This is a genomic window from Streptomyces kunmingensis (assembly GCF_039533535.1).
Lineage (GTDB): Bacteria > Actinomycetota > Actinomycetes > Streptomycetales > Streptomycetaceae > Streptomyces > Streptomyces kunmingensis.
Map to the genome: position 1 here is coordinate 444,623 of NZ_BAAATS010000002.1, position 55,897 is coordinate 500,519.

At 71.7% G+C, this 55,897-nt stretch carries 53 protein-coding genes (1 of these 53 only partly in view); 31 read left to right on the forward strand and 22 right to left on the reverse strand.

What is annotated here, in order from left to right; translation table 11 throughout:
- Positions 1–116: 116 nt before the first annotated feature.
- Positions 117–911, reverse strand: coding sequence for an ABC transporter permease (locus tag ABD366_RS04105; protein ID WP_324765947.1), 795 nt, complete (start codon positions 909–911; stop codon positions 117–119).
- Positions 911–1,882: an ATP-binding cassette domain-containing protein gene (locus ABD366_RS04110; RefSeq protein WP_324765948.1), complete on the reverse strand. Its 972-nt coding sequence runs from the start codon at positions 1,880–1,882 to the stop codon at positions 911–913. The genes ABD366_RS04105 and ABD366_RS04110 overlap by 1 nt, the downstream gene beginning before the upstream one ends.
- A 104-nt stretch (positions 1,883–1,986) precedes the next feature.
- Here ABD366_RS04110 and ABD366_RS04115 point away from each other — a divergent pair, with 104 nt between their 5' ends.
- Positions 1,987–2,778, forward strand: coding sequence for a TetR/AcrR family transcriptional regulator (locus ABD366_RS04115; RefSeq protein ID WP_324765949.1), 792 nt, complete (start codon positions 1,987–1,989; stop codon positions 2,776–2,778).
- A gap of 21 nt (positions 2,779–2,799) precedes the next feature.
- Here ABD366_RS04115 and ABD366_RS04120 read toward each other — a convergent pair whose 3' ends face one another.
- Positions 2,800–3,804 (reverse strand): WD40 repeat domain-containing protein, encoded by a 1,005-nt coding sequence (locus tag ABD366_RS04120; RefSeq protein ID WP_324765950.1) that lies wholly within the window; start codon positions 3,802–3,804, stop codon positions 2,800–2,802.
- A gap of 68 nt (positions 3,805–3,872) precedes the next feature.
- Between ABD366_RS04120 and ABD366_RS04125 the strand changes: the two genes are divergently transcribed.
- The 3 genes from ABD366_RS04125 to ABD366_RS04135 all read left to right on the forward strand — a co-directional run bounded on the left by ABD366_RS04125 (position 3,873) and on the right by ABD366_RS04135 (position 6,258).
- A complete protein-coding gene (locus ABD366_RS04125) occupies positions 3,873–4,541 on the forward strand; it encodes a GDSL-type esterase/lipase family protein (RefSeq protein WP_324765951.1) in 669 nt (222 codons plus the stop codon).
- A gap of 83 nt (positions 4,542–4,624) precedes the next feature.
- A complete protein-coding gene (locus ABD366_RS04130) occupies positions 4,625–5,203 on the forward strand; it encodes a Uma2 family endonuclease (protein WP_324765952.1) in 579 nt (192 codons plus the stop codon).
- 62 nt (positions 5,204–5,265) lie between these two features.
- Complete coding sequence (locus ABD366_RS04135; protein ID WP_324765953.1) at positions 5,266–6,258, forward strand: aldo/keto reductase; 993 nt, start codon at positions 5,266–5,268, stop codon at positions 6,256–6,258.
- Positions 6,259–6,397: 139 nt separating this feature from the next.
- On the opposite strand, the gene thpR is transcribed toward ABD366_RS04135, so the two are convergent.
- The 3 genes from thpR to ABD366_RS04150 form a co-directional block, all read right to left on the reverse strand.
- Positions 6,398–6,955, reverse strand: coding sequence for an RNA 2',3'-cyclic phosphodiesterase (gene thpR, locus ABD366_RS04140; protein ID WP_324765954.1), 558 nt, complete (start codon positions 6,953–6,955; stop codon positions 6,398–6,400).
- A gap of 176 nt (positions 6,956–7,131) precedes the next feature.
- Positions 7,132–8,481, reverse strand: a complete 1,350-nt coding sequence (locus tag ABD366_RS04145) for an MFS transporter (RefSeq protein WP_324765955.1) — start codon at positions 8,479–8,481, stop codon at positions 7,132–7,134.
- 44 nt (positions 8,482–8,525) lie between these two features.
- Complete coding sequence (locus tag ABD366_RS04150) at positions 8,526–8,963, reverse strand: MarR family winged helix-turn-helix transcriptional regulator (protein ID WP_324765956.1); 438 nt, start codon at positions 8,961–8,963, stop codon at positions 8,526–8,528.
- 155 nt (positions 8,964–9,118) lie between these two features.
- Here ABD366_RS04150 and ABD366_RS04155 point away from each other — a divergent pair, with 155 nt between their 5' ends.
- On the forward strand, positions 9,119–9,301 hold the full coding sequence (locus ABD366_RS04155; protein WP_324765957.1) for a ribbon-helix-helix protein, CopG family: 183 nt from the start codon (positions 9,119–9,121) through the stop codon (positions 9,299–9,301).
- Between the two features lie 49 nt (positions 9,302–9,350).
- Here the strand turns inward: ABD366_RS04155 and ABD366_RS04160 are convergent, their stop codons facing one another.
- Positions 9,351–10,799 (reverse strand): NCS2 family permease, encoded by a 1,449-nt coding sequence (locus ABD366_RS04160; protein WP_324765958.1) that lies wholly within the window; start codon positions 10,797–10,799, stop codon positions 9,351–9,353.
- Between the two features lie 290 nt (positions 10,800–11,089).
- On the opposite strand from ABD366_RS04160, the gene ABD366_RS04165 reads away from it, so the two are divergent.
- Both ABD366_RS04165 and ABD366_RS04170 read left to right on the forward strand, forming a co-directional pair.
- A complete protein-coding gene (locus ABD366_RS04165) occupies positions 11,090–11,344 on the forward strand; it encodes a DUF2530 domain-containing protein (RefSeq protein ID WP_324765959.1) in 255 nt (84 codons plus the stop codon).
- A 133-nt stretch (positions 11,345–11,477) separates the two neighbouring features.
- Positions 11,478–13,877: an HAD-IC family P-type ATPase gene (locus ABD366_RS04170; protein ID WP_324765960.1), complete on the forward strand. Its 2,400-nt coding sequence runs from the start codon at positions 11,478–11,480 to the stop codon at positions 13,875–13,877.
- Positions 13,878–13,890: 13 nt separating this feature from the next.
- Here the strand turns inward: ABD366_RS04170 and ABD366_RS04175 are convergent, their stop codons facing one another.
- Both ABD366_RS04175 and ABD366_RS04180 read right to left on the reverse strand, forming a co-directional pair.
- On the reverse strand, positions 13,891–16,992 hold the full coding sequence (locus tag ABD366_RS04175; RefSeq protein WP_324766034.1) for a sacsin N-terminal ATP-binding-like domain-containing protein: 3,102 nt from the start codon (positions 16,990–16,992) through the stop codon (positions 13,891–13,893).
- A gap of 501 nt (positions 16,993–17,493) precedes the next feature.
- On the reverse strand, positions 17,494–18,420 hold the full coding sequence (locus ABD366_RS04180) for a DUF3027 domain-containing protein (protein WP_324765961.1): 927 nt from the start codon (positions 18,418–18,420) through the stop codon (positions 17,494–17,496).
- 347 nt (positions 18,421–18,767) lie between these two features.
- Between ABD366_RS04180 and ABD366_RS04185 the strand changes: the two genes are divergently transcribed.
- From ABD366_RS04185 to ABD366_RS04200, 4 genes are all read left to right on the forward strand, one after another.
- A complete protein-coding gene (locus tag ABD366_RS04185; RefSeq protein ID WP_324766035.1) occupies positions 18,768–20,108 on the forward strand; it encodes an MFS transporter in 1,341 nt (446 codons plus the stop codon).
- 246 nt (positions 20,109–20,354) lie between these two features.
- Entirely contained in the window at positions 20,355–20,831 is a 477-nt protein-coding gene (locus ABD366_RS04190; protein ID WP_324765962.1) for a DUF2771 domain-containing protein, read from the forward strand.
- Complete coding sequence (locus tag ABD366_RS04195) at positions 20,801–21,529, forward strand: futalosine hydrolase (protein WP_411293601.1); 729 nt, start codon at positions 20,801–20,803, stop codon at positions 21,527–21,529. The genes ABD366_RS04190 and ABD366_RS04195 overlap by 31 nt, the downstream gene beginning before the upstream one ends.
- Positions 21,526–22,407: a 1,4-dihydroxy-6-naphtoate synthase gene (locus ABD366_RS04200; protein WP_324765963.1), complete on the forward strand. Its 882-nt coding sequence runs from the start codon at positions 21,526–21,528 to the stop codon at positions 22,405–22,407. Before ABD366_RS04195 ends, ABD366_RS04200 begins: the two co-directional genes overlap by 4 nt.
- Positions 22,408–22,434: 27 nt before the next feature.
- Here ABD366_RS04200 and ABD366_RS04205 read toward each other — a convergent pair whose 3' ends face one another.
- Positions 22,435–22,818 (reverse strand): cold-shock protein, encoded by a 384-nt coding sequence (locus tag ABD366_RS04205; RefSeq protein WP_164305339.1) that lies wholly within the window; start codon positions 22,816–22,818, stop codon positions 22,435–22,437.
- A 165-nt stretch (positions 22,819–22,983) separates the two neighbouring features.
- On the opposite strand from ABD366_RS04205, the gene ABD366_RS04210 reads away from it, so the two are divergent.
- Entirely contained in the window at positions 22,984–23,241 is a 258-nt protein-coding gene (locus ABD366_RS04210) for a hypothetical protein (RefSeq protein WP_324765964.1), read from the forward strand.
- Here ABD366_RS04210 and ABD366_RS04215 read toward each other — a convergent pair.
- Positions 23,214–23,870, reverse strand: a complete 657-nt coding sequence (locus tag ABD366_RS04215; protein ID WP_411293602.1) for an HAD family hydrolase — start codon at positions 23,868–23,870, stop codon at positions 23,214–23,216. The genes ABD366_RS04210 and ABD366_RS04215 overlap by 28 nt on opposite strands.
- Positions 23,871–23,952: 82 nt before the next feature.
- On the opposite strand from ABD366_RS04215, the gene ABD366_RS04220 reads away from it, so the two are divergent.
- The 4 genes from ABD366_RS04220 to ABD366_RS04235 all read left to right on the forward strand — a co-directional run bounded on the left by ABD366_RS04220 (position 23,953) and on the right by ABD366_RS04235 (position 28,289).
- Complete coding sequence (locus ABD366_RS04220; RefSeq protein ID WP_324765966.1) at positions 23,953–24,957, forward strand: FecCD family ABC transporter permease; 1,005 nt, start codon at positions 23,953–23,955, stop codon at positions 24,955–24,957.
- Positions 24,954–26,021 carry a FecCD family ABC transporter permease gene (locus tag ABD366_RS04225; RefSeq protein WP_324765967.1) on the forward strand — a complete coding sequence of 356 codons (1,068 nt, stop codon included), beginning with the start codon at positions 24,954–24,956 and terminating at the stop codon, positions 26,019–26,021. The genes ABD366_RS04220 and ABD366_RS04225 overlap by 4 nt, the downstream gene beginning before the upstream one ends.
- The gene (locus ABD366_RS04230; RefSeq protein WP_324765968.1) at positions 26,018–26,812 is read left to right on the forward strand and encodes an ABC transporter ATP-binding protein; all 795 of its coding nucleotides are present in this window, start codon (positions 26,018–26,020) and stop codon (positions 26,810–26,812) included. Before ABD366_RS04225 ends, ABD366_RS04230 begins: the two co-directional genes overlap by 4 nt.
- A gap of 460 nt (positions 26,813–27,272) precedes the next feature.
- Positions 27,273–28,289, forward strand: a complete 1,017-nt coding sequence (locus tag ABD366_RS04235; protein WP_324765969.1) for an ABC transporter substrate-binding protein — start codon at positions 27,273–27,275, stop codon at positions 28,287–28,289.
- A 95-nt stretch (positions 28,290–28,384) separates the two neighbouring features.
- Here ABD366_RS04235 and ABD366_RS04240 read toward each other — a convergent pair whose 3' ends face one another.
- A complete protein-coding gene (locus ABD366_RS04240; protein WP_324765970.1) occupies positions 28,385–29,530 on the reverse strand; it encodes a hypothetical protein in 1,146 nt (381 codons plus the stop codon).
- 143 nt (positions 29,531–29,673) lie between these two features.
- On the opposite strand from ABD366_RS04240, the gene ABD366_RS04245 reads away from it, so the two are divergent.
- The gene (locus tag ABD366_RS04245; RefSeq protein ID WP_324765971.1) at positions 29,674–32,121 is read left to right on the forward strand and encodes a helicase-associated domain-containing protein; all 2,448 of its coding nucleotides are present in this window, start codon (positions 29,674–29,676) and stop codon (positions 32,119–32,121) included.
- Positions 32,122–32,293: 172 nt separating this feature from the next.
- Positions 32,294–33,937 carry a DNA repair helicase XPB gene (locus ABD366_RS04250; RefSeq protein WP_324765972.1) on the forward strand — a complete coding sequence of 548 codons (1,644 nt, stop codon included), beginning with the start codon at positions 32,294–32,296 and terminating at the stop codon, positions 33,935–33,937.
- On the opposite strand, the gene ABD366_RS04255 is transcribed toward ABD366_RS04250, so the two are convergent.
- Together ABD366_RS04255 and ABD366_RS04260 are read right to left on the reverse strand one after the other, a co-directional pair.
- Positions 33,889–35,046, reverse strand: coding sequence for a glycosyltransferase 87 family protein (locus tag ABD366_RS04255; protein WP_411293603.1), 1,158 nt, complete (start codon positions 35,044–35,046; stop codon positions 33,889–33,891). The genes ABD366_RS04250 and ABD366_RS04255 overlap by 49 nt on opposite strands.
- 457 nt (positions 35,047–35,503) lie before the next feature.
- Entirely contained in the window at positions 35,504–37,831 is a 2,328-nt protein-coding gene (locus ABD366_RS04260) for a heavy metal translocating P-type ATPase (protein ID WP_324765973.1), read from the reverse strand.
- A 218-nt stretch (positions 37,832–38,049) separates the two neighbouring features.
- On the opposite strand from ABD366_RS04260, the gene ABD366_RS04265 reads away from it, so the two are divergent.
- Positions 38,050–38,904: a hypothetical protein gene (locus ABD366_RS04265; protein WP_324765974.1), complete on the forward strand. Its 855-nt coding sequence runs from the start codon at positions 38,050–38,052 to the stop codon at positions 38,902–38,904.
- Between the two features lie 66 nt (positions 38,905–38,970).
- Positions 38,971–39,669 (forward strand): copper homeostasis protein CutC, encoded by a 699-nt coding sequence (locus ABD366_RS04270; RefSeq protein ID WP_324765975.1) that lies wholly within the window; start codon positions 38,971–38,973, stop codon positions 39,667–39,669.
- A 290-nt stretch (positions 39,670–39,959) separates the two neighbouring features.
- On the opposite strand, the gene ABD366_RS04275 is transcribed toward ABD366_RS04270, so the two are convergent.
- Positions 39,960–42,008, reverse strand: a complete 2,049-nt coding sequence (locus ABD366_RS04275; protein WP_324766039.1) for a HelD family protein — start codon at positions 42,006–42,008, stop codon at positions 39,960–39,962.
- Between the two features lie 385 nt (positions 42,009–42,393).
- Between ABD366_RS04275 and ABD366_RS04280 the strand changes: the two genes are divergently transcribed.
- On the forward strand, positions 42,394–42,519 hold the full coding sequence (locus ABD366_RS04280; protein WP_324765976.1) for a hypothetical protein: 126 nt from the start codon (positions 42,394–42,396) through the stop codon (positions 42,517–42,519).
- Between the two features lie 61 nt (positions 42,520–42,580).
- Here the strand turns inward: ABD366_RS04280 and ABD366_RS04285 are convergent, their stop codons facing one another.
- On the reverse strand, positions 42,581–43,255 hold the full coding sequence (locus ABD366_RS04285; protein ID WP_324765977.1) for a maleylpyruvate isomerase family mycothiol-dependent enzyme: 675 nt from the start codon (positions 43,253–43,255) through the stop codon (positions 42,581–42,583).
- 203 nt (positions 43,256–43,458) lie between these two features.
- Between ABD366_RS04285 and ABD366_RS04290 the strand changes: the two genes are divergently transcribed.
- Both ABD366_RS04290 and ABD366_RS04295 read left to right on the forward strand, forming a co-directional pair.
- On the forward strand, positions 43,459–44,121 hold the full coding sequence (locus tag ABD366_RS04290) for an HD domain-containing protein (RefSeq protein WP_324765978.1): 663 nt from the start codon (positions 43,459–43,461) through the stop codon (positions 44,119–44,121).
- 81 nt (positions 44,122–44,202) lie between these two features.
- On the forward strand, positions 44,203–45,438 hold the full coding sequence (locus tag ABD366_RS04295) for a Cmx/CmrA family chloramphenicol efflux MFS transporter (protein ID WP_324766040.1): 1,236 nt from the start codon (positions 44,203–44,205) through the stop codon (positions 45,436–45,438).
- On the opposite strand, the gene ABD366_RS04300 is transcribed toward ABD366_RS04295, so the two are convergent.
- Positions 45,395–45,661, reverse strand: coding sequence for a DUF4031 domain-containing protein (locus tag ABD366_RS04300; RefSeq protein ID WP_324765979.1), 267 nt, complete (start codon positions 45,659–45,661; stop codon positions 45,395–45,397). The two genes, ABD366_RS04295 and ABD366_RS04300, sit on opposite strands and share 44 nt — an antisense overlap.
- 7 nt (positions 45,662–45,668) lie before the next feature.
- Positions 45,669–46,049, reverse strand: coding sequence for a hypothetical protein (locus tag ABD366_RS04305; RefSeq protein WP_324765980.1), 381 nt, complete (start codon positions 46,047–46,049; stop codon positions 45,669–45,671).
- 53 nt (positions 46,050–46,102) lie between these two features.
- Here ABD366_RS04305 and ABD366_RS04310 point away from each other — a divergent pair, with 53 nt between their 5' ends.
- From ABD366_RS04310 to ABD366_RS04325, 4 genes are all read left to right on the forward strand, one after another.
- Positions 46,103–47,032 (forward strand): MurR/RpiR family transcriptional regulator, encoded by a 930-nt coding sequence (locus tag ABD366_RS04310; RefSeq protein ID WP_324765981.1) that lies wholly within the window; start codon positions 46,103–46,105, stop codon positions 47,030–47,032.
- 324 nt (positions 47,033–47,356) lie between these two features.
- Positions 47,357–48,313, forward strand: coding sequence for an N-acetylmuramic acid 6-phosphate etherase (gene murQ, locus ABD366_RS04315; protein WP_324765982.1), 957 nt, complete (start codon positions 47,357–47,359; stop codon positions 48,311–48,313).
- Between the two features lie 62 nt (positions 48,314–48,375).
- Positions 48,376–49,872 carry a PTS transporter subunit EIIC gene (locus ABD366_RS04320; protein ID WP_324765983.1) on the forward strand — a complete coding sequence of 499 codons (1,497 nt, stop codon included), beginning with the start codon at positions 48,376–48,378 and terminating at the stop codon, positions 49,870–49,872.
- 93 nt (positions 49,873–49,965) lie between these two features.
- The gene (locus ABD366_RS04325) at positions 49,966–50,532 is read left to right on the forward strand and encodes a helix-turn-helix domain-containing protein (RefSeq protein WP_324765984.1); all 567 of its coding nucleotides are present in this window, start codon (positions 49,966–49,968) and stop codon (positions 50,530–50,532) included.
- On the opposite strand, the gene ABD366_RS04330 is transcribed toward ABD366_RS04325, so the two are convergent.
- Positions 50,533–50,736, reverse strand: coding sequence for a hypothetical protein (locus tag ABD366_RS04330; protein WP_324765985.1), 204 nt, complete (start codon positions 50,734–50,736; stop codon positions 50,533–50,535). It lies immediately after the preceding gene.
- Positions 50,733–50,951 (reverse strand): hypothetical protein, encoded by a 219-nt coding sequence (locus ABD366_RS04335; RefSeq protein WP_324765986.1) that lies wholly within the window; start codon positions 50,949–50,951, stop codon positions 50,733–50,735. The genes ABD366_RS04330 and ABD366_RS04335 overlap by 4 nt, the downstream gene beginning before the upstream one ends.
- A 116-nt stretch (positions 50,952–51,067) precedes the next feature.
- On the opposite strand from ABD366_RS04335, the gene ABD366_RS04340 reads away from it, so the two are divergent.
- From ABD366_RS04340 to ABD366_RS04355, 4 genes are all read left to right on the forward strand, one after another.
- Positions 51,068–51,913, forward strand: coding sequence for a helix-turn-helix domain-containing protein (locus ABD366_RS04340; RefSeq protein WP_324765987.1), 846 nt, complete (start codon positions 51,068–51,070; stop codon positions 51,911–51,913).
- The gene (locus ABD366_RS04345) at positions 51,888–52,172 is read left to right on the forward strand and encodes a DUF397 domain-containing protein (protein WP_324765988.1); all 285 of its coding nucleotides are present in this window, start codon (positions 51,888–51,890) and stop codon (positions 52,170–52,172) included. Before ABD366_RS04340 ends, ABD366_RS04345 begins: the two co-directional genes overlap by 26 nt.
- A gap of 270 nt (positions 52,173–52,442) precedes the next feature.
- Positions 52,443–53,270 (forward strand): hypothetical protein, encoded by an 828-nt coding sequence (locus ABD366_RS04350; protein ID WP_324766041.1) that lies wholly within the window; start codon positions 52,443–52,445, stop codon positions 53,268–53,270.
- Between the two features lie 69 nt (positions 53,271–53,339).
- Positions 53,340–53,618, forward strand: coding sequence for a hypothetical protein (locus ABD366_RS04355; protein ID WP_324765989.1), 279 nt, complete (start codon positions 53,340–53,342; stop codon positions 53,616–53,618).
- A 69-nt stretch (positions 53,619–53,687) separates the two neighbouring features.
- Here the strand turns inward: ABD366_RS04355 and ABD366_RS04360 are convergent, their stop codons facing one another.
- Positions 53,688–54,743, reverse strand: a complete 1,056-nt coding sequence (locus ABD366_RS04360) for an NADP-dependent oxidoreductase (protein ID WP_324765990.1) — start codon at positions 54,741–54,743, stop codon at positions 53,688–53,690.
- Positions 54,740–55,897 carry the 3' portion of an MFS transporter gene (locus ABD366_RS04365; RefSeq protein ID WP_324765991.1) on the reverse strand. 327 nt of this gene lie beyond the right edge of the window, so the window shows 1,158 of its 1,485 coding nt (coding positions 328–1,485); the start codon falls outside the window, past its right edge — the gene reads right to left on this strand; it ends in the stop codon at positions 54,740–54,742. The genes ABD366_RS04360 and ABD366_RS04365 overlap by 4 nt, the downstream gene beginning before the upstream one ends.

Here is a 55,897-nt window from a genome sequence, read left to right on the forward strand (position 1 = left end):
GGGGCATGGGGCAGAGCCCCAATTCCAGCCTCTCCGGCAATTGAGGAGCGGGGCCCGGGGCAGAGCCCCGCAACCTCAGCCCCCACCCCGCCGCACCTACACCGGCACCGAAACTGTCAGCGACTCAACCGCTGAAACCGCCGCACAGCCAACGGCACAAACACCAGGGTCAGCACCAGAGGCCAGACCACCGCCATAAGCACCGCGTGCTGCTCCACCCACGAACCCCCCGCCCCCACAGGCGTCCCGAACAGCTCCCGCGCCGCCCCCACCGTCGAGGACAACGGGTTCCACGCCGCGACCACCCCCAGCCACTCCGGCATCAACTGCGGCGCGACGAAAATGCTGGAGATCATCGTCAGCGGGAAGGCGACCGCGAACAGGCCGCCCGCCGCCTCCGCATTCGGAACGAGCAGGCCCAGCCAGACGCCCAGCCAGATCAGCGCGAACCGCAGCCACAGCAGCAGCGCGAACGCGGCGAGCCCGCCGCCGAGACCGCCGGACGGCCGCCAGCCGATCGCGACCGCCGTCAGCATCAGGATGACCAGCTCGGCGCAGGCGACGACCAGATCGGTCACCCCGCGCCCGGACACCACCGCCGAAGGCGCCATCGGCATCGAGCGGAACCGGTCGATGACCCCCTTCGTGGCGTCCAGAACGACGAGCGTGGCCGTGTTGATGAAGCCGAACGCCATGGTCATCGCGAACATCCCGGGCATCAGGAAGTCCCGGTAGTCACCGCCGCCCGGCACCTTCATCGCGCTGCCGAAGACGTACCCGTAGAGCAGCACGGACAGGATCGGGAAGCCGAGCTGCCAGGCGACGTTGACCGGCTGGCGCTGGTAGTGGATGAGGCCTCTGCGCACCACGGTCCAGCAGTCCGCCACGGCCCAGTACATCGACGCCCCCATCAGGCGGCCCTCCCCGTCAGCCGAAGGAACACATCGTCCAGGCTCGGCCTGCGCAGGCCGATGTCCTCGACCGCGACGCCCTCGTCCTGGAGGGTCCGCGCGGCGTCGGTGAGCGCGGCGACCCGGTCGGCGACCGGCGCGTGCACCCGGCGCTCCGCCTCGTCGACGACGGGCTCCGCCCCGCCCCGGGCGACGATCTTCGCGGCCCGCCCCAGATCGCCGGCCTCGGCGACGACGACCTCGATCCGGTCCCCGCCGACGGCCCGCTTGAGGCCCTCGGGGGTGTCGTCGGCGATGGCGCGGCCCTGGTCGATGACGGTGATGTGCGAGGCCAGCCGGTCGGCCTCCTCCAGGTACTGGGTGGTGAGCAGGACCGTCGTGCCCGCCGCCACCAACTCCCGTACGCTCTCCCACACTTCGCCGCGTCCTCGCGGGTCGAGCCCGGTCGTCGGCTCGTCCAGGAACAGGACGTCGGGGGTGAGGATCATGGACGCCGCGAGGTCGAGACGGCGGCGCATGCCTCCGCTGTACTTGCCCACTCCCAGGTCGCCCGCGTCGGTGAGCCCGAACTGGTCGAGCAGTTCGCCCGCCCGCGCCTTCGCCCGGTCTCTGCCGAGGTGGAAGAGGCGGCCGAACATCTCCAGGTTCTGCCGGCCGGTGAGCACCTCGTCCACCGCCGCGTACTGACCGGTGAGCCCGATGCGGCGGCGCACCTGCCGCGCCGCGCGCGTGACGTCCACGCCGCCGACCTCGGCCCGGCCCTCATCGAGCCCGAGCAGTGTGCTCAGCACGCGCACGGCGGTGGTCTTCCCCGCCCCGTTCGGCCCGAGCAGTCCGTGCACCGTGCCGCGCCGCACCGTCAGATCGAACCCGTCCAGCGCGCGCTTGTCCCCGTACCGCTTCACGAGCCCCTCGGCCCGCACCGCGTACCCCCCGCCGTCTTCCCCGTCGTCGATTTCCGTGCCGCTCACAGCCGTCACCCTCCACGCCCTTCCGCACCGAACGAACTGAGTACACCGTACCCAAATGAGAGTACACCGTACCCAGTTTCAGTCCAGCGGTTTACGCTGACTCCATGAGCAGTGGCACGGGTGGCGCGAAGAGCAGTACCGAGACCAGCGGCAGCGGCGACATACAGCGCACCATGGAGCTGCTCTGGGGCACCGCGGCGCGCCCCAGCCGCGGCCCGAGACCCGCGCTCACCCTCGACCGGATCGTCACGGCCGCGATAGAGGTCGCCGACGCCGAGGGGATCGCCGCCGTCTCGATGCGCCGCCTCGCGCAGGATCTCGGCACCGGCACCATGTCCCTGTACCGCTACGTGCCGGGCAAGGCCGAGCTGCTCGACCTGATGCTGGACAAGGTGCAGATGCCCTACGAGCCGGGCGAGCACCCCGACGCCCTCGACGCGGACGGCGACTGGCGTGACGCGGTCGCGACGATGGCCCGCGAGACCCTCGCCCTCTACCAGCGCCACCCCTGGCTGCTCCAGGTCAACCAGGCACGGCCGGTCCTCGGCCCCGGCGCCCTGGCCGGCATGGAGAAGATGATGGCCCGCATCCGGCCGATGGGGCTGACCGACCCCGAGCTGCTCTCCGTGCTGGTCATGATCGACGGGTATGTGTCCGGCGTCGCCCGTACGCGGATCTTCGAGCAGGAGGCGGAGAAGACGACGGGCCTGACGGACGCCGCGTTCTGGGCGGCGCAGGCCCCGGGTCTGGAGGCGGCCATGGCGAGCGGTGTCTACCCGGTCATGGCGTCGCTGTCCGAGGACACCTTCGCCGCCGGCTTCGACCACTTCGAGTTCGGCCTTCAGCGGATCCTGGACGGCCTCGACGTACTCGTCACGGCACGCGGCAAGGAGTGAGAGCCCGTCCGGCCGGAGCCGTCACTTCGCCTTCGGTCGCCGCACCGTCCGTCCGATCCCGATGACCGCGATCAGTACGACGGCCGCCCCGACGGCCCCCGCCTTGCCGGTGAACCCGCCGCCGCCACCACTGTCGTCCGAACTCCCGCTTCCGCCCCCGGAGTTCCCGCTGCCGCCCGCGCCCTCGACCTCCACGGCCTTGACCGAACTCCCCTTGCCCTCACTGCCGTAGAGGAGGGTCTTCCCGTCGAGGGTGTACGTCACCGACTCGCCCTGCGTCTGCAACGGGACGCTCAACTGGCCCTGCCGTTTCGGCTTCCCGTCGTTCCAGGAGTAGGCGATGCCGCCGAAGTAGCCGCGCAGGGCGAGCTGTTTCCCGTCGGGGGAGAAGGCGCCGTCGGTCACCCACAGGTCGATGTCGGCGACGCGCTTGAAGACGTTCGTACCGGAGGAGCTCATCGGGTCGGGGCCCTCGTAGAGGCCGCCGCCGTCCTCGCCCTTCTCCACGATGTAGACCCGGCCGGTCTTGGGGTGGACCATCATCGCCTCGGCGTTGCGCGGCCCGTCCGCGTACTTCACGACATACTGCGTCGCCCGCACGGTCTGGTCACGCAGCTCCTTCGGCTCGGGCAGCTTGTAGATCCACACGTGGTCCCATTTGCCGCCGAGGTTGTCCCCGATGTCGGCGACGTAGATATTGCCGTCGGGGCCTACGGAGATCGCCTCGACGTCGCGCGGGGAGCCGATCCCGGTGAGGGTCAGCGTGGCGACGGTCTTCCCGGTCCGCCCGTCGACGGCGAACAAGTACGCGCCGTCGTCGCTGTCGTTGTGGGTCCAGTAGACGCCGGGGTGGGCGCGGGAGGCCGCCAGGCCGCTGGACTCGGTGATCCGCGGGTCCTCGATGGTGAAGCCGTCGGAGCCGGCCGGCCGGTCGTCGGCGAGCGCGGGACCGACCGCGAAGACCGACAGCAGCACGGCGGCGGCCGCGACCCCACCCACACGCGACGACGCCTTGTACGAACGCATGCCCCCAGCTTGCCAGGCGTGTTCGGACTCACACGCACGCGGCCCTGGCGATCGACGATGATGAGCGGATGCTCAGGTTCATGTTCGTCGGCGACTCGATGACGATAGGCAGCGCGGGCGAGCACACCTGGCGCCACCGCCTGTGGCAGCACCTGCGCGCCACCGGCACCGACTGTGCGGTGACCGGCCCCCGCACCGCCCTGTACGGCGGCAGCCACGACTACGCCGACCCGGACTTCCCGCAGCACCACTTCGCCGGCTGGGGCGAAGGCTGGCTGCACATGGCCCCGGCGATCGCCGACGCGGTCACCGAGGCCCGCGCCGACGTCCTCCTCGTCTCCCTCGGCCTGATCGACCTCGGCTTCTACACGAACGCCGAGCAGACCGCCGCGAACGTCCGCCGCTTCATCACCGGGGCCCGCACCGCCAACCCGGCGCTGCGCATGATCGCCCTCCCCGTGATCCCGAACGTCCGGGCCGAGACCGACGCCCCCTTCGCGGCGCAGGTCGCGCACTTCAACACCCTGCTGGCGAAGGCGGTCGCGGACCTCGACGAGCCGCGCTCACCGCTCCTGCTGGCCTCGGTCCCGGAGTCGTACTCCATCCACACCGACACCTACGACGGCACGCACCCGAACGCCTCCGGCGAGCACAAACTGGCCGCAGCGTTCGCGGACGCACTGCACCAGGCGTGGGGCATCGGCGCCCCCTACGCCGCCCCGCTCACCATCGTGTGATCCCCGCGTGCTCTGGTGACCGTGCGTATCGTTGTACTGCGCGGCTGCCCGTTTCCGTCGGGGGGCCGGGGAGGAGCGCCAGGATGACCGCCGAGGCAATCGACAGGATCGACATGGCGACGGTGAACGAGCAGATCTTGGACGAGCTGTTCGAGCAGATGACCATCCCCGAGGGCTACAAGGCCGAGATCGTCGAGGGGAACGTCTACATGGCGCCGCAGCGGAGCACGCACTGGGAGATCATCCTGGGCATCGTCGAGCAGCTGCGGGTCAAGTACCCACGCAAGCGCATCATGTCCGATGTCCGCATCGACTACCCGGGCCACCTGAACGGCTTCGCCACGGACGTGACCCTCATGTCGGAGACCGCGGCGAGGAACGCCAAGGGCCTGTGGCTCTGGCACGACGTCGTGTTCGTCGCCGAGGTCATCTCCCGAGGCACCGGCACCAACGACTACGGCCCCAAAAAGACCGCCTACGCCACCGCCGAAGTCCCCGCCTACCTGATCGCGGACCCCTATCAGGGCAAGTGCCACCTCTACACCCAGCCCAAGGACGGCGACTACCTCACGGAAACCTCGGTGACCTTCGGGACAGAGGTCGACCTCACCAACACCCCGGTCGGCCTAACCCTCGACACCGCCGACTTCCCCCGCGACTGACACGAGATCCACGTCCTGATCCACTTGCCTAGAGCGCACTCCACGTCCTTGGCTGGTGAACCATGAAGTACACGCAGCTCGGACGCACGGGACTCAAGGTCAGCAGGCTCGTCCTCGGCACGATGAACTTCGGTCCGCAGACCGACGAGGCAGCCAGCCACTCCATCATGGACGCGGCGCTGGCCAGTGGCATCAACTACTTCGACACGGCGAACGTGTACGGCCAGGGCGAGAACAAGGGCCGTACCGAGGAGATCATCGGCAGCTGGTTCGCCCAGGGCGGCGACCGGCGCGACAAGACGGTCCTCGCCACCAAGGTCTACGGCAACATGACGGCCGACAACAGCAACGTCTGGCCCAACCACGACCGGCTCTCCGCCGTGAACATCCGGCGCGCCGTCGAGGCCAGCCTCAAGCGGCTCCGGACGGACTACATCGACATCTACCAGTTCCACCACATCGACCGGGCCACCCCGTTCGAGGAGATCTGGCAGGCGGTCGACGTCCTGATCCAGCAGGGCAAGATCCTCTACGCGGGTTCCTCGAACTTCCCCGGCTACAAGATCGCCCAGGCCAACGAAGCGGCCGCCCGCCGGGGCCGCGTCGGCCTCGTCAGCGAGCAGTGCCTCTACAACCTCGCCGAGCGCCGCGCCGAAATGGAGGTCATCCCGGCCGCGCAGGAGTACGGCGCCGGCATCATCCCGTGGTCCCCGCTCCAGGGCGGCCTGCTCGGCGGCGTCCTGAAGAAGGAGAGCGAGGGCAAGCGGCGCAAGGGCGGGCGCAGCGCGAGCTCCCTGGAGAACAGCAAGGTGCGCGAGCAGGTCCAGCGGTACGAGGACCTGCTCGACAAGCACGGCATCGAGCCCGGCGAGGCGGCCCTGGCGTGGCTGCTCACCCGGCCCGGCGTCACCGGCCCGATCGTCGGCCCGCGCACCCAGGAGCAGCTGGACTCGGCGCTGCGCGCGGTCGAGCTGGAGCTGAGCGAGGAGGTCCTGACGGAGCTGGACGAGATCTTCCCGGGCCCGGGGCCGTCACCCGAGGCGTTCGCCTGGTAGCACACGCGGCGCACGCGTACGTGGCGGCGGCCCGGGTCGGTCAAGCGCCGACGGCCGCCGCCACGGCCACCACGACGAACATCAGCACAAGCACCCCGGCCATGATCCGGTTCCGCGTCTTCGGGTCCACACCCCGAGCCTAACGCGCACCCGGAAACTCCGGAGCGGCGACCTGCTCGTAGCGCGGGCGCTCCCCCGCCACCCCGGACACCGGCAGATTGCTGCGGACGAGCGCCAGCCGGGCCACCGTCCACGGCGTGCCCGCGAAGGTGTCGAGGGCGGTGACGTACGGCGTGAGGTCCGTGGTGGTGCGGGCGCGGGCCAGCGTGAGGTGCGGGCGGTAGCGGCGGTGCTCACCGGGCAGCCCGCACTTGCGGCCCGCCGCCTCGGCCCGGTCCGCGAGATGTTTCAGGGCGGCCGTCTCCCCGCTCACCCCGGCCCACAGCGCCCGCCCGCCGAACTGTCCGCCGCCGCGCAGCGCCAGCTCGAACGGCTCCGTGCGCCGCGCGGCCCGCGCGAGGCGCTCCGTCAGCTCCGGCACGGTCTCCTGCGGTACGTCCCCGTAGAACGCCAGCGTGAGGTGCCAGCCGGGCCGCCCGGTCCAGCGCAGCCCGTCCCGGTCCGCCAACCCGTCGACCGCGCGGCCGAGTTCGGTGAGGGCGGGGGCGGGCGGCAGCACGGCGGCGAAGAGTCTCATGGGGTGAGTTTCGCTCGCGGGTGCGGGCCGGGGGCTGGTCGCGCAGTTCCCCGCGCTCCTGAAGCGGGCGCTGCGCGCAGCTTCCCCAGGGGCGCGGGGAACTGCGCGAAAACCCCCACCGGCCGGCAGACCGCGAACAACCCGCGCCCGCAACGGCGCGACGACGGCGACAGCCCCTAGGCCACCGCGGCCAGCTCCCGCGGATCGCGCGGTACGAACTGCAGGTGCCGTTCGCCGCGCCGCAGGTCGACCTTGAGGCGCAGGTTCGCCGCGCGGGCCAGCATCAGGCCGACGCCGACCGCCGCCGCGGCGCAGATCACACCGCCCAGCGTGAAGCTGACCCGGACGCCGTACTGGTCGGCGAGCCAGCCGAAGAGCGGGCCGCCCAGTGGCGTACCGCCGGTGAAGACCATCATGAACAGGGACATGACGCGGCCGCGCATCTCGGGGTCCGTGCCCATCTGGACCGTGGAGTTGGCCGTCACGTTGACCGTCAGGCCGAGGATGCCGAGCAGCACGATCAGCGGGGCGAACGCCCAGACGCCCGGCGCCCACGCGGCCAGGAGCTCCAGGACACCGAAGCCGATCGCGGCGCCGACCAGGACCCGCAGACGGGTCGAGCGGCGGCGGGCCGCGAGCAGCGCGCCGGCCAGTGAGCCGACCGCCATCAGCGTGTTGAACAGGCCGTACTGGCCGACCCCGCCGTGGAACACGTCGTCCGCGTAGGCGCTGAGCCAGATCGGGAAGTTGAAGCCGAAGGTGCCGACGAAGCCGACGAGCACGATCGGCCAGATCAGCTCGGGGTGCGCGGACACGTACCGCAGTCCCTCCCGCAGCTGTCCCTTGCCGCGCGGGGTCCGCTTGATCTCGCTCAGTTCGCCGGTGCGCATCAGCGCCAGGCCGGTGAGCGGGGCGAGGAAGGACAGCCCGTTGGCGAGGAACGCCCAGCCGGGGCCGACGGCCGCGGTCAGCGCGGAGGCGACGGCGGGGCCGATGAGCCGCGCGGACTGGAAGTTCGCGGAGTTCAGGGAGACCGCGTTGCGGACCTGGTCCGGGCCGACCATCTCGGAGACGAAGGACTGCCGCGTCGGGTTGTCGACGACGGTGACCAGGCCGGTGAAGAACGCGGCGACGTAGACGTGCCACACCTGCACGTTGCCGGAGAGCGTGAGCGCGGCCAGGAACAGGCCGGACAGGCTCATCGCGCCCTGGGTGCAGAAGAGCAGGCTGCGCTTGGCGAAGCGGTCGGCGATCACGCCGCCGTACAGCCCGAAGAGCAGCATCGGCAGGAACTGCATCGCCGTGGTGATACCGACGGCGGCGGAGGAACCCGTGATGGACAGGACCAGCCAGTCCTGGGTGATGCGGGCCATCCAGGTGCCGGTGTTGGAGATGACTGCCCCGGTCGCGAAGAGGCGGTAGTTACGCACCTTCAGGCTCGCGAACATCGAGGTCTTGCGGGGGCGGGCGGTCGAGTCGTGGGCGGTTGGTGCGGGGGCGGAGTCTGCTCCGGATCCCGTACTCAAAGTGGGTTCGCCTCCTCGGCGGTCGTCGGACAGGGCGGTACTTGTCAGAGGTGGGCGAGCTTCTCCAGGACGGGTGCGGCCGCGCGCAGCTTGGCCCACTCGTCCTCGTCGAGGCCGACGGCGAGGTCGGCCAGCCACGCGTTCCGCTTGCGGCGGGACTCGGCGAGCATGGTCTCGGCCCGCTCGGTCGAGGTGACGACCTTCTGTCTGCGGTCCTCGGGGTGGGGCTCGAGCCCGACCAGTCCCTTGGCTTCCAGGAGCGCGACGATGCGGGTCATCGACGGCGGCTGCACATGCTCCTTGCGGGCCAGTTCGCCCGGGGTCGCCGAGCCGCATCCGGCCAGGGTGCCGAGCACCGACATCTCGGTGGGGCTCAGCGATTCGTCGACCCGCTGGTGCTTGAGTCGACGGGACAGGCGCATCACGGCGGAGCGCAGAGAGTTCACGGCGGCTACGTCATCGCCATGGGAGAGGTCCGGCATGTTCGTTAGCGTAACTCATTACTGTGTCTAACGACTACCGGGTGAGGCGCAAGGTGCCCGTGATTCGCGCCACCGAACCCGATCATCACCCGTACGAGTGAGTCAGTTCCAGAAAGTGACACGCCGGGCGGCGCGGGGCGAGGACCCTGGTCCGTATGGGATCGACAGTGCTCAGCCTGCGGATAGACGGTGAGCTGCTCGACCGGCTCAAGGGGCATGCCGCGAAAAGAGGTATGAGCGTCCAGGACTATGTGGCCCGGACGCTCGTTCGAGACGACTTCGACGAACGCTTCAAATCGGCGGTCGAGGAGACGGAGAGGTTCTACGGGGCGGCCTGAGCCGCCCCGTAGCGGGGGATCAGGCCGCCCCGAAGCGGGGATCAGCGGATCACGTGAGGCCGAGCGCCGGCATCAGGTAGTAGAAGGCGAAGACCGCCGAGACCGCGTACATGGCGACCGGCACCTCCTTGGCCCGGCCGGCCACGACGCGCAGCACGGTGAAGGTGATGAAGCCCATGCCGATGCCGTTGGTGATCGAGTACGTGAACGGCATCATCAGCATGGTCACGAACGCCGGGATGGCGATCGTGTAGTCGCTCCAGTCGATCGCGCGGATGCCGCCGGACAGGATCAGGAACCCGACCGCGAGCAGCGCGGGGGTGGCCGCCTGGGAGGGGACCATCGTGGCGATCGGTGTGAGGAACAGCGCGACCGCGAAGAGACCGCCGGTGATCACGTTGGCGAAGCCGGTCCTGGCGCCCTCGCCGACACCGGCCGTGGACTCCACGAAGCAGGTGGTGGCGGAGGCCGAGGAGGCACCGCCGGCGGCGACCGCGATGCCGTCGATGAACAGGACCTTGTTCATGCCGGGCATCTGGCCCTGCTCGTCGGTCAGGTGCGCCTCGTCGCTGATGCCCATGATCGTGCCCATCGCGTCGAAGAAGCACGACAGCAGCACGGTGAAGACGAAGAGGATGCCGGTCAGCACGCCGACCTTGTGGAACCCGCCGAAGAGGCTGACGTCGCCGACGAGCCCGAAGTCCGGGGTGGAGATCGGGTTCCCGGGCCACTTCGGGGAGGTCAGACCCCACGAGGGCACCTTGGCGACGGCCTCCACGATCACCGCGACGACGGTCATCACGACGATGGAGATCAGGATCGCGCCCGGCACCTTGCGCACCAGGAGCGCCAGCGTGAGCAGCACACCGAGGACGAAGATCAGTACCGGCCAGCCGTTGAGGTGACCGTCGGCGCCCAGCTGGAGCGGCACGGTGGTCTGCGCGACGTCCGGCATACGGGAGATGAAGCCGGAGTCGACGAGGCCGATCAGCATGATGAAAAGGCCGATACCGATCGCGATGCCCTTGCGCAGGCCGAGCGGCACGGCGTTCATGACGCGCTCGCGCAGGCCGGTGGCGACGAGGAGCATCACCACGAAGCCCGCGAGGACGACCATGCCCATCGCGTCCGGCCACGACATGCGCGGCGCGAGCTGGAGGGCGACGACGGTGTTGACGCCGAGACCGGCGGCGAGCGCGATCGGCACATTGCCGATGACACCCATGAGCAGCGTGGTGAACGCGGCGGTCAGCGCGGTCGCGGTGACCAGCTGGCCGTTGTCGAGCTGGTGCCCGTACATGTCCTTCGCGCTGCCGAGGATGATCGGGTTCAGCACGATGATGTAGGCCATCGCGAAGAAGGTGGCGAAGCCGCCGCGGACTTCACGGCCGACCGTCGAGCCGCGCTCGGAGATCTTGAAGTACCGGTCGAAGCCGTTCTTCGGGGCCGACGGCGGCTGATCGTTGACATCGACCGGGGTGGTGGCCGAAGTGGACATGGGTGACCTCAGCGGTATTCAGAGCGGTGCCATCAGAGCGCAGCTTCCAGCGGTGCTTCTGCGGGCGGGAACGGGACGGGGACGGGAACGAGTCTGATCCTCGCGTGATCGCCACCCGGTTTCCCCGATGTTCCGTTGGCGTTTCGTACGAACAGAAGTGGCCAGACTCAGGCCGTTTCAGTATGAACATATGAGGCCGAATTCGCTATCTCCGCGCGTAGACCCTTGCGACGCCTGGCCGACACGGGGTTGAGGTGAGGCCCGTAAGTGAATCCTCGTAAACTAGGTGCATGGCGAAGTGGACCCCGACGCACGAGGCACCGGAACCCCTTGAGGGTCCCGTGGTCGCCACCATCACCGGCGGCACGATCCTGTGGTTCGTCCTCTTCCTCGTACAGCTGCCGTTCTACGGCTGGTTCGACGACCGCGGGCAGACGTGGTGGGTCTGGACGTGCCTGGCCGGGGCCGGACTCGGACTCATCGGCATCTGGTACGTCCGCAAGCGCGACGCGGCGATCAAAAGGGCCGCGGCGCAGGCTTCCTAGCGAGGGCCTCCCAGGGGTCGCACACGGGGGCGTACGCCCGCCGGACGAGGCGGGCCCCGGTGGGTCCTCCCCAGGTCGGATCTTTCGACCGGTCGAGGGGTGAACGCCCTGATTCGCCCGTACTGTCGAATCCATGACGCACATCGACGCGGGCGCCGAGCTGGATCCGGTGCACCCGGTACCCGTTCCGGGGCGGGCGAGGGGACTGACCGGCGCCGAGGTCGCGGAGCGCGTCGCGCGCGGCGAGGTCAACGATGTGCCCGTGCGCAGCTCGCGCTCGCTGTCGGAGATCGTCCGCGCGAACGTCTTCACCCGCTTCAACGCGATCATCGGCATCCTCTGGCTGATCATGCTGTTCGTCGCGCCGATCCAGGACAGCCTCTTCGGCTTCGTGATCCTCGCCAACACCGGCATCGGCATCGTCCAGGAGTGGCGGGCCAAGAAGACCCTGGACTCCCTCGCCGTGATCGGCGAGGCACGCCCCACGGTGCGGCGCGACGGGGTGGCCACGCAGGTCGCCACCTCCGAGATCGTGCTCGGCGACCTGATCGAGACAGGACCCGGCGACAAGATCGTCGTGGACGGCACCTGCGCCGAGGCCGACGGCCTGGAGATCGACGAATCGCTGCTGACCGGTGAGGCCGACCCGGTCGTGAAGCAGCCCGGCGACGCGGTCATGTCGGGGTCGTTCGTCGTCGCGGGCGGCGGCGCGTTCACCGCGACGAAGGTGGGCCGCGAGGCCTACGCGGCGCAGCTCGCCGAGGAGGCCAGCCGGTTCACGCTCGTCCACTCCGAGCTGCGCTCCGGTATCTCCACCATCCTCAAGTACGTGCAGTGGATGATGATCCCGACCGCGATCGGCCTGGTCATCAGCCAGCTCGTCGTCAAGGAGCACGGGTTCAAGGACTCCGTCGCCCGGACCGTCGGCGGCATCGTGCCGATGGTCCCCGAGGGTCTCGTCCTGCTCACCTCGGTCGCCTTCGCCATCGGTGTCATCCGCCTCGGCCGCCAGCAGTGCCTGGTGCAGGAGCTGCCCGCGATCGAGGGCCTGGCCCGCGTCGACACGGTCTGCCTGGACAAGACGGGCACGCTCACCGAGGGCGGCATGGACGTCGCCGAGCTGCGTCCCCTCGACGGCGCCGACGAGAGCCACGTACGCGATGTCCTCGGCGCGCTGGGCGGCTCCGACCCGCGGCCCAACGCCTCGCTCCAGGCCATCATCGACGCCTACCCCGAGGACCAGGGCTGGCGCTGCACGCAGGCGCTGCCGTTCTCCTCGGCCCGCAAGTACAGCGGCGCCGCCTTCAGCGAGAGCGACGGGACGAGCAGCGCCTGGCTGCTGGGGGCGCCCGACGTCCTGCTGCCCTCCGACGACCCGGCCCTCACCGGCGTCGAGGAGCTCAACCAGCAGGGTCTACGGGTCCTGCTGCTGGTCCGCGTCCACACGGACCTGGAGGACCCGAAGGTGAAGGAGGGCGCCGAGCCGGCCGCGCTCGTCGTCCTGGAGCAGCGTCTGCGTCCCGACGCCGCCGACACGCTGCGCTACTTCGCCGAGCAGGACGTCAGGGCCAAGGTCGTCTCCGGCGACAACGCGGTCTCCGTCGGGGCGGTCGCCGGAAAGCTCGGCCTGGACGGCGCCGAGCACACCGTCGACGCCCGCTCGCTGCCCGAGGACCGGGCGGAGATGGCCGACGCGCTCGACGCGGGCACCGTCTTCGGCCGCGTCACCCCGCAGCAGAAGCGGGACATGGTCGGCGCGCTCCAGTCCCACGGGCACACGGTCGCGATGACGGGCGACGGCGTGAACGACGTACTGGCCCTGAAGGACGCCGACATCGGGGTCTCGATGGGTTCGGGCTCGGAGGCCACGCGCGCGGTCGCCCAGATCGTGCTCCTGAACAACTCGTTCGCGACGCTGCCCTCGGTCGTCGCCGAGGGCCGGCGCGTCATCGGCAACATCACGCGCGTGGCGACCCTGTTCCTGGTCAAGACCGTGTACTCGGTGATCCTGGCGCTCCTCGTAGTCTGCTGCCAGGTCGAGTACCCGTTCCTGCCACGGCATCTGACGCTGCTGTCGACCCTGACGATCGGTGTCCCGGCGTTCTTCCTCGCCCTCGCCCCGAACAAGGAGCGCGCGAAACCGCACTTCGTGCAGCGCGTGATGCGGTACGCGATCCCGGGCGGCGTCGTCGCCGGACTCGCCACGTTCCTGATGTACATGATCGCCCGGCACTTCTACACGGGTTCGGGCGCGCTGGACGCCGAGACCAGCTCGGCGACGCTTACGCTGTTCCTGATCTCGATGTGGGTGCTCGCCATCGTCGCCCGCCCGTACACGTGGTGGCGGGTCTGCCTGGTGGCGGCGATGGGACTCGGCTTCCTGCTGGTCCTGGTCGTGCCGTGGCTCCAGGACTTCTTCGCGCTGAAACTGGTCGGCACGAGCATGCCGTGGACGGCGGTGGGCATCGCGGCGGTGGCGGCGGTCGTCCTGGAACTCCTGTGGAAGTGGGTCGACCGCCGCTACCCGGACTAGACCGGGCCTGTCGTCAGTCGAACCAGCGGTCCCGCGCCAGCTCCTGCGTACGGGACGGGTCCTCCAGGAGCGCCGCCACCTCGAAGCGGCGCGGCCACTGCCCCGCCGCCCACGCCAGACCGGCGGCGACGCCCTCCAGGGTCGCCGCGTGCACGGTCCCGTCGGGGGTGCGTCGCCAGTCGGCCTCGGTCCCGGCGACGTACAGCTCCTCGTACTCGACGTACGAGTGCGGGGCCGCGGGTCCGAGGAGGGTGCGCACGGAGTCGGGCACCGGGTGTTCGGTGCCGTCCCCCGTCACCTCGGCGTCCACGGCCGCGCTCAGGCGGCGCACCTGGAACAGCTCGGCGAGGTGCGCGGCCCCGGCCGGGGCGACGGGCAGCAGCGCGCGCCCGGCGGCGAGCGGCAGCAGATCGGGGGCGTCGGCGACGAGGGCGTCGGCGGCGTCCACGACGACCACCTCTCCGTCGCGTACCGCACGCAACTCGTCGGGCAGCGTCACCTGTTCGGGTTCCAGCTCGGTCAACTTGCCGTAGATGGCGTGCAGTTGCGACGCGCTCACCGGGCGGTCCGGGTCGGCGAGGCGGTCCAGGAGTTCGGCGGCGCCGCCGGGCTCGTCGAGCAGCGCGGCGACGGAGGTGCGTACGCCCAGGGTGCGCAGCACCTGCTCGTCGTCGAAACCGCCGGCGTCGGCGGCCTCGTACAGGCCGACGAGGAGCGGATCGGAGCCCTCGGCGCGCAGCCCGGCGGGGCGGCGGCCGTCCAGGACCGGGTTGCCGCGCAGCCACCACGCCGTGTACGGGCGGACCAGCTCGTGGGTGCCGTCGGGCAGCAGCACCCGGACGGGCTGGGTGAGGGCGTCGCGCAGCGGCGGCTGCGACAGCAGGGCGAGCGCCTGCGGCCAGCGGTCCTCGTCGACCAGGTCGAGGTCGCGTACGGCGATCAGCTCGGTGGCGACGGGCGGCACCGGTGTGTCGGGCAGCCGGTCGAGGACGTCCTCGCACCACACGTCTACGGCGTCGAGCAGGCCCGGGTCGTCGGGCTCGGGGAAGTCGCTGTCGCGCGGGTCGAGTTCGTCGGGGTCGAGGACGACGTCGGTGGTGCGGACGAGGGCGAAGGTGGCGAGCACCCCGCACGCGGCCAGGGGCTGTTCACCCCACCGCTCGGCCAGCTCCTCGTCGACGTACGGCAGCTCGCCCTCGCGCAGGACGGCGGCGATGGGGCTGCCCGGGAGCAGCAGCTCGGCGGCGGGGGCGAGTTCGCCGTGCTCGTCGGGGAGGGCGAGGGCGCCGAGCCACGGCTCGTCACCGGCGTCGAGGTGGGCGTCGCGCACCAGCGTGAGGACGACCTCGGCCAGCTCGTCGACGCTCAGGGTGCCCTCGTCGTCCCAGGCGGGCTCGTCGTCCAGGGACGCGGCGACGGCGGCCCGCAGCTGCGGCGTCAGCAGGACGGCGCGGGGCGTGGCGGGCAGGGCGCCCAGCTTCTCCAGGAGCGGGTGGGCGGCGTCGGGGTGGGCGACCTTGAGACCGAGCCGGGCCAGAGCGTCGCCGGGCACCGCGGACGCCTCACCGGTGGGCAGCAGCACCTGGCGCGGCCCGATGACGGTGCGGCCCCCGGCCAGCGGCACGGGCAGCCCGGAGAGCCGGTCGGGGTCGACGCCGGCCAGCGAGTCGTAGAGCCGCCGCCACCAGCCGGGATCCTTCTCCAGTCCGGCAAGCCGGTCGATGGCCTCGGTCAGCGGGACGCGCGCGACACCCACCGTCCGCAGCTCGGAACGGCGTTCGAGCCCGGCGGGCAGCAGGCAGGGCAGCACCTCGGCGAGGACGCGCACGGTGTCGGCCCCGACACCTTCGACGACCTCGGCGTCCCGCGGCTTGAGAGCGACGGGCCGCGCGTCGTCGTCCTCGCCCTCCGTCTTCGACTCCAGCGCGGGCGGCAGGAAGGCGGTACGGGGCAGCCGCTCCAGGATGGCGGCCCGCAGCGCACCGTCCAGCTCGCTCTTGCCGAGCGGCCCGGGCACGAGATCCAGGATGCCGGGCCCCACGGGCCGCCAGTCGCCGAGCAGTTCGGCGTACGCGTCGGCGGCGCGCTGCACGAGATGGTCGGTGAGCGGGCCCGGCGCGACGTGCCGCCGGGCGGTGTCGAGCGGGAACGAGCCGATGAGCAGCGCCGGCACCCCGAGGGCCTCGTCGCTCGGGGTCGGCGCGTGCAGCACGGGCGCGCTGCGGGGCCGCTGCGGGGCGCCCGCGTCGTCGACGGGCACGGCCCAGGTGACGGACCAGTGGGGGCGCAGGCGCTCCTCGACGGGCCGGTCGGTGAGCAGGTCCGGGGCGAGCGCCCCGGCCCGTTCGACGGTGCGCCAGCGCAGCTCGGCGGGCTCGCGGGCGTCGTCCGAGATCACCGTGTACGGGTCCGCGGCGCGGCGGCGCAGCACGCGCGTCCCGGCGTCCGTGGTGACCGTGACCTCCGAGAGGCCCGGCAGGGCGAGCAGCAGCGTGTCGTCGACGTCCGCGAGGAGACGGGCGGCGAGCGCCTCCGCGGCCTGGTCGCGCAGCGGCAGGATGACGACCGTGTCGTACGAGTCCGGGGCCTGGCCCTCGGCGGCGAACGGGAGCCGCAGGAGCGGCACATGGCCGTCCCGGCGGCGCAGTTCGTCCCCGAGGGCGGGGCTGTGCAGGGCGATCTCGGCGGCGGCCATGCGGGCCTCGCCGAGGGACCAGCGCACACCGCCGGTCCGGCCGACGACGGCGGGCTCGTCGCTGACGGCCAGCACGGCGGCGAACCCGACGCCGAACCGGCCCACGGCCGTCCCGGAGTCCTCCCGCTTGGCGGACGCCCGCAGCGTCGACAGCGACTCGACGCCGGTGGCGTCCAGCGGAGCGCCCGTGTTCGCGGCCGCGAGGGTTCCGTCGCGCAGGGTCAGCGCGAGGCGGCCCTCGGTTCCGGCGCGGGCTGCCGCGTCCGCGGCGTTCTGGGCCAGTTCTACGACCAGTCGGTCCCGGTAGCCGCCGAGGGCGAGGTCCTCCTCCGCGTTGGCGTCCTCCCGGAACCGGGCCGCGCTGCCGGTCCACGCGTCCAGCACCCCGCGGCGCAGCCTGGCGGTGCCGAACGGGTCCATGCCCTCGGGTGCCGCCCAGGGGGATCGGCTGACGCTCACGGGTGTCTCCTCACGGGGCGGCTGATCGGTCGGCCCGAACGGTATCGCGGCGCTGGCCTCGGCCCGGATGGGGTGGCCCCGGGTCCGCCCGATCGGGCCGAACGCGCAGTTCCCCGCGCCCCTAGGAGGTGCGTTGTCCGGTACCGGCCGGTGGAGCTTCTCGCGCCGTTCCCCGCGCCCCCAAGAGAGGTGCGTTGTCCGGTGCGGGCCTGTGGGGGCCGTTCGCGCAGTTCCCCGCGCCTCTGGGGGGGCGGCTTTGCCGCGGGCCCAGGGGCGTCCCATGAGATCGCGCACGTAGTGCGCATCTCAGGGGCGCGGGGAACTGCGCGAGAAGCCCCACCGGGCCGCGGACGTAAAACCACCCAGGGGCGCGGGGAACTGCGCGAGAAGCCCCGCCGGACCGCAGCCGCACCCCGCAGCCGCAGCCCCAAAACCAGCTGGGCCCTAGGGGCGCGGGGTGCGCTACGAGTGGCCGAGATCTTCCGCGCCGTCGGCGGGCGCGGCCCCCACCGACCCCGCATCAACCTCCAAGCGAAGCGGCATCGCATCGACCAGCGTCTCATCGATCACCGGCGGAGCCGGCCGCGGCGGCGTAGGCATGACCGCCGCCTCCGAGTGCCCCCCGCACCCGTACGCCAGCGAGACCACACGACCATCCGCCGGCGAGAACTCATTCGCGCAGACGCCGAAGGCCTGGCCGAGAGAGCCGCCGACCGGCTGGAGGAAACCGCAGGAGACGCAGGTCGCGGGGGCGGCCTGAGCCATGGGGGTCTTCGCGCCGTAGGAGTCCTCCCAGCGGTCGGCCGCGACATGCAGCCCGTACCGCGAGAGCACCCGCGCCCGCCTCATGCCCAGTTCCTCGGCGACCGCCGCGATCGAACCGCGGGCCGGGGCGACGGGCAGCTCGGCCACCGGCCCGGCGGTGATCTCGGCGTCCTCCGCCTCGACCAGCTCGAACATCTCGTCGGACAGCGGCGAGTTCGGCGGGGGCACGTCCTCGCCGGTGTAGCCGGGTTCCAGACGCAGATCGTCGGCCTCGGTGGGCAGCAGATCGCCGGGCCCCATGTCGCCGGGCCGCAGCCGCTCGCTCCACGGCACCCACTCGGGGGCGAGCAGCGCGTCCGGTCCCGGGAGCAGCACCGTCTCGTCGAGGGTGACGTACTTGGCCCGTGAGGCCCGGGCCACGGTGACGGCCCAGCGCCAGCCCCGGTAGCCGAACTCCTTGCACTCGAACAGGTGCGTGACGACGCGGTCGCCCTCGACGACCATTTCGACATGCTCGCCGACCACACCGGGCGCGGCGGCCTCCTCGGCCGCGGTGCGGGCGTAATCGACCGCCTCGGCGCACAGACGGTCAGGGGTGCGGCTTCGCGTTGTCGCTGCGCTCACAGGTATCGCTTCTCTCCTACGCCGTCTCTCGAGTGCGCCATCCTGTGTGCGGGAGCGCGGACGGAGCGGACCGGAGGGCCGCGTCGACGTCCGCACCCGACGTTCCGGGCGCACCTACGTCATCCATTCTGCGGGATGGCCGAGAGGCGCGCGGCCGATAACAACCGCCGCGGGCGCGCTACGCACGCTACCTCGTCCTGCGCCCTGCGCCCACACCGACGTACGAGCCGCACCCGACGCGAAAGCCGACCCGCGTGCTCATATCGGCACTAGTACGCCCGTTCACGGGGCACTATGACTGGGTGGCAACCGCACGATCGGCGTACGCACAGAGCGGTTCGGGCCCGGTGCGCGGGGCCGTCCGCAAGGTCGGGCGTGCCCTGCATCTGCCGTTCACGGGCACGGCGCGCGGTATCCGGAAAGCGACCCATGCGCACGGCGCGGGCGAGTCGGGCCTCGGAAAACTCATCGAACTCCATGCGGTGAACGGCGCGGGTGACGTCATGGTCACCGTCGCCCTCGCCTCGACGGTCTTCTTCTCCGTACCCACGGACGAGGCACGCGGGCGAGTCGCCCTGTACCTGGCCATCACGATGGCCCCCTTCACGCTGCTCGCCCCGGTCATCGGGCCGCTCCTGGACCGGCTGCCGCACGGGCGGCGGGCCGCGATGGCCGGGTCGATGCTGGCCCGGGCGCTGCTCGCGCTGGTCCTGTCGACCGCGGTGGTCACCGGCGGCATCGAGCTGTATCCGGCCGCGCTCGGTGTCCTTGTCGCCTCAAAGGCGTACGGAGTGGTCCGTTCGGCGGTCGTGCCGCGGCTGCTCCCGCCACGCTTCTCCCTGGTCAAGGCCAACTCCCGGGTCACACTCGGCGGGCTGCTCGCCACCGGGGCCGCGGCGCCCGTGGGGGCGGGTCTGCAGGCGCTCGGGCCGCGCTGGCCCCTGTACGGCGCGTTTGTGATCTTCGTTGCGGGGATGTTCCTGTCGTTCTCGCTGCCGCCCAAGGTCGACTCGGCCAAGGGCGAGAGCAAGGCGCTGCTCGCGGCCGACGAGGCGCATGTGCACGGCCCGGGCAAGAAGCAGCGCAAGCCGGGGCTGCGGACCGTGGGCACGGCCGTGACCCACGCCCTCGCCGCCAACGCCGCGCTGCGCTGTCTCTCCGGGTTCCTCATCTTCTTCCTGGCGTTCCTGCTGCGGGAGCATCCGCTGACCGGGCAGAGCGCGGCCGTGTCGCTCGGCCTGGTCGGGGTGGCCGCCGGGGCGGGGAACGCGCTGGGCACGGCGGTCGGGGCGTGGCTGAGAGCGCGGGCGCCCGAGGTCATCATCGTGACGGTGGTGGCGGTGGTGCTCGGCGTCGCGATCACCTCCGCGGTGTTCTTCGGGGCGTTCATGACGGCGTGTCTGGCGGCGTTCGCCGGGTTCGCGCAGGCGCTGGCGAAGCTTTCGCTGGACGCGACGATCCAGCGGGATGTACCGGAGGTCGTACGCACGTCCGCGTTCGCCCGCTCCGAGACGTTGTTGCAGATGGCGTGGGTGGTGGGCGGGGCGATCGGGATCGCGTTGCCGCTGGTCGGGTCCTTGGGGCTTTCTGTGGCGGCGGGGATCGTGGCGGTGGGCTGGCTGACGACGGCCCGCGGCCTCCTCTCGGCCGCCCGCCACAGCGGCCCCGCCAGGGCCCGGGTGGCCTGAAGCGTCTGCCATGTCCCGCCGTCTTGAAGGCGCACCACCGTCGTGGTTGCTCGCGCAGTTCCCCGCGCCCCCTGGGGCTGCATGAGATGGCGCACGCAGTGCGCATCTCAGGGGCGCGGGGAACTGCGCGAGAAGCCCCACCGGCCCGCACCCGCAGACCACGCATGCCCAGCGGCGCGGAGAAGCGGCCACGCCGACGGACGACCCACCCCCGACCCCCCCGGCGGAGCCAGATAGCCTTCGGCCATGACCTCCCAGCGTTTCGTAGTGCGCCACAGGCGCACCGTGGCCGCCGTCGGTGCCGTCGGCGCCGGACTGCTCGTCCTCTCCGCCTGCGACAAGCCGACCCCGCTGGCCACCGTCACGGTGGGCCGCGACACGGTGAACTCCGAGGCCTCCTGCCACAACGACGGCAAGGCGCTCGCCGCCTCGTCGCTCGAGGGCTGCCTGAAGGACAAGGACGCCAAGTCCATCAAGGTCGATCCCGACGAGACGGTCCGCTTCGGCGTCGACCCGGAGATCGCGGAGAAGGGCTGGACGATCCTGATGAACGGTCAGCCCCTCACCGACGCCAGCAAGAAGACGTACCGCACGGTCCCGGGCAGCGTCTTCTTCAACCAGCAGTACGGCGCCACCGGCGGCTCGACCACCGTGACGATCCTGGAGGGCGGCGACTCCAAGGCGTACGGCCTGTGGTCGTTCAAGCTCAAGAAGGACTCCTGACGGATACGGACACCGGCGCGCAGCCCGGCACCGCGCACGCCCGCGTACTGATCGCCACCGCCGTCCCGGCCGAACGGGACGCGGTGGCGCGTGCGCTGCACGACCGCCCGGCGATCGACGTGGTCGCGGTCGGCGTAGGCCCCGCGGCCGCCGCGGCCGGCACCGCCACCGCCCTCACCACGGCCGAGCTGGCGGGCGACCCGTACACGCTGGTCGTCTCGGCCGGTATCGGCGGCGGCTTCAGCACCCCGCCCGGCACGGTCCTGATCGCCGACGCGATCACCGTGGCCGACCTCGGCGCCGAGACCCCCGAGGGTTTCCTGCCGGTCACCGAACTCGGCTTCGGCACCGTCACCCACCGTCCGCCGGCGTCCCTCGTACGAGACCTCGCCGCGGCAACCGGCACCGCGCCCGCAGCCGTCGGCACCGTCCTCACCGTCTCCACGGTGACCGGCACCGCCGACCGCGCCGCGCTCCTCGCCCGGCGCCACCCCGGCGCCGTCGCCGAGGCGATGGAGGGCTTCGGGGTCGCCGAGGCCGCCGCCGCGCACGACGTGCCCGTGGCGGAGATCCGCGCCGTCTCCAACGCCGTCGGGCCCCGCGACCGCGCCGCCTGGCGCATCGGTGACGCGCTGGCCGCACTCACCGACGCGTTCGGGAAGTCGGCGCCCGTACTGGAGAGTTGGAAGAACACATGACGACGAACCCCACGGCAGCCACGGGCCCCGACCCGGTCCGCATCGCCTTCTCGCCCTGCCCGAACGACACCTTCGTCTTCGACGCCTGGGCCCACGGCCGCGTCCCCGGCGCCCCGGCGCTGGACGTGACGTTCGCCGACATCGACATCACCAACGGGGTCGCGGAGCGCCGCGAGGACACGTACGACGTCCTGAAGGTCAGTTACGCGGTGCTGCCGTACGTCCTCGACGACTACGCGCTGCTGCCGTGCGGCGGCGCGCTCGGCCGGGGCTGCGGCCCGCTGGTGCTCACCCGCGAAGCGGGCGTCGACCTCTCCGACAAGCGCGTCGCCGTGCCGAGCGAGACCTCGACCGCCTATCTCCTCTTCCGGCTGTGGGCGGCCGACACGGTCGCGGGCGGGCAGGTCGGCGAGATCGTCGTCATGCCGTTCCACGAGATCATGCCCGCGGTGCGCGACGGGAAGGTCGACGCCGGCCTCGTCATCCACGAGGCCCGCTTCACGTACCAGAACTACGGCCTGCACAAGCTCGCCGACATGGGCGAGCACTGGGAGGCCACGACGGGCCTGCCGATCCCGCTCGGCGCGATCATCGCCCGCCGCGACCTCGGAACGGAGACGCTGCGCGCATACGCGGACGCGATCCGCACCTCCGTCCGCCAGGCCTGGGACGACCCCGAGGTGTCACGCCCGTACGTGATGGCGCACGCCCAGGAGATGGACCCGGCCGTCGCCGACCAGCACATCGGCCTGTACGTCAACGAGTTCACGGCCGATCTCGGCGAGGACGGGTACGCGGCGATCCGGGGTCTGCTGACGCGGGCCGCGGCCGAGGGCCTGGTCCCGGCGCTCGCCCCGGACGCGCTGAAGTTCCCGTAGATCACCTGCTCATGGGCCGGCGGCGGCTCAGACGTCCAACTGGTCCGCCACCGCCCGCAACAGGCCGGCGATCTTCGCACCGGCGGCCTTGTCGGGGTAGCGGCCGCGCTCCAGCATCGGCGTGATGTTCTCGAGCAGCGTCGTCAGGTCCTGGACGATGGACGCCAGTTCGTCCGGCTTGCGGCGCTGGGCCGCGGCGACGGACGGGGTCGGGTCGAGGATGGTGACGGAGAGCGCCTGGTCGCCGCGCTGGCCGGCGACCACACCGAACTCGACGCGCTGGCCGGGCTTGAGGGCGTCGACACCGTCGGGAAGTACGGAGGAGTGCACGAAGACGTCACCGCCGTCGTCGCGGGAGAGGAAGCCGAAGCCCTTCTCGCTGTTGAACCACTTGACCTTGCCGGTAGGCACGTGAAGTCCTCGTCCTCGTACTAGAAAGAAAACGCTCTGGATAGCAGTACAGCGGGTCGTGGTACGACCCGCTGCCACCAAGACTATGGGTCCCGGGGCCGGTGACAAGACGGCGCCGGAAGGTTCGTTTGCTTGTCCCTACGGCCTGGGAACTACCCTTGCTGGGTGCGCGACAAAACCCAAGTCAATTCCAGGGCGACCGAGCCGGGGCCCGGTGACGGCCTCGTGAAAGCGGGCGGCATCGTCTTCATCGTGGGGGCGATCGCCACCCTGGTCACGGTGGCCCCGCTGTTCCTCGACACCGACCCGTTCCCACCTCTCGCCTATGGCGTCTGCATGCTCATGGGCGTCGGTTTTCTGCTGGCCGCGGCCGGCGTACTGCGAGGCGTCTCGGCTCAGCGGCGGGCGGCACGCTCCACGTAGTCCGACAGCCAGGCCGGGAAGCCGGTCAGGTCCGCCAGCACCACGTCGGCGCCCGCGGCCCGCAGTTCGCCGGCGGAGCACGGACCGGTCGTGAGGGCCACCGAGAACGCGTCGGCGGCGCGCGCCCCGCGCACGTCGCCGACGTGGTCTCCGACGTACACGCTCGCGCCGTGCTCGCGCAGCGCCTCCGCCTTGCCCTCCGCCCACAGGTTGCCGACCACGACGTCCGCGTCGATGCCCAGGTGCGCCAGGTGGAGCTTGGCGTTCGGCTCGTACTTGGCGGTGACGACCATGGTGCGCCCGCCCGCGGCGTGCACGGCGTCCATCGCCTCGTGGACGCCCGGCAGCGCCAGTGTCGGCTCGATGGCGTATGTGGGGTACATCTCACGGTAGAGATCGGCCATCGCCGGGATCTCCTCCGCGGGGAACCACTCGGCGAGCTCGTCGACCAGCGGCGGACCGAGCCGGGAGATCGCCAGATCGGCGTCGACGTACGTGCCGGTGCGCTCGGTCAGGGCCACCCAGGTCGCCCTGATCCCGGGCCGCGAGTCGATCAGCGTCATGTCGAGGTCGAACCCGACGGTGGGTCCGGCGGGGGCGGGGTCTATGTGGGCAGCCATGGGCCCCATTGTGCCCGGCATACGATGACGGCCTCACAGCCCACACTTAGCCAAGCCTTACCCACCGCCCAGCCAGCTCATCGGGAGCGTTATGCCTGTCAGACGCCGTGACGTCAGGGTTTTGGCGATCGTGGCGGCGGCCGCGGCGCTGGCCCTGGCGGTCCTGCTGAGCCTGGCGGTGGGGGCCCGCGCGATCGCGCCGTCCGCCGTGTTCGACGCCCTGCTGCACGGCGGGCACAGTGACGCGGCCGAGGTGATCAGGGGCCTGCGGCTGCCGCGTACGGTCGTCGGCCTGATGGTCGGCGCGGCCCTGGCGCTGGCCGGCACGGTCCTTCAGGGCATCACCCGCAACCCCATCGCCGACCCCGGCATCCTCGGCATCAGCCAGGGCGCGTCGGTCGGTGTGGTCCTGGCCATCGCGTACCTGGGCATCCACACGCTCACCGGGTACGTGTGGCTGGCGTTCGCCGGGGCGGGTATCGCGTCCGTCGCCGTCTACGCGATCGCGTCGAGCGGCAGAGGCGGCGCGACACCCGTCAAACTGGCCCTGGGCGGCGCGGCGATCAACGCACTCCTCGTCTCGGTCACCACGGCGATCCTCACGACCAAGGCCTCGGCGCTCGACGAGTTCCGCTTCTGGCAGGTGGGCTCGCTCTCGGGCCGCGACGCGCAACTCCTCCACCAGATCTGGCCGTTCCTCCTGGCCGGCACGGTCCTGGTGCTCTCGGTGGCGCGCGGCCTGGACGCGCTGGCGCTCGGCGAGGACGTGGCGAAGGGCCTGGGCCAGCGGGTGGCGACGGTACGTATCGTCGGCGGCCTGGGCGCGACCGTCCTCACGGGTGTCGGGGTGGCGGCGGCGGGCCCGATCGCGTTCATCGGCCTGGCGGTGCCGCACATAGCCCGCGCGCTCGTCGGCTCCGACCACCGCTGGCTGCTGCCGATGGCGGCGCTGACGGGCCCGGTGATGCTGCTGGTCGCGGACACGGTGGGCCGGGTGGTCTTCCCGCCGAGCGAGGTGCCCGCGGGCGTCATGACGGCACTGATCGGGGTCCCGTTCCTGGTGACTCTGGTGCGCAGGAAGGCGGTGCCCGCATGAGCACGATTCCCGGGGTGCGCCCGGCCGGGTACACGGTGCTCCGCGCGGGCCGGGCCCGCTTCCTCCTGCACCGCAGGGCGACGACGGTGGCGGCGATCCTCACAATCGCCCTCCTCACCGCCTGCCTGGCGTACCTCTGCGTGGGCGAGACGTTCACGAGCCCGGCAGAGGTGTTCAAGGTCGTCACAGGGCAGCCGTCCCCCGACGAACTGGTGGTCGGCACACTGCGTGAACCCCGCATGGTGGTGGGGCTCCTGGTGGGTGCGGCGTTCGGCGTCGCGGGCGCACTGATCCAGACGGTGGCGCGCAACCCGCTCGCCAGCCCCGACATCATCGGCATCAGCCAGGGCGCGAGCGCGGTGACGGTGGCGGCGATGACCTTCGGCCTCACCTCCTACACACTCCTCCCCTACGTGTCCGTGGCGGGCGGAGTCATTGCGGCGGCCCTGGTCTACGTCTTCGCATGGCGGGGCGGCCTGCATGCCACCCGTTTCGTCCTCATCGGCATCGGCTTCGCTATCGCGCTCCGCTCGATCACCACGCTCTTCATGACGAAGGGCGACTACCTCGTCGCCCAGCAGGCCCAGATCTGGATGACGGGCTCGCTCAACGGCCGCGGCTGGCCCGAGGCGCAGCCCCTCGCCTGGAGCCTGCTCCTCCTCGCCCCCTTCATCGCGTGGGCGGCCCGGGCGCAGCGCACGGTCTCGATGGACGACGACACGGCGACGGCGCTCGGGGTGCGCCTGGGCCACGCACGTCTGGGCCTGGTCGCGCTCGGCGTGGTCCTGGCGTCGCTGGCGACGGGGGCGGCGGGCCCGGTGGACTTCGTGGCTCTGCTGGCCCCCCAGATCGCCCGCCGCCTGACCCGTACCGCTCAGATTCCGCTGTTGTGCTCGGCGCTCCTGGGCACGGTGATCGTGGTCGTGGCCGACCTGCTGGCCCGCCGCCTGTTCTCGCCGACGGAGCTGCCGGTGGGCGTTCTCACCGCGGCGGTCGGCGCCCCCTACCTGATCTACCTGATCGTCCGCAGCCGCTCCGTCCGCACTTCCGGAGGCACCGCATGAGCCGGCTCACGGCCCGCGACCTGACCCTCGCCTACGACGACCGCACCGTGGTGCGGGGGCTCGATCTGACGGTGCCCGACGGCCGGGTGACGGTGATCGTCGGCCCGAACGCGTGCGGCAAGTCGACGACGCTGCGGGCGCTCGGCAGGCTGCTCCGGCCCGCGGGCGGCTCGGTACTCCTGGACGGCAAGGCGCTCGCCGAGCTGCCCACGAAGAAGATCGCCCAGCAGATCGGGCTGCTGCCCCAGTCCCCCACCGCTCCCGAGGCGATCACGGTCGCGGACCTCGTCTCGCGCGGGCGCCAGCCGCATCAGAGCTGGTGGCAGCAGTGGTCCGACGCGGATGAGCTGGCCGTCACCGAGGCGATGGAACGTACCGACGTCGCCGCGCTCGCGGACCGCAACGTCGACGAGCTCTCCGGTGGTCAGCGTCAGCGCGTCTGGATCGCGATGGCTCTCGCCCAGGAGACGGACATCCTTCTCCTCGACGAGCCCACCACGTTCCTGGACATCGCCCATCAGGTCGAAGTCCTCGACCTGGTACGCCAGTTGAACCATGACAAGGGTCGTACCGTCGCCATCGTCCTGCATGATCTCAATCAGGCTGCGCGTTATGCGGATCACTTGGTTGCGATGAAGGAGGGGCGGATCGTTGCGGAGGGGGCGCCTTCGAAGGTGGTTACGGCGGAGTTGGTCCGAGAGGTTTTCGGGCTGCCCTGTGTGGTGGTCTCCGACCCGGTCACGGGTTCTCCGCTGGTGGTTCCGGGTTCCCCCTGGACCCCGTCGAAGTAGCCCCGGCACTCGCGCCCAGCCCCGGGGCTCCGCCCCAGCCCCCGCTCCTCAATCGCCGGAGGGGCTGGGGTGGCACAGCCGGAGGGGCTTGATCGGGAACGGCCGGAGGGGCTTGATCGGGGGGCCAGCCGCAAAGCCTGGGCCGGCGACAGCCGAAGGGGCTGGGTCGGCGACAGCCGAAGGGGCTGGGTCGGCGACAGCCGGAGGGGCTTTAAAGAACGACGTCGGCGGACAGGTAGGGGACAACGGGAGGGGGTGGGCGGGGTATGTCCGCGCGCAGCACCCCTGCCCCTGACCGCGGCGGCCGAAGCAAGCAGCGATGACATCGAGATGGCGAGCACGGACATACCCCGACCGCCCCCGTACCCGACCACACACCGGCCACAACGAAACCGCCAGCCGCCGACGAAACCGCAACCAGCCACCCTCCCTTCCTGGCGAGCACCGAAAGGCACCCACCATGCATGCCTCCCTCACCCGCCACGGCACCCACCTCACCCCCCTGACCCTGTCCCTGTCCCTGTCCCTGTCCCTGTCCCTGGCCATGGCCCTGTCCCTGACCGCCTGCACGAGCAGCTCCGACCCGGCCAAGGACGAACCCGCCCCCACCGCCGGAGGCACAGGCGCCACACGCACCGTCAAAACCGCCATGGGCGACGTCAAAGTAAAGAACGCCCCGAAGCGCGTAGTCGTCCTCGACACCGCCGAACTCGACTCCGCCATCACCCTCGGAGTGAAACCCGTCGGCGCCACCCGCGCCGGCGCCGAACACTCCTTCCTCTCCTACCTCCCCGACTCCGAGACCACCGGCATCACCGAAGTGGGCGAGATCTCCCACCCCAACCTGGAGAAGATCGCCGCCCTCAAGCCCGACCTCATCCTCAGCAGCAAGATCCGCGACGGCCAGCGCTACCAACAGCTGAGCGCCATCGCCCCGACGGTCCTCACCGAGTCGACCGGCTACCCCTGGAAGCAGAACTTCCGCCTTCACGCCGACGCCCTGGGCAAAACCCCTGAAGCCAAAACGGCGATCGCGAAATACGAGGCGCACACAAAAAGGGTCACCAAGGCACTCGGCGGAAAGCAGAAAGCGGCGGCAACCGACATCAACGTCGTCCGCTTCGTAGAAGGCGCCGACATCCGCATCTACGGCAAGCAGAACTACATCGCCACGATCCTCGCCGACGTGGGCCTGGGCCGCCCCGCGATCACGGACAAGGCCAAGGACGGCTTCTCCTACGATGTCAGCCCCGAGCAGATCGACAAGGCGGACGCGGACGTCATCTTCACGTCGACGTACGGGAATCCGAACAAGGCGAAGGTCACGCAGACCACGACGAGCGGCCTGTGGCGGGGGATCAGGGCGGTCAGGGACGACCGGGTGTTCCAGGTGGACGACGAACTGTGGATCCAGGGCATCGGCTACACAGCGGCGAACAGGATCCTCACGGAACTCCAGTCGGACCTGACCACGTAAAAGAGCCCAACCTCAACCCAATGCCAGAACTTCAGCCCACTCCCAGAACCTCGGCCCACTCCCAAAACCTCAGCCCACTCCCAGAACCCAAAACCTCAGCCCCGACTCCGCTGAGACCGCCACACCAAATACAACGCGGAGCCAACCGCGGCCACCCGCAACACCCAGGGCCACGTCTCCCCCAGCGCGCCGCTCATCTGCCCGTCGGCGATCGGCGCGCCCCACTTCCCGACGCTGCGCCCCCAGAGCCAGACGATGCCGCCGATCACGGCGAGACCGGGAAGGCCGAACACGGCGAGTTTCTTCTGGCCCAGGGTCAGCCGACGGGAGAGATAGACGACGGCCCAGCCGATGAGCAGGGCGAGGATGTTGCCGAGTGCGGCGCCGGCGACGAGGGCGACGGCGGCGAGCAGGAGGAGGGGGTTGGTCCAGCCCCCGACGGGCACGACGCGCGGCACACGCCGGGGCACCAACCGCCGCGCGCCCCGCACTTCCCGCGCTTCGACGCCGCCCTCAGCACCCGCTGCGCCCTCTACCGCGGCCGCCTCATCATCATCACCAGAGTCACCGGAATCACCCGCCCGCGCAGGCTTACGCAGATCAGCCCGCCCAACGCCCCCCGGGCCCCCGGGCCCCTTCGTCAAGCCAGGCCGCTTCAAAATCTCCGGGATCTCCACCCCGCCCGTGAACCCCGGCACGCTGTCCGTGTCACCGAGCGTCCCGGCTCCCCCGGCCCCGATCCGCCACCAGTCGGTCTCGTCACCGGACGCGCCGAGTTCATCCGTACCGGCGAGGTGCGGAGGGGAGGGCGCGTCGCGGTCGTCCCGAACGGCTGGTTCGGGGTCGGCGGTTTCCCGCCGGGGCAGGGGCACGATGCGCCGCAGCCCGGCGCCCTTGGCACCTTTGACACCCCTGGCACCCCTGGCGCCTCTGTCACCTTTGGAACCTTTAGGGGCACGCTGCTCGGGCAACGGCCGGATGAGCCCCGCCGCGGGGTCGGCGCCGCCGCCCCCACCACCCTGCGCACCGCTGACTATCCGGTCGGGGCTGCCGAGCCGGTCGAGGATGCGGCGGACGGCGGCGGGGCTGTCGACGGTGGCCTGGGCGCGGTGCCGGTCGATCTCTCCGCGCAACTCGGTCACCAGGCGCATCCGGGTCGCCGACGGCAGTTGCCGCTGCTGGGCCAGGTCGCCGACCCGGCTCAGATAGTCGAAGACGAGCTGATCACTCTCGATCCCCACGAAGTCCCCTCCGGGGTGCGCCAGTTATTGCCTCGACGGTATCGCGAATGCCGGGCGCGTCGGAGCGGCGGTCACGGGGGCGTTGCCGCGAACCCCGCTCCGCAATCGCCGGAGCAGCTCGCCGGGCCGCTACCGTGGGTCAGATGAGCCCCAACGAGCAGAACCCGGCGGCGCCGACGGCAGCACCGCGTTCCCTGGCGGAGGCACTCCGCGCCAGGGACGACGCTTCTCTGGCCCGCCTCCTGCGCGCCCGCCCGGACCTGCTCGGCCCGGTCCCGAACGATCTGACGCAGCTGGCCACGCGGGCGGGGACCCGCGCGTCGGTGGTGCGGGCCCTGGACCGGCTCGACCGGTTCACGCAGCAGGTGGCGCAGGCGCTGGCGGTTGCCCCGGAGCCGGTGACGTACGAGTCGCTGCTCGGTCTGCTGCCGGGTGAGCTCACGGCACAGGCGCTGCCGGGCGCGGTGGCGACGCTGCGCGAGCAGGCGTTGCTGTGGGGCGCGGACGATCAGCTGCGTCTCGTGCGCACGGCACGCGAGCTGCTGGCGCCGACACCGCAGCACCCGTCTCCGACGGGGCTCGGTCCGACGGTGGCGGAGGCGACGGCGGGCCTTTCACCGAACCGTCTTCAGGAGATCGTGGCGGCGGCGGGCCTGCAGTCGACGCACGACGGTGTGTCGGCGGTGGCGGCGCTGACGGGCCTGTTCGCGGACGGTACCCGGATGTCGGCGCTGCTCGACGAGGCCCCGGTGCAGGCCATCGACGTACTGAACCGGCTGTTGTGGGGGCCGCCGTACGGGCAGGTGACGGCGCAGCCCGCGGCGCATCTGCGCTGGCTGCTCGACCGGGGTCTGCTGCTGCCGACGGCGCCGGGCACGGTGGTGCTGCCGCGTGAGGCGGCGCTGCATCTGCGGGGCGGCCGGGCGCACCGCGAGCTGGAGCCGGTGGCGCCGGACGTTCGGGAGAAGACGACGCACCGTCCACAGGTGGTGGACGCGACGGCGGCGGCGCAGGCGTACACGGCGCTCGCCACGGTCGAGGAGTTGTTGAAGGACTGGGACGAGGGCGGTCCGGCGGTGCTGCGGGCGGGCGGTCTGAGCGTCCGGGATCTGAAGCGCACGGCGACGGCTCTGGACAGCACGGAGCCGCAGGCCGCTTTCTGGGTCGAACTGGCCTACGCGGCGGGTCTGCTGGCGGCGGACGGCGAGGCCGACGAGCGGTATGCGGCGACGCCCGCGTACGACGAGTGGCTGGAGCGGCCGCCGGCGGAGCGGTGGACGCGGCTGGCGGCGGCGTGGCTGCCGGCGACCCGTACGGCGGGTGTGGTGGGCGGCCGGGACGGCAAGGACCGTACGTTGTCGGCGCTGGGCCCGCATCTGGACCGTTCGGCGGCGCCCGAGGTGCGGCACCGGGTGCTGTCGCTGCTGGCGGAGCTGCCGGAGGGCACGGCGCCCGATCCGGAGTCGATCGTGGCGAGGCTGACGTGGGAGCGGCCGTCGCCGGCGGCCCGGGAGCTGCGGACGCGGCTGGCGCAGTGGACGCTGTCGGAGGCCGAGTTCCTGGGGGTGACGGGCCGCGGGGCGCTGTCGGCGCACGGCAGGGCGCTGCTCACGGAGCAGGGCGGCTCGACCCCGGCGGAGCGGGCCGTGGCGACGGCGAGGGCGGAGAAGCTGATCGCTCCGCTGCTGCCGGAGCCGCTGGACCATGTCCTGCTCCAGGCGGACCTCACGGCGGTGGCGCCGGGCCCGTTGGTGCGCCCGCTGGCGGACTCCCTGTCCGTGCTGGCCGACGTCGAGTCGAAGGGCGGGGCGACGGTGTACCGGTTCACGCCGGGTTCGGTGCGCCGGGCGCTCGACGCGGGCCGGACGGCGTCGGACCTGCACGCTTTCCTCGCGCAGCACTCCCGGACGCCGGTGCCGCAGCCGCTGACGTACCTGATCGACGATGTGGCGCGGCGGCACGGGCATCTGCGGATCGGGGCGGCCTCGGCGTACGTCCGCTGCGACGACGACTCGGTGATGAGCGAGATCCTCGCGGACAAGCGGGCGGCGTCGCTGCGGCTGCGGCGGCTCGCTCCGACGGTCCTGGCGGCGCAGGTGGACCCGGGTTCGCTCCTGGAGGGTCTGCGTTCGATGGGTTTCGCGCCGGCGGCGGAAACGGCCGAGGGCGATGTCCTGATCACGCGGGCGCACGCGCACCGCACGCCGCCGCGCACGGCGCCCGAGCCGGTTCCGGACGGTCCCGCGCTGCCGGACGGGACGCTGCTGGACGCGGCGATCCGGGCGATCAGGGCGGGCGACGTGGCGGCGACGACGCCGCGGAAGGTGGCGCCCGCGCATCCGGGAGGCGGCGAGCTTCCGCGGACGACGGCGGCCGACACGCTGGCCACGATGCAGGCGGCGGTCCTCACCGGCGACACCCTCTGGATCGGTTACGTGAACGCGGAGGGGGCGGCCAGCCAGCGGGTCATCGCGCCGATCCGGGTCGAGGGCGGCTTCGTGACGGCGTACGACCACACGGCGGACGAGGTGCGTACGTATCCGCTGCACAGGGTGACGGGCGTGGCGGAACTGGAACCGGACGCGACCTGAGTCACTCCGCGCTCCCACCCGCTCTTCGGACGCGACCTGAGTCATTCCGCGCACCCCACCCGATGCCCGGAGGCGACCTGAGTCACTCCGCGCACCACCCGGCATGCGGCACACTGGACGTTTGGCCATACCGAGTCCGGGGGGCCTGGCCCATGCAGAAAGGGTGCCGCGCGTGAACGGTCCACTCATCGTCCAGTCGGACAAGACCCTGCTCCTGGAGGTCGACCACGAGCGGGCCGACGAATGCCGCCGGGCGATCGCCCCGTTCGCCGAGCTGGAGCGGGCGCCGGAGCACATCCACACCTACCGCCTGACACCGCTGGGCCTGTGGAACGCGCGGGCGGCCGGGCACGACGCGGAGCAGGTCGTGGACGCGCTCGTGGAGTACAGCCGGTACCCGGTGCCGCACGCGCTGCTCGTCGACATCGCCGAGACGATGGACCGCTACGGGCGGCTCACACTCTCCAAGCATCCGGCGCACGGCCTGGTCCTCACGAGCACGGACCGCCCGGTCCTCGAGGAGATCCTGCGTTCGAAGCGGGTGCAGCCGCTGGTCGGCGTCCGTATCGACGCGGACTCCGTGGCCGTGCACCCCTCCGAGCGCGGCCAGATCAAGCAGACGCTGCTGAAGCTGGGCTGGCCGGCCGAGGACCTCGCCGGGTACGTGGACGGCGAGGCGCACCCGATCGAGCTGGCGGAGGACGGCTGGGCGCTGCGCCCGTACCAGAAGCAGGCGGTGGAGGGCTTCTGGCACGGCGGTTCCGGCGTGGTCGTACTCCCCTGCGGCGCGGGCAAGACGCTGGTCGGCGCGGGCGCCATGGCGCAGGCCAAGGCGACGACCCTGATCCTCGTCACGAACACGGTCTCGGCGCGTCAGTGGAAGCACGAGCTGGTGAAGCGCACCTCGCTGACCGAGGACGAGATCGGCGAGTACAGCGGTACGCGCAAGGAGATCCGCCCGGTCACCATCGCCACGTACCAGGTGCTGACGACGAAGCGGAAGGGTGTCTACCCGCACCTGGAGCTGTTCGACTCCCGTGACTGGGGTCTGGTCGTGTACGACGAGGTGCATCTGCTGCCGGCGCCGGTCTTCAAGTTCACGGCCGACCTTCAGGCGCGCCGCCGCCTGGGCCTGACGGCGACCCTGGTCCGGGAGGACGGCCGCGAGTCGGACGTCTTCTCCCTCATCGGCCCGAAGCGGTTCGACGCGCCGTGGAAGGAGATCGAGGCACAGGGCTACATCGCGCCTGCCGACTGCGTGGAGGTCCGGGTCAACCTCACCGACTCGGAGCGCCTCGCCTACGCCACCGCCGAGGCCGAGGAGAAGTACCGCTTCTGCGCGACGACGGCGACGAAGCGGAAGGTGACCGAGGCCCTGGTACGCAAGCACGCGGGCGAGCAGACCCTCGTCATCGGCCAGTACATCGACCAGCTCGACGAGCTGGGCGAGCACTTGGACGCGCCGGTCATCAAGGGCGAGACGACGAACGCGGTGCGCGAGAAGCTCTTCGAGTCGTTCCGCCAGGGCGAGATCTCGGTCCTGGTCGTCTCGAAGGTCGCGAACTTCTCCATCGACCTGCCGGAGGCGACGGTCGCGATCCAGGTGTCGGGCACGTTCGGCTCGCGCCAGGAGGAGGCCCAGCGGCTGGGCCGGGTGCTGCGTCCGAAGGCGGACGGCCACGAGGCCCGTTTCTACTCGGTGGTCGCCCGCGACACGATCGACCAGGACTTCGCGGCGCACCGCCAGCGCTTCCTGGCCGAACAGGGTTACGCGTACCGGATCGTCGACGCGGACGAGCTGCTCGCCGACGGCTGACCCCGTCGCTGACGCAGCGCCACGAGGACGAGCCCGAGGCCGAGCAGCGGATACGGAGACGCCAACGGCTGCTGCCACCACGCGAGTTGTAGATCCAGGTCGCCCTGGTGGGGCAGCAGCCACATGGTGCGGGCGGTGAAGAGCAGCGCCACGGCGACGGCCGTACGGCGCTGCCCGCCCGCCCACAGGACCGCGAGCAGCGGCACGCACCACACCCAGTGGTGCGACCAGCTGATGGGTGAGACGAGGAGCGCGGTGAACGCCGTGAGGGCGACGCCGTGCGCCTCGGTGCGGGCGCGCGTGGCCGCGTACATCCCCGCGAGAGCTACGAGGACTGCGGGTACGGCCCAGAGCATGCCCGGCTCGGCGACGTGCAGCGCGCGGGCGACGAGCCCCTGCACCGACTGGTTGTCGACGATCCACGCCTTGCCGACCCGCCCGGTCTCGTAGAGCCGCCGCGTCCAGAACTCCCAGCTGGCCTGCGGCAGTACGAGCGCGCCGAGCAGCACGGTTCCGGCGCCGGCCGCCGCCGCGTACGTCGCCTCGCGGCGGCGGCCGGTCAGGAGCAGGTAGACGACGAAGACGGCCGGGGTGAGCTTGATCCCGGCCGCGATGCCCAGCGCGAGGCCCTTGCCGCGGGCGCCGGCCGGCCGGGTCAGGTCCCACAGGATCAGCGTGGCCAGGGCGAGGTTGATCTGCCCGAACAGGGTGGTCTGGAAGACGGGTTCCAGCCAGAGCGCTCCGCTGGTGAGCAGGCATGTCCTGGCCCGCGTCGGCTCCGGCCCCGCCAGGCGGCAGGAGAGGTGGACCAGGGCGGCCGTGAGCGCGATGTTGCCTAGGAGGAAGACGGCCTTGAGGGCGGGGAGTTGGAGCCAGGTGGTGGGGACGAAGAGGAGTGCGGCGAACGGGGGGTAGGTGGCGGGCAGTTGCCACCGCGTCACCGTGAACCCGTACAGGTCCCCGCCACCGGCCGCCGCGGCGGCGCCCTCCGCTCTGTAGACCAGGATGTCGGCCATCTCGGCGTGCTGGAGGGTTACCAGGGTCAGCAGCGCGGCGGCGGAGACGGTCAGGGTTGCGCAGGAGGTCGCCCTACGGAGTCGATCGATCACGCCGAGCGACAATAATCGCCCCTGGCAGTTGAGCCACACTGGACGTGCCGCGCGCTCATGGCAGATCCGCGCGGTTCCCCGCGCCCCTAGGAGGTGCGTTGTCGACTGCGGGCCCGGTGGGGGCTGGTCGCGCAGTTCCCCGCGCCCCTGAGCGTCTGCCATGTCCCGCCGTCCTGAAGGCGCGCCACCGTCGTGGCTGGTCGCGCAGTTCATCGCGCCCCTCAAAGGTGCGTTGTCGGCCGCGGGCCCGGTGGGGGCTGGTCGCGCAGTTCCCCGCGCCCCTGAGGGGCTTGCGGCTTCGCCGCATCCCATGAGGGCGCATCTCATGAGGGCGCATCCCATGAGGACGCGCCCCATGAGATGGCGCACGAAGTGTGCATCTCAGGGGGCGCGGGGAACTGCGCGAGAAGCCCCACCCGCCCGCAACCGACAACGAACCCCCTAGAGGCGCGGGCCCTCAGGACATGGGGCGGAACCGGCGGAGCCGTAGGCTGTTGGCGACCACGAAGACCGACGAGAAGGCCATGGCCGCGCCGGCGATCATGGGGTTCAAAAGACCCGCCGCGGCCAGCGGAACCGCCGCCACGTTGTAAGCGAACGCCCAGAACAGATTCGACCGAATCGTCCCCAGGGTCCGCCGAGCCAGCCGAATCGCATCGGCGGCAATGCGCAGATCCCCGCGGACCAGGGTCAAGTCCCCCGCCTCGATGGCCGCATCCGTACCCGTCCCCATGGCCAGCCCCAGATCGGCCCGCGCCAGCGCCCCCGCATCGTTGACGCCGTCGCCCACCATCGCCACGACCCGCCCCTCCTTCTGCAGGCGCTCGACGACATCGACCTTGTCGTGGGGCAGCACCCCGGCGATGACATCCTCGGCCGCGATCCCGACCTCGGCGGCCACCGAACGGGCCACCGCCTCATGATCCCCGGTGAGCAGCACCGGCCGCAGCCCGAGCGACCGCAACCGCCGGACGGCCTCCGCACTGGTCTCCTTCACCGCGTCGGCGACTTCGAGCACGGCGCGGGCCTGGCCGTCCCAGGCGACGGCGACGACGGTACGGCCTGCGGCCTCGGCGGCGGACTTGGCGCGGGCCAGTTCGACGGGCAGGTGGATCGACCAGTCGCTCAGGAGCTGTTCCCTGCCCACGAGCACGGCGTGCCCCTCGACAACCCCCTGGACTCCGAGCCCCGCACTGTTCGCGAAGTCCTCCACCCCGGGCAGCACCCCCACCCGCTCCGCCGCCCCGGCCGCCACGGCCCGCGCGACGGGATGCTCGGAGGCCCGCTCCAAAGCGCCCGCCAGCCGCAGGACGTCCTCCTCCGAGACCTCCGAGACCTCCGAGACCTCCGAGACCTCCGAAATCTCCGAAATCTCCGAGACGTCGGCACCGGTGGCGACATGCGTGGCGAGGAGCGTCATCCGGCCGGTGGTCACGGTGCCGGTCTTGTCGAGGACGACCGTGTCGACGGCCCGGGTCGCCTCCAGGACCTCGGGCCCCTTGATGAGGATGCCGAGTTGAGCGCCGCGCCCGGTGCCGACCATGAGCGCGGTCGGCGTGGCCAGGCCGAGGGCGCACGGGCAGGCGATGATCAGTACGGCGACGGCGGCGGTGAACGCGGCGGTCCACCCCGCACCGTTGCCGAGCCAGAAGCCGAGCGTGGCGACGGCGAGCGCGATGACGACGGGGACGAAGACGGCGGAGATCCGGTCCGCGAGGCGCTGGGCGGCGGCCTTGCCGTTCTGCGCGTCCTCCACGAGCCGTGTCATGCGCGCGAGTTGGGTGTCGGCGCCGACCCGGGTGGCCTCGACGACGAGCCGTCCGCCGGCGTTCAGCGTGGCCCCGGTGACCGTGTCGCCGACCGCGACCTCGACCGGCACGGACTCGCCGGTGAGCATGGCCGCGTCCACGGCGGACGATCCCTCGACGATCGTGCCGTCGGTGGCGATCTTCTCCCCCGGCCGTACGAGAAAACGGTCGCCGACCTGCAACTCGCCGACCGGCACGGTCTCTTCGCGTCCGCCGTCCCGGACGAGCGTGACGTCCTTGGCACCCAGTTCGAGCAGCGCCCTGAGCGCGGCGCCCGCCTTCCGCTTCGAGCGGGCCTCGAAGTAGCGGCCCGCGAGGATGAAGGCCGTCACTCCGGCCGCGGCCTCCAGGTAGATGTTCCCGGCGCCGTCACCGCGCGCGATGGTCAGTTCGAAGGGGTGCGTCATGCCGGGCTCACCGGCCGTGCCGAAGAACAGCGCCCATACGGACCACAGGAACGCGGCCGAGGTGCCGACCGAGATCAGCGTGTCCATGGTCGCGGCGCCGTGCCGCGCGTTCGTGACCGCCGCCCGGTGGAAGGGCCAGGCCGCGTACGTGACGACGGGTGCGGCCAGCGTCAGCGAGAGCCACTGCCAGTAGTCGAACTGCAGGGCCGGGACCATCGCCATGGCGATCACGGGGACGGCCAGCACGACGGCCGTGACCAGCCGCCGGCGCAACGGCAGCAGTTCGTCCGCCCCGGCCGCCGGCCTGTCCTCCTGGTCCTCCCGCGCCGCCGCCGGGGGCGCGGGCTCCCGCGCCGTGTACCCGGTGGCCTCCACCGTGGCGATCAGATCCGTGACGTGGACCCCGCCGCCGAAGGTGACCTTCGCCTTCTCGGTCGCGTAGTTGACGGTCGCCTCGACGCCGTCCAATCGGTTCAGCTTCTTCTCGATACGAGCGGCACACGACGCGCAGGTCATGCCGCCGATGGCGAGTTCCACCCGCGCGGGTGCGGCGACGGTCGGCGCCGGCATGAGGCCTCCTGGGGTGTCGGTGCGGGTACCCCGGGCGGGTACCTTGGCGATGCGTCCAGTTGTACCCCTGGGGGGTATTGAAAGCAAGGCGCGCAGGCCCTTGACTCGCTACCCCCCAGGGGTATGTTCTGACGTTGCCACCAACTCAGCCCCTCCGGCGATTGAGGAGCGGGGCCCGGGGCGGAGCCCCGTGACATCAGCCATGACCAGGAGCCCCCATGCGCACAGGACTGAAGATCACCGCCTACGCCGCCACCCTCGCGGCAGCCTTCGGCACCGCGTACGGCGTCGGCACCGGCACCACCCCCATCACCACGCAGGAGCGCCCCGCACCGGGACACGGCGCCCACGAGGACGTCGAAGAGGCGGGCCCGGCCTTCGGCGGGCTACAGATTTCCGAACGCGGCTACACGCTCGACCTGGAGCGGGACCGACTGCCCGGCCGGACCGGAACGCTGCGCTTCACCATCCGCAAGGACGCCGGCGGCGCGCCCGTGACCTCGTACAAGAAGGAGCACGGCAAGGAGCTGCACCTGATCGTCACCTCCCGGGATCTGACCGCGTACCGGCATCTGCATCCCGTACGCGCCGCCGACGGCACCTGGTCGACGCCCGTCTCGCTGCCCGAGGCGGGCGACTACCAGGTCTTCGCGGACTTCACGCCGCGCGGCGAGGACGAGGGGCTCACGCTCGGCACGGGTCTCGGGGTCGCCGGGCGGTACGCGCCCGCTCCGCTGCCCGCGCCCGCCGCGACGGCGCGGGTGGCGGGCGGGTACGAGGTCCGCATCGAGGGCGGGCTGGAGCCGGGCGCGGCGAGCGAACTGACCCTGCGCGTCAGCAGGAACGGGCGGCCGGTGACCGACCTGGAGCCGTACCTCGGCGCGTACGGGCATCTGGTCGCGCTGCGCTCCGGCGACCTCGCGTACCTCCACGTTCACCCGCACGACGGGCGGCCGGGGCCCGGGGTTTCCTTCACGGCGACCGCACCGAGTGCCGGGACGTACCGGCTCTTCCTGGACTTCAAGCACGACGGGGAGGTCAGGACGGCTGCGTTCACGGTGCACGCGGCGTAGGCTGAGCGGGACATTGGACTAGACCTGTCTCCGGTGCCCCGGGCAGGTCGTCGCGACAGGAGCCTCATGAGCAAGCGTGCAGTCCTGGAGGTGATCGCCCTCGACGCGCGGGACGCGGTCGCCGCCCAGGCCGGGGGTGCGGACCGACTGGAGCTGGTCACCGACATGGCGGCGGACGGGCTGACGCCGTCGGTGGAGACGTTCGCGGCGATCCGTGCCGCCGTGGACATCCGGCTGCGCGTGATGCTGCGGCTCGCGGACGGCTTCTCGGCGGACGGCCCCGACGGGGTGGAGGCGCTGGTGGCGAGGGCGCGGGCGCTGCGCTCGGCGGGGGCGGACGAGTTCGTGCTCGGGTTCCTCGACGAGCACGGGGGGCCCGACCTGGTGGCCGTCGAGCGGATCGTGGCGGAGCTGGACGGGTGCCGGTGGACGTTCCACCGGGCCATCGACCGGACCGCGGACCGGGATGCTCTGCGCAAGCAGCTGGCGGATCTGTCCGGGCTCGACACGTACCTGACGGCCGGGTCCGCGGAGGGGGTCGACGCCGGGCTCGAGGTGCTGGTCGCGGAGGCGGCGCGGGGCGGTGACCCCGGGTACGAGCAGCAGCTTCTGGTGGGTGGCGGGCTCCGGCTCGAGCATGTACCCGGGCTGCGGGCCGCGGGCATCTCGGCGTTCCACATCGGCGGGGCGTCCCGCCCGGGCGGCTGGGAGAAACCGGTCTCCGCCGACGCGGTCCGGGTATGGCGCGAGGCCCTGGACGCCTGACGCTCCGCGGGGCCTTGGCCTCCTCTTCGGGCGCGGCACCACCGTGGCTGACCGCGCAGTTCCCCACGCCCCTGGCCAACCAAGCCCCTCCGGCGTTTGCCCCCCTCAAGCCCCTCCGGCGATTGAGGAGCGGGGGCTGGGGCGGAGCCCCGGGGCTCAGCGCCAACGCCGGTTGCGGATCCGATCGCGAGCGCAGCGCCATCGTGGCTGACCGCGCAGTTCCCCGCGCCCCTGGCCAAACCAGCCCCTCCGGCGATTGAGGAGCGGGGGCTGGGGCGGAGCCCCGGGGCTCAGGCCCGACGCGGGGCGAGTTGCGGCGGCAGCGGAGACGTATGGGTGACCTGGAGGCCCGAGACCGCCCGGGTCAGGGCCACGTACAGCCGCCGCAGCCCGGTACGTTCGTCGGGTTCACCCGCCACCACCGCAGCCGGCTCGTCCAGAACCACATAGTCGTACTCCAGCCCCTTGGCCAACGACGCAGGCACGAGCGTCAACCGCGACTCGGCAGTCGTCTCCTCACCCGGAGCGAGAAACGTCAGCCCCGCCGCCCCCAAGGCCCCCGCCAGCTCCCCGCACCGCGAGTCCGCCGCGATCAACCCCACCGACCCCTCCCGCTCCAACGCCCGCACACACGCGGCGACGACCTCCCCGGCCCCCGACACCGCCCGCACCTCGAACGCCCCCGGGTTCTCCCGTACCGACTCCACCGGCGCAAGCCCCGGCGCGATGGACGGCAGCAGCCGCGACGCGTACGCGATGACGTCCGACGGCACACGGAACCCGGCCGTCAGCTCCTCCACCACCGCCTCCGGCTTGCCCAGGTGGGCCAGCGCCTCGCCCCAACTCCGCGTAGCCCACGGCGTGGTGCCTTGCGCGAGGTCGCCGAGGACGGTCACGGACCCGGTCGTCGCCCGGCGCCCCACCGCCCGGTACTGCATCGGCGACAGATCCTGCGCCTCGTCGAGAACGACGTGCCCGAGCGAGTGCGTACGCGCGACGAGATCACTCGCCTCGTCGATCAGCACGGCATCGGCAGCGCTCCACTTGGCGCTCTTCGTGCTGCGCGCGGGCTTCACCCACAGCACGGCCTTCTGCTCCGCCGCGTCGAGCAGACCCTCCGCGTGCTCGGCGAGGAACTCCGCGTCCGAGAGCAGCCGCAGCACCAGCTTCGCCGGATCGACGGCCGGCCACACCGCCTTGACCAGTGCCTTCACGGCGGGGTTGCGTGCGACCGCGTCCTGCACCCGGTCGTCCGGCGCCTCGCCCGCCCGCTCCATCTGGACGAGCACGGCGTGCGCGACGCGCTGCGACAGGGCATCGCGCGCGGCCCCGTACCGCATGTCGCGTTCCATCAACTCCCGCACGATGTCCGCCAGTTCGTACGAGGCCACCCGCCAGCGGCGTGATCCGCGCACCACCACGACGCCCTCGTCTGGCAGCGTGATGTGCGAGCGCAGCGCCCTGCGGACCACCTCGGCCATCCGGGCGTCACCCTTGACCAGGGCGGCCTCGGCACTGTCCGTGCCCCGCACCTCGACCTGCGCGACGAGGTCGTCGACCGTCGACTGCCTGACCTCCAACTCCCCCAGCGCGGGCAGCACTTGCTCGATGTAGTGGAGGAAGGACGCGTTCGGCCCGATGACGAGCGTGCCGGTACGGGCGAGCCGCTCGCGGTGCGCGTACAACAGGTACGCGACCCGGTGCAGGCCGACCGCCGTCTTCCCGGTCCCCGGGCCGCCCTGCACGCACACCGATCCGGCGAGGCCGCTGCGTACGATCTCGTCCTGCTCGGGCTGGATCGTGGCGACGATGTCGCGCATCGGGCCGACACGCGGCCGCTCGATCTCCTGCTGGAGCAGCTTGCTGGTCCGCTCGACCTCGGCCGGGTCGGAGAGATGCTCGTCCTCGTACGCGCTCAACGCGCCGCCGGTGTAACCGAACCGGCGGCGCAGCGCGACGTCCATCGGGTCCTTCTTCGAGGCCCGGTAGAACGGCTGCGAGACGGGCGCGCGCCAGTCGATGACCATCGGGTCGCCCTCGGCGTCGTGCACGTGCCGCCGCCCGATGTAGAACTGCTCGCCCTCGGCGCCCTCGGCGAGGTCTACGCCCGGGGCGTGCAGGTAGTCGAGGCGGCCGAAGAACAGCGGGGTGTGACTCAGGTCGGCGAGGGCCTTGATCCGGTCGTCGATCTGGCGTTGCAGCACCTCGGCGTTGACCCAGTTCGCGGTGACGTCGCGGATGTCGAGCGCCTCCGCGTCCTCGCGCATGGCGCGCAGTGCGGCGCGGGACGAGTCGAGGTGGGCGCGTTCGCGGTCGAGCGGCGAGGACGACGTCGACATCGGCGAGGGCGTTGACGGGCTCACGGGGTGGTGCCTCCGGCTCCAGATACGCGTGTGCGGCATACGCGTGTGCGGCATACGCGGTGTGCGACATACGCGGCGTGCGACGGGGTCCGGCCGGTTTCCGTCCGGTCGGCGGCGCTCCGGCTTCAGCGACGCGGGTGCGGCGAAGGGAGGCGGGCAGACGCGCGAGTGTACGGGACGGGTGGGTGCCGGTGCCAACGACTTTCTCCGGGCTCCCCCATGTCCGGGCTCCCCCCGCATCCGGGGTGGCCAAAAGTAGGAGTACCCCGAGATATCCAGGGGTGCGGATCCCCCGAAGGTCGTACGGAGGTTCCTTCGCGGGGCCGATGTGCATGAATGGCCCGAATCGCATCCTGGATACATGACTACTACAGCAGCCATCACCCGGGTGATCCGGGCGTTCTCCGCAGCAGCGTTCAGCGTCATCGTGATGGGCGACTCGGACGGTTCTCTCTACCGCGACGCGGGCGTCGTCACCCGTCACTGACACGGGGCTCCGCCCCGGACCCCGCTCCTCGATCGCCGGAAAGGCCGGATCGGGGTAAAGGTCACCCGAACAGATTCAGGTCCGCCTCCCGGACCCCGGCCAGTTCATACCGCGCCCCCACCACCGAACGCCCCGCGTACAACCTCACCAGCGTCGCCGCATCCCCGATGTACCGTGCGGGCGGTTTCTCCCCGTCCGCGGACCCGAGCACGAGCGGCTCGTCCCATCCGTCCACATCGGCGTGCAGCGCCACCTGCTTCCGCTCCCGGCTGATCCGCGCGAGCAGCTCCAGCGCCATCGGCAGCCGGTCCCCCGCGTACGCCCCGGGCTCACCGAAGGCGTCCCGTACGTCCCCGGCGTGCACCCACTCCCCCAGGGCGACACCGTCGAGCATCCCGCCGGACCTGGCGATGGCGGCGCCCGCCTCGGTCATGCCCCGCTCCAGCTCGTCCACGACCTCCTGATGCGACCAGCCGGCCCGCTCGGCGATGTCCCGGTCGTTGCACTCGGGGCTGAACACGTCCGGCTCGAAGCGGCTCTCGACCACCCGCATCAGCGCGGCCGAACAGTGCGCGAGCACAGCCCGCACGGTCCACCCGGGACACGCGGTCCGCAGCTCGAAATCCGTGTCGGCCCGCGCCCTCAACAGCGGTACCAGGGCGTCCCGTTCGGCCATCAGGAGCCGCCCGGGCAGCTCGGGGTCACGCTCGTGTTCCCGTGCGACGTCTGCGGTCATGCCCCCACGGTAGGGCTAGGGCCTGTCTGGCAATTCCCGTCTGCCGCGCGACGCCTGGCACGCACTCTCGCCGCACCGGGCGTAAGGCCAAGTACATCCAGTACGAGGCCTTGCACCCGGCACGCCGAGAGCACGCACCAGACGCCGCGCGGCCGCCCTCCGGGCAACGACGGGAATTGCCAGACAGGCCCTAGGGTCGGCCCATGACCCACGAGTACGAGAACGATCCGCGGGAGCTGCGCGAGCACTGGGCCCGCACCCTGCGCGCGACGACGGACACCCCGGACATCGACCCGTACCCGTACGCCGACAATCTGCTGGGCCGCTGGGCCGAACCGCAGCGCAAGTACCACACCACCGCTCACCTCGCCGCGGTCCTCGACCGGATCGACGTACTGGAGGGCCACGCGGCCGAGCCCGAGCTGGTCCGGCTCGCCGCCTGGTTCCACGACGCCGTGTACCTGCCGGAGCGCTCCGAGAACGAGGAACGGTCCGCGGTGCTGGCCGAGCGCGCGCTGACGGAGACGGGGCTGCCGGCCGGGCACGTCGCTGAGGTGGCCCGTCTGGTGCGCCTGACCGTCACGCACGACCCGGCCGAGGGCGACGCGAACGGCGAGGCCCTGTGCGACGCCGACCTGGCGATCCTGGCCGCGCCCCCGGAGGCGTACGCCGCCTACACGAAGGCGGTCCGCGAGGAGTACGGCTTCGTCCCCGACGAGGCGTTCCGCGAGGGCCGGGCCGCGATCCTGCGCCAACTCCTGGACCTGTCACGGCTTTTCCGCACACCGCACGGCGCGGCCCACTGGGAGTCCCCGGCCCGCGACAACCTCACGACGGAACTCGACCTTCTGGACACATCCCTCTGAACCGCCCGACGGGACGGCGGCGGCGGAATGCCACCTCCGCAGCCCCGGTTGACTCCTTACATGCCGCCAAATCCCACCCGTATGCCCCTGGCCGTCTACATACTCGGACTCAGCGTCTTCGCCCTCGGCACGAGTGAGTTCATGCTCTCCGGGCTGCTCCCGGCCGTCGCCGACGACATGGACGTCACGATCCCGCAGGCCGGCCTGCTGATCTCGGCGTTCGCGATCGGCATGGTGGTGGGTGCCCCGCTGCTGGCCGTGGCGACACTGCGGCTGCCCCGCCGCACCACTCTGATCACGCTGATCTCCCTGTTCGGCCTGGGTCAGATCGCGGGTGCGCTCGCTCCGACCTACGCGATCCTGTTCACGTCCCGCGTCGTCTCGGCGCTCGCCTGCGCCGGATTCTGGGCGGTGGGCGCGGCGGTCGCCATCGCGATGGTGCCGGTGAACCAGCGGGCCCGCGCGATGGCCGTGATGATCGGCGGCCTGTCGATCGCGAACGTCCTCGGCGTCCCCGCGGGCGCCTTCCTCGGCGACGGGCTCGGCTGGCGCGCCGCGTTCTGGGCGGTGGGCGCGGCCTCGGCGATCGCCCTCGTCGGCATCGTCACGCTCGTCCCGCCGATCCCGGTCCCGGCCGAGCGCCCGCAGCTGAAGAAGGAACTGGCGATCTACCGGGACCGCCAGGTGTGGCTGTCGGTCGCGATCACCGCGCTCGCGGCGGGCGGCGTCTTCTGCGCGTTCAGCTATCTCTCGCCGCTCCTGACCGACGTCGCCGGGCTGCCGGAGAGCTGGGTCCCGCTGGTGCTCGGCCTGTTCGGGATCGGCGCGCTGGTCGGCACGACGATCGGCGGCCGGATCGCGGACGCGCACCTCTTCGGGGTCCTGCTGACGGGCATCACGGCGTCGACCGTCTTCCTCGCGGCGCTCGCCCTGCTCGGCCACTTCGAGATCGCGGCGGTGGCCCTGTCCTTCCTGCTGGGCCTGTCCGCCTTCTACACGGCTCCGGCGCTCAACGCCCGTATGTTCAACGTCGCGGGCGCGGCCCCCACCCTGGCCGGCGCCACCACGACCGCCGCCTTCAACCTCGGCAACACGGGCGGCCCCTGGCTCGGCGGCACGGTCATCGACGCCGACCTCGGCTACCCGGCCACGGCGTGGGCGGGCGGCGCGATGACGGTGGTCGCACTCGCGCTGACGGCGGTGTCACTGCGCCTGCACCGCCGCCAGACACCGTCGAAGATCGTGACAGGCTCGCCGACGGCTGCCCCAGAGGTCACGCAGGCCGTCCCTTCGGCCGCCTCAGCCCCGCGTCCGTGATCCTGCGGACCAGTTCCTTCGAGCCGACCGCGACGGCCCCGGCGCGCACCGCGTCCTCGTACCGGTGCGACGGAATGTCGTAGTGGTCGCGCTCGAAGGCGCGCCGCGGGGCCCCCAACCGCTCGGCGAACGCGTGGAGTTCGTCGAACGACGCATCGCTGACCAGGTGCGACCACATGCGGCCGTGGCCGGGCCAGGTCGGCGGGTCGATGTAGACGGTCACCCGCCCGTCACCCCGTGACCGTGCCGAGCGAGCCGACCGGCGCCACGACGACGCCCGCCTCCGAGCACACCCAGTGCGGGTCGGCGCCCAGCTCCGGCTCTACGTCCAGGGCGTGCGGGCCCTCCGCGCCCGAGCCGGGCCCGCACACCGGGCACAGCGGCCAGCGGCCGTAGCGCTCCAGGAGCCCGTCCTTGACGTCCTGGGCGACGAGCCCGGCGACGAACTCGACGCCCTCCGGCCACTGCTCGACCCACCAGCGGCGGGATGTGATCGACTCCTCGACCAGCGAGACGACGTCCGGGTCGGCGGCGTCCACCGCTTTCAGGTCCGCGAGGACGAGCGCGCGGGCCTTGTGCAGGGCCTGCTCCAGGGGGCTGATGGTGTCCATGCATCAATTGTGCGCCTCTTGACCCCCCACCCTTTTGAAAATATCTTTCAGTCGTGAGCAATGACGTGAAGGAAAGTTTCTCGAACGACGCGCCGCCCGCCCCCGCGGCCCTCGCCGCCAAGGTGCGCACGCTCGCGCCGTCGATGACCCGCTCGATGCAGCGGGTCGCCGAAGCGGTCGCCGCCGACCCGGCGGGCTGCGCGGCCCTCACGGTCACCGGCCTCGCCGAGCTCACCAGCACGAGCGAGGCGACGGTGGTCCGCACCGCCCGCATCCTCGGCTACCCCGGCTACCGGGACCTGCGCCTCGCGCTCGCCGGGCTCGCCGCCCAGCAGCAGTCGGGCCGGGCCCCCGCCGTCACCGCCGACATCGCCGTCGACGACCCGATCGCCGACGTGGTCGCCAAACTCGCCTACGACGAACAGCAGACCCTCGCCGACACCGCGGCCGGCCTCGACACCGTGCAGCTCGGCGCCGCCGTGACCGCGCTGGCCGGCGCCCGCCGCGTCGACGTGTACGGCGTCGGCGCCTCCGGGCTCGTCGCCCAGGACCTCGCGCAGAAGCTGCTGCGCATCGGGCAGATCGCGCACGCGCACTCCGACCCGCACCTGGCGATCACCAACGCGGTGACGCTCCGCTCGGGTGACGTCGCCGTCTCCATCACGCACTCCGGTGCCACCGGCGACGTGATCGAACCGCTGCGTGTCGCCTTCGAGCAGGGCGCGACGACGATAGCCATCACCGGGCGCCCCGACGGGCCCGTCTCGCAGTACGCCGACCACATCCTCACCACGTCCATCGCCCGCGAGAGCGAGCTGCGGCCCGCCGCGATGTCGTCCCGGACGAGTCAGCTCCTCGTCGTGGACTGCCTGTTCGTCGGCGTCGCCCAGCGCTCCTACGAGACGGCCGCGCCCGCTCTCTCGGCCTCCTACGAGGCCCTGGCCCACCGCCACCGGGCCGCTCCGCGGGGGGCCAGGTCGTGAGTGCGGGTCGCCGCCGCGGGCCCGTCCGTAGCCGGTCGACCGCGGCCCGGTGGGGGCTGATCGCGCAGTTCCCCGCGCCCCTGAAGCATGCGGCTCCGCCGCAGCCCCAGGCCTGAGATGGCGCACGCAGTGCGCATCTCAGGGGCGCGGGGAACTGCGCGAGCAACCACGATGGCGCCGCACTCGCAGAACAACCCATTGAGGGGCGCGGGGAACTGCGCGAAAAGCCCCACCGGCCCGCACTCGGCAACAAGACCGCACTCGGCAGACGCCACCCCGTAAACCCGCCACGAACACCCGCCGCACAAGAAAGAGCCGCCGAACATGACCACCACCGACGCCGCCGCCGAGGGCAACTACGGCGAGCTCAGGGCCCAGCTGGCCACCCTGACCACAGAAGCGTTCCGCCCGGAACTCGCCGAGATCGACCAGCGCTCCACCCTGGAGATCGCCCAGATCATGAACGGTGAGGACGCGACCGTCCCCACCGCCGTCGCGGCCCAGCTCCCCCAGATCGCCGCCGCGATCGACGGCACGGCCGAGCGGATGGCCCGCGGCGGCCGCCTGATCTACGCGGGCGCGGGCACGGCCGGCCGGCTCGGAGTCCTGGACGCGTCGGAGTGCCCGCCCACCTTCAACACCGACCCGGCGGAGGTCGTCGGCCTGATCGCGGGCGGCCCGTCGGCGATGGTCACCGCGGTCGAGGGCGCCGAGGACTCCAAGGAACTGGCGGCCGAGGACCTGGACGCGCTGAAGCTGACGGCGAACGACGTGGTCGTCGGCATCTCCGCCTCCGGCCGCACCCCGTACGCGATCGGCGCCGTCGAGCACGCGCGGACCGGCGTGGGCGCGCTCACCATCGGCCTGTCCTGCAACGCGGACAGCGCCCTCGCCGCCGCCGCGGACCACGGCATCGAGGTCGTCGTCGGCCCGGAGCTGCTCACCGGCTCCACCCGGCTGAAGGCGGGCACGGCGCAGAAGCTCGTCCTGAACATGCTGTCGACGATCACCATGATCCGGCTCGGCAAGACGTACGGGAACCTCATGGTCGACGTACGCGCGTCGAACGAGAAGCTGCGGGCCCGCTCCCGCCGCATCGTCTCCCTGGCCACGGGCGCCGAAGACGCCGTCATCGAGGCCGCACTCGCCGCGACGGACGGGGAGGTGAAGAACGCGATCCTCGTCGTCCTCGGCGAGGTCGACGGGCCCACGGCGGCCCGTCTGCTGGCCGAGTCCGACGGCCATCTGCGCGCCGCGCTCGCCGCGGCCGCCACTTCTTGACCCTGTCCGATCCTGTCCCTTCAGTACTCCCGTACTCCTGTACAGAGCAAGGCACCACGCACATGACCGAGAACAAGAACCGCGCCATCGCCGCCGCGATCCTCCCGCTCGTCGGCGGCGCGGCGAACGTCACTTCCGTCGTCCACTGCATGACCCGGCTCCGCCTGGGTCTGGCCGATCGTTCGCTCGTCCAGGACGAGGCGCTGAAGGCGCTGCCCGACGTCATGGGCGTGGTCGAGGACGAGACGTACCAGATCGTCCTCGGCCCGGGGAAGGTCGCCCGGGTCACCCCCGAGTTCGAGACGCTGGTCGCGGAGGCCGACGTCCCGGCCGCCGCTCCCGCCCACCACACGACGGCCGACGAACTGGCCGACCGGGGCGCCGAGCTGAAGGCTGCCCGCAAGGCGAAGAACGCCACGCCCCTCAAGCTCTTCCTGCGCCGGATCGCCAACATCTTCGTCCCGCTGATCCCGGCCCTGATCGGCTGCGGCATCATCGCCGGCATCAACGGCCTGCTCATCAACCTGGAGTGGCTGCCCGGCGTCACCCCCGCGCTCGCCGCGATCGCCTCCGGCTTCATGGCGCTCATCGCGGTCTTCGTCGGCTACAACACGGCGAAGGAGTTCGGCGGCACCCCGATCCTCGGCGGCGCGGTCGCGGCGATCATCGTGTACGCGGGCGTCGCGAACATCGAGGCCTTCGGCCAGAAGCTCTCGCCCGGCCAGGGCGGTGTGCTCGGCGCGCTGGGCGCGGCGGTCCTCGCGGTCTACGTCGAGAAGTGGTGCCGCAAGTGGGTCCCCGAGGCGGTCGACGTCCTCGTCACGCCCACCCTCACGGTCCTCGTCTCCGGGCTGGTCACGATCTTCGGCCTGATGTACGTCGCCGGTGAGATCTCCACCGGTATCGGTACGGCGGCGAACTGGCTCCTGGACAACACGGGCGCGTTCGCGGGCCTGGTCCTGGGCGGCCTCTTCCTCCCTCTCGTCATGCTGGGCCTGCACCAGGCGCTCATCCCCATCCACACCACCCTGATCGAGCAGCAGGGCTACACCGTCCTCCTCCCCATCCTCGCGATGGCGGGCGCGGGCCAGGTCGGCTGCGCGATCGCGGTCTTCAAGCGCCTCAAGCACAACAAGTCGATCCGTACGACGATCAAGTCGGCGCTCCCGGCGGGCTTCCTCGGCGTCGGCGAACCCCTCATCTACGGCGTCTCGCTCCCCCTCGGCCGCCCGTTCATCACGGCGTGCGTCGGCGGCGCGGCGGGCGGCGCGTTCGTCGGCCTCTTCTCGATGCTCGGCACGAAGGTCGGCTCGACGGCGATCGGCCCGTCCGGCTGGGCCCTGTTCCCCCTCCTCAAGGGCAACCACGGCCTGGGCACCACATGCCTCATCTACGGCGGCGGCCTCCTCATCGGCTACGCCGTCGGCTTCCTGGCCACGTACTTCTTCGGCTTCAGCAAGCAGATGCTCTCCGAGCTGAACCAGGACGTGGACGCGGGCGAGTCCCCGGCGGCCCGAGCGGAGGCCGTCCCGGCGAGCCCGGAACCGGCAAAGGTCTGACCCCGCGCAGCTTCCCTGGGTGGCACCCCGCGGGCGCGGGGTGCCACCCGCGTTGTCCATACATATGCGCGTCCAAGGCCCTAGCCTGGCCGCATGAGTGACATGCTCGACGACGCGTCCGACGAGCTCGCCGCACGAGAAGCGGAGCGCCACCGAGACGACCCCACGGTCGGCATGGCCGACGTGCTTGCGGACCTTTTCGAGGACGACGGAACCCAGATCGACGAAACGCACCACGCCCGCTGGAAGCTCGCGAGCGAAAAGAAGGTCATTGAGGCCAGTGCCGAACCGTCCGAGACCGACGCCGAGCGTGCCGAGATCCGTCTGGCGATGGCCTCCGCCAAGGCGGTGTACGACCGCCGCCGGGAACTGGGCCGGACCCAGGCCCAGTTGGCCGACCGCGCCCATCTCACCCGGACCGAGATCTCCCGCATCGAGGGCGCGGACGCCGTCCCCACACTCCCCTTGCTGCGCCGCCTGGCCGCAGCGATGAACGCGTCCCTGAACATCACCCTGGACGCCGACCACGAAGAGATCACGTTCACGGAGTACGAGCCGCTGGACGAGACGGCGTACCTCCTCCGCAGCCCGGAGAACGCGCGACGAGTTCGCCAGGCGATCGAGAACCTGGAGGGCGGCTGCCGCCACGAACGGCCCTGATCACGGCAGCCGCCCCTCCTGATTGACCACGCTCACCCGCGCCCGCAGCTCCTCCGACACCGGCGCGGGCGCCACCGCCTCGGGCGGGCAGTCCCACTCGACCCCACCCCCCGGTGGCCGCAGCTGCACGAATCCGCCCTCGCGCGCCATCACCTGCCCGACGCGCCCGTCCCGGGTGTCGATGACGTACGGCCCGAGGCTCATCGCCGGTTCCTCTCGTGCAGCACGGCCACCATCCGCATCGCCGTATCCAGGTTCACGCACCCGAGATCGACCAGCGGATACGGCGCCACCCCCGCCGCCGACACGGGATCGACCCGCAGGGACGGCAGCACCACACCCAACACCCCGAACACCTCGCGCAGTTCACCGATGGTCTCCTCGACCACCCGGAACCGCTCCGCGTCCCGCACCACCATCGCCCGCTCCTTCACGCCGAGTTCTGATTACGGCACACAGCGTGACCAATACGCCTCTACGCTGGCCAGGGGCAACGGCCCAACAGAACCGACTGCTGGACCGGGAGCTGACGCGTATGACCGGACCCAAGGACCTCGACCCCTCGTCCCGCCGCATCATGATCGGCGAAGAACTCCGCCACGCCCGCGAACGCGCGGGCCTCACCCAACAGGCCCTCGGCGAACCGCTGTTCGTCAGTGGCTCCTACGTGGGCCAGATGGAGGCGGGCACGCGACGCATCCTGCCGGATATGGCGCGCCGGCTGGACGAGACCCTGGGCACGGGGGGCTTTTTCGTACGGCATTGCGTCAAGGCGAACAGGTCGAAGCACCCCGAGCAGTTCGCGGAGGCGGCCGAGGCTGAGGTCCTAGCGACCTCGATCATGGAGTACGGAGCCATGCTCATCCCCGGCCTGCTCCAGACTCCGGACTACGCGCGCGCCGTCTTCCTCGACTACCAGCCCACGGCGCCCGACGAAGCGATCGATAAGCTTCTGACCGCTCGTATCGAGCGCGCCCGCCTCCTCGACAATCCAACAACCCCGTTGTTGTGGGTCGTCCTGGACGAGGCGGCGCTCCGCCGACCGGTCGGCGGACCAAGCGTGATGACGGCGAACCTGTGCCACATCGCGGACCTGATGCGCAGGCGCAGGGCCGTCGTACAGGTGCTCCCGTTCTCGACGGGCGGCCACGCCTCGCTGCACGGATCGCTCAAGCTCATGTACTTCGACGATGCTCCACCGCTCACCCTGATCGAGGCCCCCGCCACGGGGCGCCTGCTGGACGATCCGGCCACCGTCGCACGCCACCAACTGTCCTACGATCTGCTCAGGGCCAACGCGCTCACTCCGAAGCAGTCCCTGGCCCTGATCACTTCAGTGGCAGAGGATTACGACCATGAAGATCACGAACCGCGAGCCTGACCTGACCTCCGCCACGTGGCACAAGTCCACGTACAGCGGCGGCGAGGGCAACAACTGCCTTGAGGTGGCCCAGGACTTCCCTGGCGCTGCCTGGCGGAAGTCCACCTACAGCGGGGGCCAGGGCGGCGACTGCCTCGAAGTCACCCCCGACTTCCCCGGACTCGTCCCGGTCCGCGACTCCAAGGACCCCCACGGCCCGAAGCTCGTGTTCCGGGCGGAGCCCTGGTCCGCGTTCATCGCCGACCTGCGGCGCAGCTGACCCGAAGCTCAAGCGCCGAGCTTCGAGCTCTGCTTTCAAGGATTGGGAGGTGGGTCTCAACCCACCCACCCTCCCTGCGCGTTGGGAAGCTCGGACACTTTCCGGCACCGGCTTGCCACACAGGGTGACGACGCTCTAACGTGCCCGATAACCGAACGACCCCCGCCGGTGCGCCAACACCGAAACGGGGGTCTGTCCACCGAGACCTAATCCACAGGAGATCTCGTGGCTGACGCCCACTTTAGTGCTGCCTCCACCGCACCGCACCCCATGGCCAACCCGGGCTACGGCAAACGTTCCGCCCCGGACGAACTCCGCCGCACAAACGACGACTTCGCACACCTCCCGGCCCGCGAAGCACACATCGCCGGGTTCATCGACCGGCTGCCCGACGGCTCCGACATCTCGGTGAAGCTGCTCTCCCGCTGTCTCCCGTACGGGCAGGCCGCGATGAGCACGGCCCTCAACAACATCCAACGCGCGGGCCACTTGAGGCGCGGCCGGGAACACGTACACGGCTCGGGGAGCGCACGCTGGGTGACGCGCACCTGGTTCTCCCGTACGGCGCGCGGCGACGCGTGGTGGGCGGCGTACGCGATGGGCGACGTACCGGAAGCGACACCCGAGGTACTCGAACCGACCCAACGCCCCACTCGCACCCGCGCGTTGCTCCTCCTCGCGGCGCTCGGCCGCACCGCCCCCTCCCTGGCGCTGTCCGTCACCGAATGCGCGCGGCTCGCACCCGAGGCGGAGCGCTGGTTCACCCGGGGCGCGACCGAGGACGACCTGCTGCGCGCGTTGACGGCCGGTCTGCCCACCCCGGTCCACAGCCCGGCCGCCCTGCTCCACCGCCGCCTCGTCGACAAGCTCCCGCCACCGGCCCCGGTCGCGACCCGCCCGATCCTGCGCCTCATCGAGTGCGGCAAATGTGGAGCGCCCGGCCACCCCGAGGCCCTGCCCGACGGCTTCTGCGACCTGTGCGCAGGCACCCGCGCCACCCGCAGGCCACCCGCTCCCCTGGAGCCGGAAACGGTCCGCACCCGCGCGGCGGAGGTCCGCAAGGGGCTGTGGTCCTGGCGGGAACGGGCCCGGGTGTGACGGCGGCGCGGGCTCCACATGCGGCAGGCTCCACATGCGGCGGACGCCGCCCTCCCGCATCCTGGCCCCATGGCTGAGAGCACCCTTTCGAAGATCTCCTGGACAGAGTTCCGCCCCGACCAGCGGCGGCTGGTCACCGGTGCCGCGCTGACCGGTGCGGGCATGCTCGTCGCCGCGGCGGGCGTCGGCGTACTCGTCTACGAGCTGGCCCGCGCGGGCCGCACCTGGACCGGAGGCTGGCAGGTGCCGCCGACCGAGATGGCGTCGCGCGCCTTCCACCAGGCGCAGAGCGCGGCCCAGGCCGGACGCGACGCCTGGACCAGCTACCAGGAGTCGCCGGTCCGCTGAAGCGGGCTGATAGCCGTCGATGCCGATCATGCTCTCCCCTCCCCCTCCCTCACCCCCACACTCGGCCGCTCACTTGGCGCCGCCGCTGTCCAGGCGGACGAGCATCTTGCCAGTGTTCGCGCCGCTGAGGACGCCCAGGAACGCGGCCGGGGCGTGGTCGAGGCCGTGCACCACGGTCTGCTCGGTGTGCAGGGTGCCATCGGCCAGCCAGGCGGCGCCCTGCTTGATCCAGTCGGGGAAGAGGCTGAAGTACGAGTTCACCAGCATGCCGCGCAGGCTGAGCTCCTTGGTGTACGCCTGGAAAAGGTTGGTCGGGCCCGGCACCGGGGCGGTGGCGTTGTACGCGCTGATCGCGCCGATCAAGGCGAAGCGGGCGCCGGGGCGGGCGGCGGCCACGGCCGCCTCCAGGTGGTCGCCGCCGACGTGGTCGAGGTAGATGTCGATACCTTCGGGAGCTGCCTTCGCCAGCTGCTCGGCGATGGGGGCGGCCTTGTAGTCCAGGGCCGCATCGAAGCCGAAGTCGTCGAGCAGCTTGGCCGTCTTGGCCGGGCCGCCCGCCGAACCGATCACCCGCGCGGCGCCGAGGCGGCGGGCCAGCTGCCCGGCCACGCTGCCGACGGCGCCGGCCGCGGCGGAGACGAACACCACGTGGCCCTCCTGCACCGGCGCGACCTCGGTGACGGCGGCGTACGCCGTCAGACCGGTGGTTCCCAGCGCCCCCAGGTACGCCTCGGCAGGGGCGAGCGCCGTGTCGACCACGGAGACCGCGGCGGCGTCCAGCGCTGCGTACTCCCGCCACCCGGCGAAGTGCGACACCGTGGCACCGGCCGGGACCGCCGGCGCCCGGGAGGCGACGACCTCGCCCACCGCGCTGCCCTCGAGTGCGACGCCGAGCTGGAACGGCGGGATGTAGGAGGGGACATCGGTCATCCGGCCGCGCATGTACGGGTCGACCGACATCCAGTCGTTGCGGACCAGGATCTCGCCGTCGGCCAGGTCCGCCGGTATGTCGGCGTGGACCAGGTCGAAGTTCTCGGCGCCGGGGGCGCCGGTGGGGCGCGAGGCCAGGCGGATCTCGCGGCTGGTGCGGGGGATGGCGGCGGGGGTGCGCGTAGGGGTGGTCATGAGTGGCTCCTAGAGGTGGTTCCGGGAGTTCCCCGCAGCAGCACGAAGGCGAGGACAAGGGCCGCCGCCACGAAACCGGCGGCGGTCAGGAAGGCCGCGTGATAACCCTCGAGCAGCGCGGACCTGGCGGCCTCGCCGCCGGATCCGAAGCTGTCCGCGCTGCCCGCTTCGGGGCCGCTCGTACGGGCGGTGACGACCGCGCTCATCACGGCGAGGCCGATGGCGCCGCCGATCTGCTGCGTGGTGTTGAACAGGCCGGAGGCGATGCCGGACTCCTCGGGGGCGACGGCGGCCATGCCGAGCCCCATCATGGCGGGCGCGGCCAGGCCGAAACCGATGCCCATCAGCAGGGACGCGGGCAGGAAGTCCACCGAGTACGTGCCGTCCGCCCGGCTGAACGACAGCAGCACGAAGGCCGCCGTGATCAGGACGAGCCCCAGGTACAGGAGCGGCCGCTGCCCGAACTTCATGATCAGGCGGGCCGAGAGGCCGAGCGAGATCGCCGCGATGACAGCGGCGACCGGCATGAAGCCGAGCCCCGCCGCGAGCGCGCTGTAGCCAAGCACCTGCTGCAGATACAGCGTCCCGAAGAACAGCAGCCCGAACATGCCTGCGATCACCATGAACTGCGCGGCGTTCGCCGCGGTCAGCCGCCGCGAGCGGAACAGCCGCAGCGGCAGCAGCGGCCGCTCGGCGCGGGCCTGCCGTACGACGAATCCGGCGAGCAGCGCGAGGGCGAGCACGCCGAGCAGCAGGGTCCGGGCGGAGGCCCAGCCGGCCTGCTCGGCGTCGACGATGGTGTAGACGAGCAGCATCATGCCGGCCGTGGCCAGGGCGGCACCGAGGAAGTCGGTCCCCTTGTCCAGGCCCTGCGACTCGTCCTTACGGATCGCACGAAGGCCGAGGGCGATGACCGCCGCGCCGATCGGTGCGTTGATGAAGAAGATCCAGTGCCAGCTGAGCAGGTCGGTCAGGACGCCGCCGAGCAGTGGCCCGACCGTGCCGCCGCCCGCGGAGGCGAAGCTGTAGGCGCCGATGGCCTGGGCTTGCCGGCGCGCGTCGGTGAACTGGGTCGCCACCATGCCGAGAATGCAGGCCGAGGCGATCGCGCCGCCGACGCCTTGCAGGAACCGGAAGCCGATCAGCGTGGCCTC

Bases quoted from the DNA above. Each gene is read 5' to 3' on its own strand.
- ABD366_RS04200 (WP_324765963.1), top strand. From the start codon at position 21,526: ATGACGACGAACCCCACGGCAGCCACGGGCCCCGACCCGGTCCGCATC.
- ABD366_RS04175 (WP_324766034.1), bottom strand. From the start codon at position 16,992: ATGGACCCGTTCGGCACCGCCAGGCTGCGCCGCGGGGTGCTGGACGCG.
- ABD366_RS04290 (WP_324765978.1), top strand. From the start codon at position 43,459: ATGACCCACGAGTACGAGAACGATCCGCGGGAGCTGCGCGAGCACTGG.
- ABD366_RS04345 (WP_324765988.1), top strand. From the start codon at position 51,888: ATGAAGATCACGAACCGCGAGCCTGACCTGACCTCCGCCACGTGGCAC.
- ABD366_RS04160 (WP_324765958.1), bottom strand. From the start codon at position 10,799: ATGTCCACTTCGGCCACCACCCCGGTCGATGTCAACGATCAGCCGCCG.
- ABD366_RS04295 (WP_324766040.1), top strand. From the start codon at position 44,203: ATGCCCCTGGCCGTCTACATACTCGGACTCAGCGTCTTCGCCCTCGGC.
- ABD366_RS04305 (WP_324765980.1), bottom strand. From the start codon at position 46,049: ATGGACACCATCAGCCCCCTGGAGCAGGCCCTGCACAAGGCCCGCGCG.
- ABD366_RS04135 (WP_324765953.1), top strand. From the start codon at position 5,266: ATGAAGTACACGCAGCTCGGACGCACGGGACTCAAGGTCAGCAGGCTC.
- ABD366_RS04275 (WP_324766039.1), bottom strand. From the start codon at position 42,008: ATGTCGACGTCGTCCTCGCCGCTCGACCGCGAACGCGCCCACCTCGAC.
- ABD366_RS04215 (WP_411293602.1), bottom strand. From the start codon at position 23,870: ATGGGGCCCATGGCTGCCCACATAGACCCCGCCCCCGCCGGACCCACC.
- ABD366_RS04350 (WP_324766041.1), top strand. From the start codon at position 52,443: ATGGCCAACCCGGGCTACGGCAAACGTTCCGCCCCGGACGAACTCCGC.
- ABD366_RS04335 (WP_324765986.1), bottom strand. From the start codon at position 50,951: ATGGTGGTGCGGGACGCGGAGCGGTTCCGGGTGGTCGAGGAGACCATC.
- ABD366_RS04105 (WP_324765947.1), bottom strand. From the start codon at position 911: ATGGGGGCGTCGATGTACTGGGCCGTGGCGGACTGCTGGACCGTGGTG.
- ABD366_RS04220 (WP_324765966.1), top strand. From the start codon at position 23,953: ATGCCTGTCAGACGCCGTGACGTCAGGGTTTTGGCGATCGTGGCGGCG.
- ABD366_RS04225 (WP_324765967.1), top strand. From the start codon at position 24,954: ATGAGCACGATTCCCGGGGTGCGCCCGGCCGGGTACACGGTGCTCCGC.
- ABD366_RS04340 (WP_324765987.1), top strand. From the start codon at position 51,068: ATGACCGGACCCAAGGACCTCGACCCCTCGTCCCGCCGCATCATGATC.
- ABD366_RS04235 (WP_324765969.1), top strand. From the start codon at position 27,273: ATGCATGCCTCCCTCACCCGCCACGGCACCCACCTCACCCCCCTGACC.
- ABD366_RS04285 (WP_324765977.1), bottom strand. From the start codon at position 43,255: ATGACCGCAGACGTCGCACGGGAACACGAGCGTGACCCCGAGCTGCCC.
- ABD366_RS04115 (WP_324765949.1), top strand. From the start codon at position 1,987: ATGAGCAGTGGCACGGGTGGCGCGAAGAGCAGTACCGAGACCAGCGGC.
- murQ (WP_324765982.1), top strand. From the start codon at position 47,357: ATGACCACCACCGACGCCGCCGCCGAGGGCAACTACGGCGAGCTCAGG.
- ABD366_RS04150 (WP_324765956.1), bottom strand. From the start codon at position 8,963: ATGCCGGACCTCTCCCATGGCGATGACGTAGCCGCCGTGAACTCTCTG.
- ABD366_RS04165 (WP_324765959.1), top strand. From the start codon at position 11,090: ATGGCGAAGTGGACCCCGACGCACGAGGCACCGGAACCCCTTGAGGGT.
- ABD366_RS04130 (WP_324765952.1), top strand. From the start codon at position 4,625: ATGACCGCCGAGGCAATCGACAGGATCGACATGGCGACGGTGAACGAG.
- ABD366_RS04320 (WP_324765983.1), top strand. From the start codon at position 48,376: ATGACCGAGAACAAGAACCGCGCCATCGCCGCCGCGATCCTCCCGCTC.
- ABD366_RS04120 (WP_324765950.1), bottom strand. From the start codon at position 3,804: ATGCGTTCGTACAAGGCGTCGTCGCGTGTGGGTGGGGTCGCGGCCGCC.
- ABD366_RS04125 (WP_324765951.1), top strand. From the start codon at position 3,873: ATGCTCAGGTTCATGTTCGTCGGCGACTCGATGACGATAGGCAGCGCG.
- ABD366_RS04155 (WP_324765957.1), top strand. From the start codon at position 9,119: ATGGGATCGACAGTGCTCAGCCTGCGGATAGACGGTGAGCTGCTCGAC.
- ABD366_RS04260 (WP_324765973.1), bottom strand. From the start codon at position 37,831: ATGCCGGCGCCGACCGTCGCCGCACCCGCGCGGGTGGAACTCGCCATC.
- thpR (WP_324765954.1), bottom strand. From the start codon at position 6,955: ATGAGACTCTTCGCCGCCGTGCTGCCGCCCGCCCCCGCCCTCACCGAA.
- ABD366_RS04355 (WP_324765989.1), top strand. From the start codon at position 53,340: ATGGCTGAGAGCACCCTTTCGAAGATCTCCTGGACAGAGTTCCGCCCC.
- ABD366_RS04245 (WP_324765971.1), top strand. From the start codon at position 29,674: ATGAGCCCCAACGAGCAGAACCCGGCGGCGCCGACGGCAGCACCGCGT.
- ABD366_RS04280 (WP_324765976.1), top strand. From the start codon at position 42,394: ATGACTACTACAGCAGCCATCACCCGGGTGATCCGGGCGTTCTCCGCA.
- ABD366_RS04170 (WP_324765960.1), top strand. From the start codon at position 11,478: ATGACGCACATCGACGCGGGCGCCGAGCTGGATCCGGTGCACCCGGTA.
- ABD366_RS04360 (WP_324765990.1), bottom strand. From the start codon at position 54,743: ATGACCACCCCTACGCGCACCCCCGCCGCCATCCCCCGCACCAGCCGC.
- ABD366_RS04270 (WP_324765975.1), top strand. From the start codon at position 38,971: ATGAGCAAGCGTGCAGTCCTGGAGGTGATCGCCCTCGACGCGCGGGAC.
- ABD366_RS04230 (WP_324765968.1), top strand. From the start codon at position 26,018: ATGAGCCGGCTCACGGCCCGCGACCTGACCCTCGCCTACGACGACCGC.
- ABD366_RS04325 (WP_324765984.1), top strand. From the start codon at position 49,966: ATGAGTGACATGCTCGACGACGCGTCCGACGAGCTCGCCGCACGAGAA.
- ABD366_RS04330 (WP_324765985.1), bottom strand. From the start codon at position 50,736: ATGAGCCTCGGGCCGTACGTCATCGACACCCGGGACGGGCGCGTCGGG.
- ABD366_RS04190 (WP_324765962.1), top strand. From the start codon at position 20,355: ATGACCTCCCAGCGTTTCGTAGTGCGCCACAGGCGCACCGTGGCCGCC.
- ABD366_RS04265 (WP_324765974.1), top strand. From the start codon at position 38,050: ATGCGCACAGGACTGAAGATCACCGCCTACGCCGCCACCCTCGCGGCA.